Raw genomic sequence first — 57,671 nt, 5'->3', positions numbered from 1 at the left:
CACCCCGCGCACCTGACCCAAAGGATCAAATCACCACCGGGCGGGACCAAAGCGGGCACCACGGGCGGGCCGACCGTGCGGAATCAGGGGTTCCGTTTCAAGGGGGGCGGCTCCTGGCCGGTCAGACCTTGATCGCGGCCAGCCGCCTGCCGTCCAGGGTGCGCACCTCGAAGCGGTCGATGCTGGACCGGTTCATGGCCGCGCCGCCGTGTGTGTAGAGGGGCTCCCGGTTCCACTTGGCGGCGCCGTCCTTGAGGCCGTAACCGCCCGCCGGCACCGCCCAGGTCGTCACGGTCTGCTCCGCGCCGCTCTTGCCGACCGCCACGAGATCGCAGGTCAGCGGCCCCTTCACGTTGGCCAGCTTGAGGGCGACGTGCGTCCCCCAGGGCCTGCGCTCCATGGAGACGCTGGCGGCGACCTTGGTCACGGGATCGACCGTGCCCGCCTTCTCGCCGTGCTCGTACATGGAGCGGGCGTAGCCCGTCAGGTGTTCCGCGGACTCCTCCGAGGCGCCGGAGGTCAGCGCGTACGTGGCCACCGGACCGCCGACGACCAGTGCGGCGGCGGCCGCCACCAGGTACAGGCGTCTGCGGTACCGGGCGCGGCGCACCGCGCCGACCTCCTCCAGGAGGCCGTCCAGGACACCGGGCCCCGGGGCCGCGGTGAGCGCCTCCGGGTCGGGCACGGACTCCTTGGCCTCGGCGAGCAGGGGTTGCAGGCCCATCAGGTCTTCGAGTTCGGCGGCGCACCGGTCGCAGTCGGCCAGGTGTTCCTCGAAGCGTGCCGCGTCGGCGGGGTCCAGGACGCCCAGCGCGTAGGCGCCGGCGTCGGTGTGCTGTCCGGGCTGCGTGGGCCGCATCACGCCGTCACTCCTCGTTCTTCAAGCGAGAGCTTCAGGGAGCGCAGCGCGTAGAACACCCGGGACCTGACGGTTCCCGCCGGTATCCGCAGCACTTCGGCCGCCTCGCTGACCGTACGTCCCTTGAAATAGGTCTCTATGAGGGCCTCTCGGTGGGCTTTGCTGAGGTCGCCGAGCGCTTCGGAGATCGTCATCAGGCGCAGCGCCCGGTCGATCTCGTCGGCGGCCGGCATCGATTCCAAGGGGGCGGCGTCGACCTCCTGGGGCCGGGCCTGGCGGCTGCGGTGGCCGTCGATGACGATCCGCCGGGCGACGGTGACCAGCCAGGGGCGGATGGAGCCGGTCGCGCGCTGGAGCTGGTCCGCGTTGCGCCAGGCGCGCAGCAGGGTTTCCTGGACCACGTCCTCCGCCCGGTGGCGGTCGCCGGCCACCAGGCGCAGTACGAAGGCGAGCAGCGGGCCCGCGTGCTCCTCGTAGAGGGCCCGCATCAGCTCCTCGTCCGGCGTCGTACGGTCTGCCACGACGGCATCCTTGCGCACGCGAACTCCCGGGTCGATAGCGCGGGTCGGACATTCGCTGCGCATCCGCCTCACCGCCCGCGTACGTCGCCGGTGCCACTGCCGTCACCGTCCGCACCGTCACTCACCTCGTCCTGCCGCCCGTGGCGTGGCTCGCGCATGTCCGGCCCCCTCGTCTCGAATTCCGGGCTGTTTCACGGCCCTTCAGCCAGCAGTACGGGGTCCGGAGCGCCCCGGCTCAGCGGTCGGCGGATGAATTCACGGGGGACGAGGGGGAGTTATCGCGGGGACGTACGGGCGTTTCCGGCGGGGCGTGCGCGGGGGTACGGATTTCCGCGCCGCGCGCCCGGCCGCTCCCCCGGCGCGCCGCGCGGCAATCCGCATGGTTTCTCTTTCAATTTCCGCGCGGCGGAATTCCCGTGCGGACCGGTGCGGCGCCGCGCTCAGCGGGTGGCGATGACCGGCGGCTCGGCGCCGGCGACGGGCATCCCGTCCATCGCGTCCCCGCCGCCCGCGCCCTCCCGGCGGGTGGCGCGCCTGCGGTGGCGGGCCACCCGTTCCCGGTTGCCGCACACCTCGCTGGAGCACCAACGCCGCCGCCGCCCGCGGGAGGTATCCAGGTAGACCAGCGAGCAGCTCTCGCCTTCGCACTGCCGCAGCTGCCCGCGCGCCGCCGCGTCCGTCAGCAGCCCGATGGCGTCCCGCGCGACCGCCGACAGCAGCCCGGCGCAGTCGGGCGGTCCGGCGAGCGCCCTGACCAGGGCGCCGTCCTCGGTGCGTACGGCGCGGAGGGGCGGCACCGGGGTGGTGGCCGCCGCGTTGAGCAGGCGCAGGTCGGAGTCGGCGGCCCGGCCGCGCAGTTCGTCGTGGACCACGCGGCGCAGCAGTTCGCGCAGCATCCGGAAGCGTACGACCCAGCCGCGGTCGACGGCGCCGAGCTGGGCGCCGCCGGGTACGACGCCCGATCCCACCAGCCAGGCCGTCAAGTGTTCGGGCCCGGCCAGCCGTTCGGCGGCCTGGCCGGTCGTGGCCATCAGGTCCAGGCAGATCCGCCCGCAGTCGAACCGCAGGTCCAAAGGCGCCGCCATGTGCCCGTCACTCCTTAGGAGACAACGCTTGCCCTATCAGAGTGCCCGGCCCGGCCTCCGGCCGGAACCCTCGGTACCGGCGCGTACGCCGGATCCCTCGATGTATACATGGCATGTATACAGCTGATGTATAGTCCGGGTCATGTCGGCCAAGACCCTTGTCAAGAACCGCGCCAGCCTTACGCACAAGGTCCGTTACGCGGTCAGCCACCCGGCGCGGATCGCGCCGTACCTCAAGCGCACCGCCCGGGACGGCTGGCTGCGCCTCAAGCACCCGGACCACGTCGCGTACTACCGCGCCGTGATGGCCTCCGACGCCGGCCGCAACCCGGAGGCGGCGGTCGGCAGCCGTACCCACGAACGGTGGCTGGCGCTGGGCGAGATGCAGTTCACCTATTTGAAGGAGCACGGCCTGCGCCCCGGCATGCGGATGCTGGACATCGGCTGCGGCAACCTGCGGGCCGGCTGGCGCTTCATCAGCCACCTCGACACCGGCGACTACTACGGCATCGACATCTCGCCGGACATCCTGATATCCGCGAAGAAGACCCTGGCGACGTACGAGTTGCAGGACAAGCTGCCGCACCTGACGATCACCCAGGACCTGACCTTCGACTTCCTGCCCGACCGGCACTTCGACGTGGTGCACGCGCACAGCGTCTTCTCCCACTCGCCGCTGTCCGTCATCGACGAGTGCTTCCGGCACGTGGGGCGCATCCTGGCGCCGGGCGGCTTCTTCGACTTCACCTTCGACCGGACCGAGGGCGCCGAACACCAGGTGCTGCGCGAGGACTTCTACTACCGCACCGAGACACTGCTGGCACTGGCACGCAAGCACGGCCTCCGGGCCCAATTCATGGAGGACTGGGAGACCCGGCCGCACGGCCAGTCGAAGATCCGGGTGAGCAACCCCGAGTAGCGGCGGAGCCGGGCCGGCGGACCGCCGCCGGGGTCACCCGTCGCCGTACTTGGCGCCCACCCGCGGGTCCAGCGCCAGCCGGTAGCCCCGTTTGACCACCGTCTGGATCAGTTTGGGCGCCCCCAGCGCCCCCCGCAGCCGGGTCATCGCCGTCTCGACCGCGTGCTCGTCGCGCCCCGCGCCCGGCAGCGCCCGCAGCAGGTCGGCGCGGGAGACCACCCACCCGGGCCGGCGGGCCAGCGCCCGCAGCAGCGCCATGCCCGCCGGGGGCACCGGCCGCAGCTCGCCGTCGACCAGGACGGCCTGCCCGCGTATCTCCACCTGCCGCCCGGCGATGGTCAAAGGGCGTACGCGCCCCGGCAGTTCCCGGCACAGCAGCTGGACGAGCGGGCCGAGGCGGAAACGTTCGGGCTGGTAGGTGGTCACCTCGTGGGCTTCGAGCGGCAGCGCGGTGACCGGCCCGACGCAGGCCGGCAGCACGTCGTGCCGCAGCGCGGTCAGCAGGTCCGCCCGCATGCCGCGCTCCTCGGCGCGGTGCAGGAGCGAGGCGGCGGCCGGCGCGCTGGTGAACGTCACCGCGTCCAGGCCGCGGCCGACCGCCGCGTCCAGCAGCCGGTCGACGGGCCCGATGTCGGCGGGCGGCATCCAGCGGTAGACCGGTACGCCCACCACCTCGGCGCCGTTCGCGCGCAGCGACTCGACGAAGCCGGGCAGCGGTTCGCCGTGCAGCTGGAGGGCGATCCGCCGCCCGCGCACGCCCTCCTCCAAGAGCCGCTCCAGCACCTCGGCCAGCGATTCTGAAGCGGGCGACCACGTCTCCGTGAGGCCCGCCGCACGGATGGCGCCCTTGACCTTCGGGCCGCGCGCCAGCAGTTCGGCCGCTTCGAGCCGCGCGAGCAGCGTCTCGCCCAGGCCCCACCCCTCCGCGGCCTCGATCCAGCCGCGGAAGCCGATGGCGGTGGTCGCGATCACCACGTCCGGCGCCCGGTCGAGCAGGTCCTTGGTGGCGGCGAGCAGTTCCGCGTCGTCGGAGAGCGGCACGATCCGCAGCGCGGGAGCGTACACGACCTGGGCGCCGCGCCGTTCGAGCAGGGCGCCCAGCTCCTCGGCGCGGCGGGCGGCGGTGACGCCGACCGTGAAGCCGTCCAGCGGCCGTACGTCCGGGACGGCGGCCGCCGCGGGCCGCCCGTCCGCGTCCTGCCGCGGCACGCGCCGCCGGTCCTCGTGCTCACCCTCGTGCATCGTCCGTCCCTGGCTCGTCCCGACTCCGGCCCCACCGCGCACCGGTGCAGGTCCGAGCCTGCCAACCGCTGGTGACAGGCTCGCTCCCGCAGTATTTCCCAGCTGTTACGGACTGCCGCGGGCGCCTGCCCGCCCGCGTGTCACACCTTGGCGAGCGCGGGCGCGGCCGGCTCCCGTTCCCGCGCGGACCCGGTGGCCGCCGTACGCCTCAGGTATACGGCCCAGGTCACCGCGGAGCACAGCGCGTAGCAGCCGAGGAAGGAGACGAACGCCGGTGTTCCGGTGCCCGCCGACTGGAAGGACTGGCGGAAGGCGAGGTTGATGCCCAGCCCGCCGAGCGCGCCGACGGCACCGATCAGGCCCATCGCCGCGCCGGACAGCCGCCGCCCGTGGGCCGCCGCGGCCTCCCCGGTCAGCCCCTTCGCCAGGGCCTTGGCCTGGAAGATGCCCGGGATCATCTTGTACGTGGAGCCGTTGCCGAGCCCGCTGAGCACGAACAGGGCGGTGAAACCGGCGAGGAAGACTCCCAGCGAGTGCCGCCCCGACGCGAAGATCACCACGCCCGTGGCGGCGGCCATCGCCACGAAGGCGGCCAGCGTGATCCGCGCCCCGCCGTACCGGTCCGCCAGCAGGCCGCCCACCGGCCGCAGCAGCGAGCCGAGCAGCGGCCCGACGAACGTCAGCGACGCCGCCTGGAGGGGCGTGCGCGCGAACTGCGTCTGGAGGACCAGCCCGAAGGCGAAGCTGTAGCCGATGAACGACCCGAACGTGCCGATGTAGAGCAGCGACACGATCCAGGTGTGCGGGTCGCGGGCCGCGTCCTTGGCCGCCCCGGTGTCGTTGCGCACCGGCCTGAGGTTGTCCATGAACAGCGCCGCCAGCAGCGCGGCGACCACGATCAGCGGCAGGTACACCGCGAGCACGAGCCGCGGGTGGGCCGCGCCCGCGGTGGCGATGACGAGCAGTCCGAGCAGCTGGACGACGGGGACGCCGACGTTGCCGCCGCCCGCGTTCAGGCCGAGCGCCCAGCCCTTCCTGTGCAGCGGGTAGAAGGAGTTGATGTTCGTCATGGACGAGGCGAAGTTGCCACCGCCGATCCCCGCGAGCGCCGCGACCAGCAGGAAGACGGTGTACGAGGTGCCAGGGCGCAGCGCGAACGCCGCCGCGCCGGCGGGCACCAGCAGCAGCGCCGCGCTGAACACCGTCCAGTTGCGGCCGCCGAACCGCGCCACGGCGAAGGTGTACGGCACCCGCAGCACCGCCCCCACCAGCGTCGGCACCGCCACCAGGAAGAACTTGCCGGCCGCGTCGATCCCGTACTCCGGCCCCATGAACAGCACCATGACCGACCACAGGCTCCACACCGAGAACCCGATGTGCTCGCACAGGACGGAGAAGGCCAGGTTGCGCCGGGCGATCCGCTCCCCCCGCTCCTTCCAGAACGTCTCGTCCTCCGGGTCCCACCGCTCGATCCAGCGGCCCGCTCCCCGCGCCGGGGCGCGGACCGTGTCCCCGCCGGTGGCCGTCCCTGTGGCTGTCATCGCGCCTCCCTGGTCCCGGATGTCGTCGCCCTCGCGACGTTAGGAAGGGCGCGTTTCCCCTCTGTGGCACTGCGTGACCACCGCGAAACCTTGCTCTCACCTCGACCGGGAGCGCGCGGTGAGCGGAGTACGCGCCCGCGGCGCACAACGTGCCGGAGGTTACGCCAATGCACCCCACGCGCCCCTTTCATCACCCATTAGGGGTAATGGCAGGACTCCCGGAGCCTGGCAGCATCTTTATTGAACGCACTGAGTAACCGCGCCAGCACGGTTCGTGTCCGCGAGCTGCGCCGCGCACAGCCAAGGGAAGGGGACGCACTCCGATGCCAGAGATCCAGGAACAGTACGAGACGGTCGAGTACGAGACGCCGGAGCTGGCTGAGGCCGGCGACTTCGCCGAGTTGACGCTCGGATTCCACGGCCACCACTGGGACACCTTCGGCGGGCGCGGTCACGGTTGGTGGTGATCCGGCGGCAACACAGTTCCCGCCGACCCCGGCCGCGACTCCGGCGGCAGGCCGCTCCCCCGGCCTGACGGGACGTCGCGGGCCCGCCCCCAGTCCGGCGGTCCCTGCCCGGGCGCGCACCGCCCGCCCCGGCAGGGGCCGCCCCCACCACCGCACCTGATCCGAACCGGTCCACACCGACCCGCACCGCACCCGACCCGCATCGCAGCCGCACCGCACCCGACCCACACCGCACCGCACTGCACCCGACCCGCATCGCACCCGACCCGATCATGCGCCACACGCCCGCACCGCACGCCAGGGGTGGTAAGTCATCGTGGATTTCGTCGTTCTGCCCGACCATCCCGCGACCGACCCGCTGAGCCTGTGCCTGCGGCGCGACCCCACCGTGCGGACGGTACGGCACCCCTCGGGCCGCCCCTGGATCATGGGGCACTGGGCCGACGACGAGGCCGTCGCGGCCGAAGCGGGCCCCGACCGGCTGCTGTTGCTCGGCACGGCCGCGGCCGACCCCGGCACCCTGGCCAGACTGCTGCGCCGGCTGCGCGGCCTGGAGGACCTGGACAGCCGGGTCCGCGAGCTGTCCGGCAGCTTCTTCCTGCTGGCCGCGATGGGCTCCCGGGTCCGCTGCCAGGGCAGCCTGTCGACGCTCCGGCAGGTCCACCACGCGCGCATCGGCGGAGTCACCGTCGCGGGCAATCGCCCGCAGGACCTCGCGGCGCTGGCCCGCGAGGCGGCCGCCGTCGGCCTGCCCACCGGCGCCCCCGGCCTCGGCTCAGTGGACGAGGAGAGCCTGGCCCTGCGGCTGCTCTCGCCGTTCGCGCCGTACCCGCTCGCCCAGCGCCCCGCATGGCGCGCGGTGCACGCCGTACCGCCCGGCCACTGCCTGACGCTGAGCGCCGGCGGCCGGCACGCCACCACGCGCTGGTGGCGGCCCCCGCCGCCCGACCGCTGGCTGGAGGACGCCGCCGAGACCGTACGGGACGCCCTGACCGAGGCGGTCCGGGTGCGCACCCGCCGCCCCACGCTCAGCGCCGACCTGTCCGGCGGCATGGACTCCACCAGCCTGTGCTTCCTGGCCGCCCGCGACGACACCCGGCTCATCACCACGGCCTGGGTCTGCCGCGACGAGGCCAACGACGACAACGCGTGGAGCGAGCGCGGCGCGGCCCGGCTCCGGGCGGCCGAACACCTGGCGCTCCCCTACGCGGAGGCGCCCACCTGGTACACCCCGCCGCCGCCCGCGCACAGCGACCCGGCGGGCCCGCTCGTCCTCGTCAGGGAGTGCGCCAGGATCGCTTACCAGGCCGGGATCGTGGCCGCCCGCGGCTCCCGGCTCCACCTGGTCGGCGTCGGCGGCGACGAGCTGTTCGCACCCCGGCCGGCGGCGCTGAACTCGCTCGCCCGCATCGACTTCCGCACCGCGGCCCGGCGCGCCTGCGCGGCCCGCCGGCTCGGCCGCTGGACGCTGATGGACACCCTGCGCACGCTGTTCGGCGGCGCCACTTACCCCCAGTGGCTGGAGTCCTGCGCCGACCGGATCGTGCCCGGCGCCCGGTTCGGGGTGAACGGCGCCGACTGGGAGGTCGTGCCGTCCATGCCGACGTGGGCGCATCCCGACGCCGTGGCCACCGTCCGCCGCCTGGTGCGCGAGGCCGCGGGCGAGGAGCCCGAGCCCTTCGCGCCGCTGCGCTCCCAGCACGAGACCCTGCGGGCCGCCGCCCGCGGCGGGGAGATCGTGCGCGGCGCCGACGCGCTCACCTCGCACCTGGGCGTCGCCTTCGAGGCCCCCTTCCTCGACGACAACGTCATCGAGGCGGCGCTCACCGTCCGGCTCGTGGACCAGGCCGCGGTCGGCGCGTACAAGCCGCTGCTCAGCGCCGCGATGCGCGGCATCCTGCCGGACGCGCTCCGCGCCCGCGGCACCAAGGGCGAGCACAGCGCCGAGGTCTACGCGGGCCTGCGCCGCCACCGCAGGGCGCTGACCGCGCTCTGCGACGACTCGCGCCTGGCCGGTCTGGGCCTGATCAGGCCCGAGGTGCTGCGCACGGCGCTCACCTCCCTCCAGCCGCACTCCCACGTCCTGCATCCCCTCGACCCCACCCTGGCGGCCGAGTACTGGCTGCGTTCCCTGCGTCCGACGCAGGCCCCCGTCCCCGCCCGTCCCACCGTTCCCGCAGCGGAAGGAGCCTGATCCCGATGGCGTTCACCCTGGCCCCCCACGTCAGCAGCGTGCGCACCCCCGGAGGCATGGTGCTGCTCAACGCCCGTACGGGCCGCTACTGGCAGATGAACGCCACCGGCGCGTTCGTCCTGGAACACCTCCTGGCCGGCGGCACCTGCGCGTCGGCCGCCGACGAGCTGCGCAACCGGCATCCCTCGGCGGCCGACCGGGTGGCCGCCGACGCCGTGGCCCTGCTGGAGTCCCTCAAGTCGGCGAAGCTGGTGTCCTCGTGAGCTACTCCGTCGCCTTGGGCGAACGCGCGCGGCTGTCCTTCGCCGAGCGCTGCGCCGCCCGCGGCTGCACCGCCGTGGCCCGCCTCTTGACGGCGTTCTCCCCGCGGGTGCTGTGCCGCGTCCTGGACACCGTACGGCGCGGCGCCCGCCCCGCCACCGAGTCCGAGGCCCTGCGCGCCCGGCATGCCGTCGTCACGGTCAGCGTGCGCTGTGCGGGCAACGGTTGCTTGCAGCGTTCCGTGGCCACCGCGCTGCTGTGCCGGGCGCGCGGCGGATGGCCGCAGTGGTGCACGGGCGTGCGGACGGAGCCGTTTCGCGCGCACGCGTGGGTCGCGGTGGACGGCCGTCCCGTGGGCGAGCCGGACGACACCCGGCTCTACCAGCCGCTGCTGCGCGTCCCCCGGTGAGGCGCTGGGCGCGCGGCGCGCGGGCAGGTCAGCCGGTCGCGGCCCTCGGCGGCCCCATGTGGACGACGTCGTCGCAGACGTCCATGTCGACTTCTTTGCCCTTCTCGTCGCGCACCGGTGCCGCCGTGCCGTGGTCGGCGTCGCGGGGCGCCGCCACCACGGCGTGGCCGCTGTTGACCAGGCAGTCGGCCGGGTCGGGGTGGCCCTCCTCGGCGTCCCGGTAGCGCAGGTCGACCACCACGCCCGCACCCCTGGCCAGGCTCACCGGGCGGCCCCGGCCGTGCCCCACCCCGTCTGCCTGGGGCCCCTTGCCGAGGTGCACCCGGAATTCGGGGTAGCCGCGGAAGACGCACTCGCGGTCGCCGGTGTTGACCGCGGAGAGCCTGCCGTCCCTGTGCAGGCTGCCGCTTTTCTTGTCCAGCACCGTGACCTGCCACTTCAGGTCCTTGGTCGCACAGCTCGACTGCAGCGCGTCGACACGCGGTTCGTCACACGCGACCAGGCCGCCGCTCACGAAGAGCGCGGCCAGGGCCGCCGCGATCAGCGGGCGCTTTCGCACGGAACCCCCAGTAGTCCGGCATTGATCCTGTTGCCCGTAGGGATGGATTCCAGCGCTTATAGGTTGCTTACGGGGCAAAGGTTCGGCCATCAGGCGGGCTGCGCCATCACGGCCGCGTCCTCCTCGGGCAGCCACACCGGGCCGTCCGGCGGGCGCAGCCAGCCGCGTTCCGCCGCCAGTTCCCGGCAGGCCGTACGCAGCGCGTCCAAGCCCGCGTGGCGCAGGCCGCGCCGCCACACCAGGGACACCGGCGACAGCGGTACGGGGTCGGTGACCGGCCGCAGCGCCATCCCCGGCACGTCGATGAACTCGACGCTCGCCAGCACCGACCAGCCCTGTTTGCGTACCACGCGCATGAACTCGGCGGAGCCCTCGATCTCCGGGAACGGCGCGGCCATCCGGATGTCCCGCCCGGCGAAGAGGCGGGCGGCGAGGTCGGTCCACTCGGCGGTGTGCGGGTTGCCCGCGCCGGCGTAGAGGGTCTCGCCCGCGAGGGCGGCCAGGGGAACGGCCGGGCGGGCCGCCAGCGGATGGGCGGCGTCCAGCAGGACGGCCATCGGCTCGAACCGTACGGGCTGGTGGTCCAGATGCGCCCGGACGGCCGGGGGCAGTCCGGCGAAGCGGCCGAAGGAGACGTCCAGCCGCCCGGCGGCGAGTTCGGCCGCGGCGCCGGTCAGGCCGCTGTGGAAGCGGGCGACGAGTTCGCAGGCGGGGGCCCGGCGGCGGGCCTCTTCCAGGACGGCGTGCGCCGTGCCGATGGGCACGCTGACGTCGACCAGGAGGGGCCGGTCGTCGGGGGTGCGGAAGGCGGCGGTCAGCTCGTCGTGGGCGTCCAGCACCCGGCGGGCGTACGGGACGAGCCGGGCGCCGTCCTCGGTGAGGGCGACCCGGCGCGTCGTACGGTCGAACAGGCCGGTGCCCAACTCCCCCTCCAGGCGACGGATGTCGCGGCTCAGCGCTTGCTGGGCGACGTACAGCCGGGCCGCTGCGCGGGTGAAGTGCAGTTCGTCGGCGACCGTGAGGAAGGCACGGAGCAGGCGCGGGTCGAGGTCTCGGGGCACGCGCACATCGTGCCACCAGGGCCGCAAGCCATTGACAACAAGCGTGCGTGGATGGGTGAGGATCAGGTGTTGGACGGGTAACGGGTCGTGGCGCGACCGTAGTTGCGTGATCCTCTTCCTCGCCTCCCGGCCCGTGACCGCACCGCCCGTCAGGGCCGCCCGCCGCCGGCGGCTGCCCGCCCCGCTCCGGCGCGCACTCGGCCCGTACGGCCGGATCTTCGCCGTCCCCGGCACCCGCGCCTTCGCCGCCGCCAACCTCCTCGCGCGGCTGCCGATGGGCATGTTCAGCGTCAGCGCGATCCTGATGATCGCCGAATCGCGCGGCTCGTACGCGCTGGCCGGGGCGGTCACCGCGACGGGGCTCGCGGCGACGGCGGTCGCCGGGCCGTGGACGGCGCGGCTGGTCGACCGGTACGGGCAGGCCAGGATCGCCGTCCCCGCGACGGCGCTGGCCGTCCTCGGGTCGCTGGCCCTGGTGCTGTGCGTCCACCTCGGCGCGCCGTCCTGGACGCTGTTCGCCGCGTACGCCTGCACCGCGACCACGCCGAACACCGGCGGCATGGCCCGCGCGCGCTGGGCCCACCTCCTGCGCGACGACCCGCGCGCGCTGCACACCGCCAACTCCTTCGAGCAGGCGGCCGACGAGGTGTGCTTCATGCTCGGGCCGGTACTGGCGGCCTTCCTGTGCACCGGGCTCTTCCCCGAGGCGGGCACGCTGACCGGCGCGGTCCTGCTGCTGACCGGCGTACTGCTGTTCGCCGCCCAGCGCCGCACGGAGCCGCCGGTCGCACCCGCGTCCGCCCGCCACGGCGCCGGACGGCTGGTGACGCCGCTGCTGCCGCTCCTGCTGACCTTCCTCGCCACCGGCGCGGTCTTCGGCTCGCTGGAGGTCGTCACGGTCGGCTTCACGGACGCGCACGGGCAGCGCACCGCCGCGGGCGCGCTCCTCGCCCTCCAGGCGGCCGGGTCCTGCGCGGCGGGGCTGCTGTACGGGGTGCTGCGCCCGGCAGGGCCGGCGGGCCGGCGCTTCCTCAAGTGCGTCGCCGCCATGGCCGTGCTGTTGTGGCTGCCCCTGGCCGCCGCGGGCGCGGGCGGCGGGCCGCTCCTCGCGGCGGCCCTCCTGTCCGCCGGGATGGCCACGGCGCCGACCATGGTCACCGGCATGGGACTGATCCAGTCCCGGGTGCCGGCGGGGCGGCTGAACGAGGGCATGACGCTGGCCGTCACCGCCCTGCTGACCGGCATCGCGGCGGGCTCGGCGACGGGCGGCTGGGCGGTGCAGCACCTGCCGGAGGGCACCGCGGCGGGCTATGCCGTGCCGGCCTGCGCCGCCGCCCTGGCCCTGGCGTCCGCCGTCGCCGCGCTGGCCGTACGGGCCGCCCGGCGGCAGACGTGACGGCGGCACGACGAAGGCCCCGCTGCCTGGGCAGCGGGGCCTTCGCCTCACATGGGGTGACGGGGTCGGTGGCCTGGGCCTCCGGTTCTCCGTCGAGTGGAGATGGCGGGAATCGAACCCGCGTCCAACGGTGCGGAAACAGGGCTTCTCCGAGCGCAGTCCGCTGCGATTTTCTCGGCCCCGGAGATCTCGCGGACAAGTCTCCGACGGGCTCAGTCACTGTTTGATTTCCTCCTAGGACCCGTGACCGGACCTAGAAGTTTAGTTCCCTAGCTGATGCCAGGATCCGGGTCGGGAACACCCCCGGGCTGACACTTCGCAGGTCGCTACTTAGGCAGCGAGGGCGAAGGAATCGCGCTTGGTGTTGGCGATTATTTTTTGCGACATATGGTTTACGAGATCATTGCCGCTTCCTCGGCTCGCTTCCCCTGCTTCGACATCCGCTGTCGAAACCGATCATCCCCATGTTGTTTTTTCAAGGTGGTGCTTGCACCGGCGTGCGGTGCGTAGCCCATCGTACGTGACCAACGCGCGACGATGCCAGCGTATTCCCGCCCGGTCAGGCGCGCTCGCGCCGCTTGGCCGCCGAGATCGCCCGGTCCGCCTCGCGGCGGTCCTGCTGCTCGCGCAGCGTCTGCCGCTTGTCGTACTCCTTCTTGCCCTTCGCCAGCGCGATCTCGACCTTCGCCCGGCCGTTCTTGAAGTACAGCGACAGCGGCACGATCGTGTGGCTGGTCTCCTGCGACTTGGACTCCAGCTTGTCGATCTCCAGGCGGTGCAGCAGCAGCTTGCGCTTGCGGCGCGCGCTGTGGTTGGTCCACGTGCCCTGGGCGTACTCCGGGATGTGCACGTTGTGCAGCCACGCCTCGCCGCGGTCGATCTGGACGAAGCCGTCCACGAGCGACGCGCGGCCCTGCCGCAGCGACTTGACCTCGGTGCCGGTCAGCACCAGACCGCATTCGTACGTGTCCAGGATGAGGTAGTCGTGCCGCGCCTTCTTGTGCTGCGCGATGAGCTTGCGGCCCGTCCCGTCGTCCTTCTTGTTGTTCTTCTTGTTCGCCTTAGCCATAGTGCCGCCATTTTCGCACTACGCCCCGCCCCCGAGGCCACTCAATACCGTGCGGGCGCGCGCCTGCGCGTCGTCCTCGGCGACCAGGTCGGGCGTGATGCCGCGGTCGTCCACCTCGCGGCCCGACGGAGTGCGGTACCGGCCGACGGTCAGCTCCGCGACCGAGCCGTCCGGCAGCTCGCTGGGCAGCTGCACGGTGCCCTTGCCGAAGGTCGGGGTGCCGACGAGGACCGCGCGGGCACGGTCCTGGAGCGCCCCCGCCAGCAGCTCGCCCGCGCTCATCGTGCCGCCGTCCACGAGCACCACCAGCGGGATCTGCGTGTCGCCGTGGCCCTTCGCGTACAGGGCGCGCTGGCGGCCGCGGTTGTCGTACGTGGCGACCAGGCCGCCGTCCAGGAAGGCGGAGGCGGCGGTGACCGCCTCGCTCACCAGGCCGCCGGAATTGCCGCGCAGGTCCAGCAGGACGCCGCCGTGCGGGTCGGCCGCGCGCACCGCACGGCGGACCTCCTCGCCCGTACCGCCGGTGAAGGCACCGACCTTGATGCGGGTCGGCCCGCCCGGCCCTTCGGGGCGGTCGGTGACGACGTTCTGCGTCCGCAGCCGGGCCCTGCGCAGGGTCTCGGTCCACTGCCGGGTGCCGCGCCGCAGGTCCAGCGCGACGGTGCTGCCGGCGCCCGGCCGCCCGTCCGCCGCCGCCGGGGACGCGTCGTCGTCGCCGCGCAGCCGCGCCACGACCTCGGTGACCGGGCTGCCGCGCGAGGGGCGGCCGTCCACCGCGCGCAGTTCGTCGCCGGCCCGGAGGCCGGCCGCCGCCGCGGGGCTGCCGGGCTGGACCCGGGAGACCAGGACGCGGCCGCCCGCCGCCTGCCGCAGCCACAGGCCGACGCCGACGTACTCACCGCCCAGTTCCCGCTGGAAATCCTCGTACTCGCGGGCCGAGAAGGCCGTCGACCAGCGGTCCCCGCTGCGGCTGACGACCTCGTCGGCGGTGGCCGTGCGCCCGGGTATCCGCCGTTGTCCCGTCCGGTGTCCGCTCTCCTCCCAGGTGCCCGCCGCGGCACCGGTGGCCAGCACGCTGACGAAGACCAACGTCAGCGCCGCCCCGCGGCGGCTGCGGCGGGGCCGGGCGAACAAACACGGGCCCGTCATGCCGGTGAGTGTAGGCCAGAAAGAAGCGCCGTACGGTGAGTTGACCGTACGGCGCTCTTGGCATGCGTCACACCTTGAGGTACTTGCGGAGCGCGAAGAACGCGGCGAGCGCCGGCATCAACAGGCCGATCAGCAGCACCAGCGGCAGCACCGCCACGACAGAATCCCAGCCAATGAACTTGATGACCAGGATCTTCGTGGCCAGCCAGTTGTTGATCAGGACGTACTTGCCGCCGACGATCAGCACACAGGCGAACACGGCGCCGAGCAGCCCGGCGATGGCCGCCTCCAGGATGAACGGCATCTGGATGTAGAAGCTGGAGGCGCCCACCAGCCGCATGATCCCGGTCTCCCGCCGCCGGCTGAACGCCGACACCCGCACGGTGTTGACGATCAGCATCAGCGCCACCACCAGCATCAGCGCCATCACCACCAGCGCGGCGATGTTCATGCCGTTGAGGAGGTTGAACAGCGGCTCGATGGTGTCCCGCTGGTCCTGCACCTCCTGCACGCCCGGCCGCTCGGAGAACGCCGATTTGATCACTTCGTACTTCGTCGGGTCCTTGAGCTTGACCCGGAAGGACTCCGGCAGCTGGTCGGGGGTGACCAGGCCCGCCACGGGCGTGTCGCCGAACTGCTCCTTGTAATGCTTGTACGCCTGGTCGCTGGACTCGTACTGCACGTTCTGCACGATCGGCAGGCGGTCCAACTCGGCCTTTATGTCGTTCTTCTGCTGCTGGGTGGCCGCGCCCTTGGCGCAGTGGGAGCCGGTCTCGGCGTCGTTCTTGTTGCAGAAGAAGATGGAGACGTTGACCTTGTCGTACCAATAGCCCTTCATCGTGCTGACCTGGTCGCGCATCAGCAGGGAAGCGCCGAACAGGCCGAGCGAGAGGGCTACGGAGACGATGACCGCGAAGGTCATCGTGAGATTCCGGCGGAGACCGACGCCGATCTCCGACAGGACGAACTGGGCGCGCATGGCGTCCTTTCAGTGCTGGGGGCCGTACACGCTTAGTGCTGGTAGCCGTACACGCCGCGCGACTGGTCGCGCACGAGCCGGCCCTTTTCGAGTTCCATGACCCGCTTGCGCATCTGGTCGACGATCTGCTGGTCGTGGGTGGCCATGACCACCGTCGTACCGGTCCGGTTGATCCGGTCCAGCAGCTTCATGATGCCGACCGAGGTCTGCGGGTCGAGGTTGCCGGTGGGCTCGTCCGCGATGAGCAGCATCGGGCGGTTGACGAACGCCCGCGCGATGGCGACGCGCTGCTGCTCACCGCCGGACAGCTCGCCCGGCATCCGGTCGTCCTTGCCGCCGAGGCCGACGAGGTCGAGCACCTCGGGGACCGTCTTGCGGATCTGGCCGCGCGGCTTGCCGATGACTTCGAGGGCGAAGGCGACGTTCTGCCCCACCGTCTTGTTGGGGAGCAGCCGGAAGTCCTGGAAGACGGTGCCCACCTGGCGCCGCATCTGCGGCACCTTCCAGTTGGACAGCTTGGCGAGGTCCTTGCCCAGTACGTGCACGGCGCCATGGCTGGCGCGCTCCTCGCGCAGGAGCAGACGCAGGAAGGTGGACTTGCCGGAGCCCGAGGAGCCCACCAGGAAGACGAACTCGCCGCGCTCGATCTCCAGGGAGACATCCCTGAGGGCGGGGCGGTTCTGCTTCGGGTAGGTCTTGGAGACGTTGTCGAATCGGATCACTGATGCACCACGGTCGACCTGGGTAGCGGCACGGGATGCCCCTGTTGTGGCTCCCGTCGGTGAGCGTGACCCTACGCGAGTCTCGCGCGAAGGCGCAGTCGCCGTTCGGGGTTGGTGCGTTTATTCACGGCATCTACGGGGACAAAACGAGCACATTCCGGCCCGGGAACGCGGGCAGGCCCGCGGAAAAGGCCGGAAGGCGACCGGGGCGCGCCGTTCCGACGGCGAGCTGGCAAAGTGGTAGGGGGAACCATCGTGGTCCCTTGCGCGTTGCAGCGGTTGAGGAGGAGGTCGCATGACGTACGACCGGCTGGTGTGCGCCAACTGCGCGGCCCCTGTGAACGAGGGCCGCTGCCCCGTGTGCCGCGCGAGCAGGGAACGCCTGCAGGAGAACGGGCTGTTCGGCCAGGTGACGCCCGCCGCCCTGGTAGCACTGCTGGTGGCGCTGGTGGCGCTGGCGATACTGGTGCACCAGGCCGCGTGAGCCGTCGGCCGGGTGACGGAGCGGGCACGCAGCGTCGCCCCGGCGCGTGAACGAACGGAAGGGCCCGGAGCGCTGGTCGCGCTCCGGGCCCTCCGTCATGCGCTGCCCCGCGTGCGGGGCGGGGCCTGGTGTCAGGCCGCGGCCGCGCCGCCACCGTTCTTGTTGATCAGGCGCGGCATCAGGCGGAAGCCGATGCCACCGGCGATCATCGTCGCCGCGCCGACGAGCAGGAAGGTGGTGCCGGACGCACCGGTCTCCGCCAGCTCGCCGCCCTTGGCCTGCTGCTTCGGCTGACCGGGCGTGTCGACGATCTGCTCGTTGCCCTCGCCCTGCTCGATCGGCTGGCTGCCGGCGTTGTCCGTGCCGGTGCCGGTGCCGTCGCCGCTGCCGCCGGTGCTGCTGCCACCGGTGCTGCCGCCGCCCGTGCTGTCGTCGGAGCCGCCGGAGTTGCCGCCGGTCTGGCCGCCGCTGTGGCCGCCCGACTGGCCGCCGGTCTGGCTGCCACCGGTCTGGTTACCGCCGGTCTGGTTACCGCCGGTCTGGTTACCGCCGGTCTGGTTACCGCCGGTCTGGCTGCCGCCCGTCTGGTTGCCACCGGTCTGGTTACCGCCGGTCTCCGTACCACCGGTCTGGCTGCCGCCGGTCTGATTACCGCCGGTCTGGCTGCCACCGGTCTGGCTGCCACCGGTCTCGGTGCCGCCGGTCTGGTTACCGCCGGTCTGGTTACCGCCGGTCTGGCTGCCGCCGGTCTGGTTACCGCCGGTCTGGTTACCGCCGGTCTGGCTGCCGCCGGTCTCCGCGCCACCGGTCGGGCCGGAGATGGTGCCGCCGACGGTCGGGCCGGACGTGTCGCCGCCGGACTCGCCGCCGCCCGTCAGGAGGTCGTCGAGGACGGCGCCCAGGCCGCCGGAGCTACCGCCCGGCTGGTCCGTGCCGACCGCCGAGGCGGCGCCGGCCGCGGTGAGCGACGCACCGGCCGCGATCACCGCGCTCGCCGCAATGCGCGCTACGCGCAGCCGCGTCTTCTTCGTCATGTGCTGCTACCCCCAGTAGCTGTACTCGTCAATGGAGCATCGCTGTTCGGGGCCACGGCCGACGCGGGTACGCGAGTCGCGGCACCGCCTGGCGGCCGTTGCACTCAGATCCCCGTTCACACGCACGCCCCAGACATACGCATGCCGCGTACCACCCTTCCCAGTTCTCACATCATCGTCAAGGTCAAATAAAGGTGCGATGACCGAATTGATGGCAATTGCGGGGTGCGTGGACGTATGACTGTGACCAAACCGCCACATCATCGAATGGCAGCAAAAAGCAACTGCCGCTCAAAAAGCGACAGTTGCTTTCACTGCTTTTTCTTTCCGGCCGTTTCGCCCGTGCCGTACGGCGGCCGCGCCGGTGTTAGTTCCCCTGCTCCTGCTGCTTGCGCCAGCGAATACCGGCTTCCAGGAAGCCGTCGATGTCGCCGTCGAGCACGGCCTGCGGATTGCCGACCTCGAATTCGGTACGCAGGTCCTTGACCATCTGGTACGGGTGCAGAACGTACGAACGCATCTGGTTGCCCCAGGAATTGCCGCCGTCGCCCTTGAGCGCGTCCATCTTGGCCTGCTCCTCCTGGCGGCGGCGTTCGAGCAGCTTCGCCTGGAGGACGTTCATCGCGGTCGCCTTGTTCTGGATCTGCGAACGCTCGTTCTGACAGGAGACGACGATGCCGGTCGGGATGTGCGTCAGGCGCACCGCCGAGTCGGTCGTGTTGACGCCCTGGCCGCCGGGGCCCGAGGAGCGGTACACGTCGACGCGCAGCTCGGACTCGTCGATCTCGATGTGGTCGGTCTGCTCGACCACCGGCAGTACCTCGACGCCCGCGAAGGACGTCTGGCGGCGGCCCTGGTTGTCGAAGGGCGAGATCCGCACGAGGCGGTGGGTGCCCTGTTCGACGGAGAGCGTGCCGTACGCGTACGGCACCTGGACCGCGAAGGTGGTCGACTTGATGCCGGCCTCTTCCGCGTAGGAGGTCTCGTACAGCTCGGTCTTGTAGCCGTGCCGCTCGGCCCAGCGCAGGTACATGCGCTGGAGCTTCTCGGCGAAGTCGGCCGCGTCCACGCCGCCGGCCTCGGCACGGATGTTGACGACGGCCTCGCGGGAGTCGTACTCGCCCGACAGGAGCGTGCGGACCTCCAGCTCGTCCACCGCCTTGCGGACGGCGGCCAGCTCGCCCTCGGCCTCGGCGCGGGCATCGTCGTCGCCCTCCGCCTCGGCCAGCTCGAAGAGCACCTCGACGTCGTCGACCCGGCCGCGCAGCTCCTCGGCCCGGCGCAGCTGGCCCTGGAGGTAGGACAGCCGGCTGGTGATCTTCTGTGCGCTCTCCGGGTCGTCCCAGAGGGACGGCGCCGCGGCCTGCTCCTCAAGCGCGGCGATATCGGCCCTCATCTTGTCGAGGTCCAGGACGGCCTCGATCGACCCCATGGTCGAGGAGAGGGACTTCAGCTCTTCGGAAACATCGACGACTGCCACGCACCCAGCCTAACGGCTGCCGCCGCCTGTGTGTCCCGACCCTCTCGCCGCGGACCGGGCGGCGGCGCGAGGGTGCAGGTGGGGCGGGGTGCGCGGCGGCGAGGGTCCGGGCCGGGCGGCGCCGGAACGGCCCGCCCGGCCCCGCCCTCCGCTCAGCGCGCCGGCCGCGGGTGCGTCGTCTCGGTCTGCCGGACGCCGGGCTTCGCGTCGCCGGAGTCCTGGTGCTGGGAGGCGAACCAGCCGCCGGCCCCCGCCGCGACCACGACGGCCGCGGCGGCGATGCCCAGCTTGACGCGGCGGCGGCGCACCGCCTCGCGGTGCCGGGCCGAGCCGGCGCGGCGCTCGCCCGCCGCGCGCGGGGCGCGGGCGGTGCCGTGGGCGCCGCCGGCCAGCTCGTCCGGGCCGGGGACGCGCATGCTCGTGTGGGTCTCGCGGTTCGAGTCGGTGGCGGCCGGGCCGTGGACCAGGGGCACGGCGCCGCGCCGGGAGCCGCCCGGGGCGACCGGCGGGTAGAGGGCTTCCTCGTACGGGCCCCGGCCGGTCCCGGCGCCGCCGGAGGCGTACGGCCCGGTGGCGCTCTCCTCGGGCTCCTCGGGCTGTTCGGTGCCGGGCTCGTCGATGTCCAGCGGCGGGAGTCCCGCCAGGCCCGGCAGGATCTCGCGCAGCCGGGCGGCCAGTTCGGGGGCGCGCAGCCGGGAGGCGGGCGCCTTGGCCAGGCATTGCAGGAGCAGCTGCCACAGTTCGTCCGGGATGCCGGGCAGCGGGGCCACGGCCTCGGTGACGTGGCGGCGCAGCACCGCGCCGGGGTGGCCGCCGCCGAACGGCGTGAAGCCGGCGAGCAGCTCGTACAGGACCGTGGCGAGCGCGTAGACGTCGACGGACGCGCGCGGCGGCAGGCCCTCGATGATCTCGGGGGCGAGGTAGTCGGGGGTGCCGATCACCTTGGTGGCGCGGGTGTGCCGCGGCGTGTCGACGAGGCGGGCGATGCCGAAGTCGGTGAGCAGCGCGGGGTGCGCGCCGCCGGGGCCGAGCGGGCCCTGCATGTCCAGCAGGACGTTCTCGGGCTTGACGTCGCGGTGCACGATGCCCGCCTTGTGGGCGGCGGCGAGGCCGTCGGCGACGTCGGCGGCGATGGCGACGGCGGCCTCGGGGGCGAGCCGGCGCTCCCGCTCCAGGCGGGTGCGCAGGTCCGTGCCCCGTACGAGGTCCATGACGAGCGCGAGGTCGTTGCCGTCGACCACGAGGTCGCGCACGCCGACGACGTGCGGGTGGTCCAGGCCGAGCAGCGCCGCGCGCTCCTGGACGAAGCGGCCGACCAGCTCCTGGTCGGCGGCGAGGTCCTCGCGCAGCAGCTTGATGGCGACGGCCCCCTCGGGTCCGTCGCCGAGCCATACCGTGCCGGCGCTGCCGCGACCAAGGATCTGGTGGGTGGTGTACCGGCTGCCGATCTTCCGTGCCAAGACTGCTCCGACGTGTCGGGCCCGCTGAGCGTCCTCAGGGGGCTGAAGGTGGCGTCAAAGCTACGCGGGTGCCGGGGGGTTCCGTGCCCAGGATGGGCCCGTGCATCACTTCTGTGGGGGAAATCGCCTTCTGGAAGTCGACAAATCTCCTTGGTCGCACCGGTGGGCGCGGCGCAGCGGGCGTACGGCGCGGCCGGGCCGTCCCCCGGCCCGGCGCCCCCGCCGTCACTTGAACCAGTTGCCGGCGTCGTTGAAGAAGTCCCGGACGCTGCCGATGACGTCGCCGATCTGTTCGAAGTAGCCCTTGGTGGTGCCGATCCACTCCTGGAGCGGGGAGAACTCCCAGACGGCCCAGCCGCCGACGAACAGGATCAGCACGATGAACAGGCAGCCCTTGAGGCAGCCCAGGCCCGGGATGCGCATCGGGTTGGCGCTGCGCTGCCGGGGTTCGCGGCGCGGCCTGGGCTCGCGCTCCGGCGGCCGCTCGGGCTCGTAGCGCTGGGGCGGCGGCTGCTGCCGGCGCGGTGCCTGCTGCGGCTGGTGCTGCGGGGGCTGGTACGGCGCGGGCGCCTGCTGCTGGTAGGGCGCGGGTGCCTGCTGCTGGTACTGCGGCGGCGCCTGCTGGGGGCGCTGCTGCGGCTGCGGCGGGCGCTGCTGGGGCTGCGGCGGCTGCACGGGCCGCCGCTGCGGGCGGCGGCGCAGCGGGTCCTCGCCGGGGTCCAGGTACTGCGTCTGCTCGTTGCGGTCCCGGGCGGCCCGCATCTGGGACTCCCACGGGTGCGGCCCGTCGGGCTGACCGCCGGGCGGGCCCGGCGGCACGGGGGGCATGGCGCGGGTCGGTGCGGCGTCCGCGCCGTCGCGGCCGTTGGCGGACGGCAGCACGCTGGTCGCCGCGGCCGGGTCGTACGTACCGGCGTTGGTCGGCAGCACCTGGGTGGGGTCGGCGTCGCCCGTGCCGCCGGTGCCGGTGCCGGGCACGGAGGCGGGGGACGGGTCGGGCGCGAGCAGCGCGGCGACGCCGAGCGCGGCCTCGGCCTGCGCCGGGGTCGCGTGCGCGCCGATGCCGGCGGCGACGGTGCGCAGGGCGCGGGCCAGGTTCTCGGCGCTGGGCCGCTCGCCCGGCTCCTTGCGCAGGCAGCGCTCTATGACCGTCCACAGCGGCTCGGGGACGGAGCCGGGGCGCTGCGGCTCCTCGCTGAGGTGGCGGTGGAGGACCTCCAGCGCGCTGGCGCCGCCGAACGGCGGGCGGCCGGTGACCAGTTCGTAGAGCAGGATGCCGGCGCCGTAGATGTCCACGGCGGAGGTCTGCGGGCGGCCCTCGGCGGACTCCGGCGCCACGTAGGCGGGGGTGCCGACGAACTCGTGGGTGCGGGTCAGGCCGGGCGAGTCCGCGAGGCGCGCGATGCCGAAGTCGGTGAGCATCGGGTGCAGCTCGGCCGTGTCGCCGTCGCCGGTTCCGGCGAGCAGCACGTTGGCGGGCTTCAGGTCGCGGTGCACGACGCCGTCGGCGTGGCTGGCGGCGAGCGCGTCGGCGATCTGGGCGGTGAGCAGGGCCGCGGCGACCGGGCTGAACGGGCCGTTGTCGCGCAGGTGGCGGTGCAGGTCGGGGCCGTCGACGAGGTCCATGACCAGGGCGAGCAGATCGCCCTCGACGACCAGGTCGCGGGTGCGGACGATGTTCGGGTGAGTCAGCCGCAGCAGGACGGAGCGCTCCCGCAGGAAGCGCATCACCACGTCCGCGTCGTGCGCCAGCTCCTCCTTGAGGACCTTGATCGCGACGGTCTCGCCCGGCTCGCCGGCCACGGCGGCCTCGGCGCCCGCCGTCTCCCTCTGACGGGCACGCCAGACGGTGCCCGTGGCGCCGCGTCCCAGCGGCTCCTCAAGCAGGTACTTGCTGCCTACCGGCCGCACGTGCGCTCCCTGGTCGTGATCGATCCTTGCCCGGGCCGGTGGGTCGCGGCGGCCCGTCGCCCCACTGTAGTGCCGCGGTGCCCGCCGTACGGCGGCCCGGACCGGGCGGGGCTTGGGGGAAAGACGCGCTTTCGGGACGGAAGGTTGCGGGCGGCGCCGGATCGGTGTCCACGTCAGGCCGAACAACGAGCGATGATGATCGAAAATCAGCCGTTCATCGTGCTCAATCAGGCGGTTTCCCGTCCAGGGCCGACCGATCAAGATCACTGATCGGCGGTCGGCGGGCGTGTTGTCAGCGGCAGGTGCGAGGATGCACCCAGCACGGAAGCGATCGGGGGTGCGGGGGCTCCGCCGCCTGCGTGCGGCGCGCGACGCGAGACGTGCGCGCCGGGACTTGTACGTGCCGAAGTGCCCGGGCGCGGTGGGGGAGGTCACGGGGCCCCCGCCGAACGGTCCGGGCGGAAGGGACCGTTGACGGCGATGCAGATCCGGCTGACCGTCCTCGGGCCGCGCAGCGGCCACCCCACGCGGGCCTGTGACGTGCTCGTCACCGCCCCCGCCGGGACGGCGCTCGCCACGGTCGCGAGCGGCCTCGCGGCGGCCGTCGCCGGGTCCGGCGCCGACATCGGCGGGAGCGGCAGCGTGGGCAGCGGCAGGAGCGGCTCGGCCGCCGGCGGCTCCGGCGGCCCCGTCGTGCTGTACGCGGGCGGCGAGCGGCTGGACCCGCAGCGCGCGGCCGTCGGCGAACCACCGCTGATCGACGGCGCGGTGCTCTCCCTCGGCGCCCCCGGACCCGCCCCCGCGCACGGCCTGCCGCACGGCACGCCCCGGCTGCGCGTGGTCTCCGGGCCCGACGCCGGCGGCGTCCACCTCCTGCACGGCGGCCACACCGGCGGCATCCGCGTCGGCCGCTCCGGCGACGCCGACGTGCCCCTCGACGACCCGGACGTCTCCCGGCTGCACTGCGCGGTGACCGTCGAGCCGGACGGCTCGGTGCTCGTCGCCGACCTCCGCTCGACCAACGGCACCGTCGTCGAGGGCGCCGAGGTCGGCGAGCGCCCGGTGCCGCTGCCGCCCGGCGCCCTGCTGCGCATCGGCGAGTCCGCGCTGCGCCTCCAGGCCGCGCCGCCCGTGCCCGACCCGGCCCTGGCCTGCGCGCCCGACGGCGAGGGGCACCTGCGCGTGTCCCAGGAGGGCACCGAGACCCCGGCGGCCGCCGCCGTTCCCGGCGCCCGGTCCGCCGCCCACGACCAGGACGCCCCCTCGGGCCCGTACGGCGGCCCCCACCGGCAGGAGCCGCCCGCTTCGTTCGACAGTCCGGGGCGCCGTGGCACGCCGCTGCGCGGCACCCCGTTCCCCGGCAGCCCGCAGGAGCGGTACGAACAGCCCGCACAGCACGACCGGCACGACAGCCCCCAGGGCGCCGCCGGCCCGGAGCAGACCCACGGCGGCTGGCACGGCCTCGCCCCTTCCGGCGACCCGGACGAGGCGGCGGACCGCAAGGCCGCGCGCCGGGGCGGCCTCGGCGCCTGGGCCCGCAGGCTGACCGGCGCCCGGCCCGCCGCCGCGCCCCCCGGCCCCACGGCGGCGCCCGCGCCGACCGTCTGGCAGGAGCAGCAGCGCCAGGCGCAGCGGGAGGCGCCCGGTGAGCAGCCGTACGAGCCCGCCGGCCCGGCGGGCGAGCCGCTGAGCCCGGAGGCGGCGGACGAGCGCTGGCCCGACCCGGCGACGGTCCTGCTGACCGCGCTCGGCCCCGGCCCCCGGCTCTGGGAGCGCGGCCCCGACCACCCGGACGCGCTCACCGTCCGGCTCGGCACGGTCGCGCAGGACGGCGCCCGTGCCGCCGTGCCGGTGGCCGTGGCGCTGCGCAAGGCGGGCGCCCTGGGGCTCGCCGGGCCGCGCGGCCGGCTCGGCGGCCTGGCCCGCTCCGCCGTCGCCCAGCTCGCCGCCCTGCACTCCCCCGCCACCCTCGAAATCGTGCTGATCAGCGCGGACCGCGCGCGCTCCCTCGACGACCGGCTGGCCGACTGGTCCTGGCTCGGCTGGCTCCCCCAGGTGCGCCCGGCGCACGCGCAGGACTGCCGGCTGCTGCTGGCGTACGACAAGGAGCAGGCGGCGGCCCGCACCGCCGAGCTGGCGCGGCGGCTCGACGACGGCCCGCTGGGCCCCCACTGGGCCGGCGCCGACCGGACCGCCGTCGCCTCCGCCGCCGCGCGCTACAGCGGCCCGTACACCCTCCTGATCGTGGACGGCGACCCCGGCTCCTCCGGGCTGCGCGAGACGACGGCCCGGCTGGCGGCGAGCGGCCCGGCGGCCGGCATCCACGTGCTCTGCCTGGCCGAGACGCCCGCCGCCACCCCCGCCTTCCCGCTCGCCGCGACGTACGACGCGGCCCGCACGGCCTCGCCCGCCTTCGGCGAGTGCGGCGCGGTCGCCGTGCTGAGCGGCGACGTCGCCACGGCGCTGCGCGTCGTCCAGCCAGGCACCGGCCCGAACGGCACGGTCGCCGCGGTCGACGCGGTCTCCGGCGCCTGGGCCGAGCGGTTCGCGCGCGCCCTCGCGCCGTTGCGGGAGGCCGACACGGGCAGCGGCCTCGGCGGCCGTCCGGCGCACCCCGCGGCCGTACCGCTGCCGGACTCCTCCCGGCTGCTGGACGAGCTGGGCCTCGCGCGCGCCACCCCGGCCTCGCTGATGGCCCGCTGGGCCGCCGCCTCGGACACCGACCGGGCGGGCGCCGCCGCCGTGCTGGGCGCGGGCCCGCACGGGCCGCTCTGCGCCGATCCGGCCGCCGACGACTGCCATCTGCTGGTGACGGGCCACCAGGGCAGCGGCAAGACGGAGCTGCTGCGTTCGCTGGCCGCCTCGCTCGCCGCCGCCGACCGCCCCGACCTGCTCTCCCTGGTCCTGGTGGACGGCGCGGGCCCGGAGCGCGGCGAGGGCCTGCGGCTGTGCACGGACCTGCCGCACGTGACCACCCACCTGACGGCCTCCGATCCGGTCCGGATGCGGCAGTTCGCGCAGGCGCTCAGTTCCGAGCTGAAGCGCCGCGACGGGATACTCGGCGGTGCGGGCTTCGCCGAGTGGCGGGCCAGGCACCTCCCGGCGCCGCGCGTGGTGGCCCCCCGGCGCTCCGCCGAGGGTTCGTCCGGCTCCCCCGCCGACGGGCCGGACACCGGCCTGGAGGGCACGCTGCGGCTGCGGGCGCGCAGCGCGTCCGGGCCCGCCGCCGAGGCGCCGCGGGTCGCGCCGATGCCCCGGCTGTTCGTGCTGGTCGACGACTTCGACGCGCTGGTCGCCCCGGCGCTCGGCAGTACGGGCCGGCCGGCGGCCGGTTCGGTGGTGCGGGCGCTGGAGGCGGTGGCGCGCGACGGCGCGCGGCTCGGCGTGCACCTGATAGCGGCCACCGGCCACCCGGACCGTACGGCGGAGACCGCGACGGACCGGCTGGCCGGGCTCCGCGTGGAGCTGGGCCCGGCGGCGGACGGGGCCGAGCCGGTGCCGCCGGGGCGCGGGCGGCTGCACCGCGCGGCGGACTCCTCCGCGACGCCGTTCCAGGCGGGCCGGGTGACCGGGCGGATACCCCGGACGTCCACGCTCCGCCCCACGGTCGTACCGCTGGAGTGGGAGCGGATGGGCGATCCGCCGGCCCGCCGTCCGCTGCGCGAGCTGGGCAACGGCCCCACCGACCTGGCCCTGCTGGCCAGCGCGCTCCAGCGGGCCGCCCAGTCCTGCGGCGCGGCCGCCGCCCCGCCGCTGCTCTGAAAGCCGTTGGCGCTGAGAGCCGCTGCCCCGAGAGCCGCTGCCCTGAGAGCCGCTGCACGGGCGCCGCGCGAAGCCCGCCCGCGCGAGGTGTACGCGAGGGGTAACGGGCCGGTCACGAAAGGCCAGTTGAGGCGGGAGGCGGTATTGCGGGGCCGGTGATCCGGGCGTAGGACTGTCCGCGGCGGGACCGTTCGTACCGCGCGGGACCGCCCGACGGCGCTCAGTGCACCGCACGGGAGGGGCTTACGGGGATGGGCACTTCACGCAGACGGCGCGCCGCAGCGCGCACCGCGACCACCGGCGGCACCACGACCGCCCGCGCCGCCCTGGCTCTGGCCGCGGCGGGCGCGCTGGCACTGACCGCCTGCGGAGGCGGCGGCGACGGCGGCAAGAACGAGGGCGGGGGCGAGAGCAGCGGCGGTGTCTCCGTCCAGCTGCCGAAGCTGACCGGCCAGAAGCTCCAGGTGGCGGCCGTGTGGACCGGCCCGGAGCGGGCCAGCTTCATCAAGGTGCTGGAGGAGTTCGAGAAGCGCACCGGCGCCACGGTCTCCTACGTTCCCAGCGGCGACGACATGGCCGGTTTCATCGGCTCCAAGGTGGCCGGCGGCGGCCAGCCGGACGTGGCGTTCCCGCCGCAGGTCGGCGTGTTGCGCGAGTTCGCGCGCAAGGGCTGGCTCAAGCCGCTGGGCACCGCCGCCAAGGAGCAGCTCGCCAAGAACTTCTCCAAGGGCTGGCGGGAGCTGGGCTCGTACAACGGCACCGAGTACGGCGTGTATTACAAGGCCAGCAACAAGTCGCTGATCTGGTACAACACCAAGGTTTTCGAGAACGCGGGGGTGGCCGAGCCGAAGGACTGGGCGGAGTTCCTCAAGACGGCGCAGACCATCGCCGACTCGGGTGTGCCGCCGGTCTCGGTGGGCGGCGCGGACGGCTGGACGCTGACCGACTGGTTCGAGAACGTCTACCTCTCGCAGGCGGGGCCCGACAAGTACGACCTGCTGGCCCAGCACAAGATCAAGTGGACGGACCCGTCCGTCACGAAGGCGCTCACGGCGCTCGGCCGGCTCTTCGGCACGCCCGGCCTGCTGGCCGGCGGCAACAGCGGCGCGCTGCAGACCCAGTTCCCCACCTCGGTCACCCAGACTTTCAGCGGCGACCAGCCGAAGGCCGCCATGGTCTCCTCGGCCGACTACGCCGCCACCAACATCGCGCAGACCAAGGCCAAGGTCGGCACGGACGCCAAGGTCTTCCCGTTCCCCGCGGTGGGCTCCAGGTCCCCCGTGGTGACCGGCGGCGACGCCGCGGTGGCCCTCAAGAGCACCGAGGGCGCGCAGGCCCTGCTCACCTTCCTCGCGTCCACGGACGCCGCGAAGATCTGGGCGCAGGCCGGCGGGTACATCTCCCCCAACAAGGAGCTGGACCGGGCCGCGTACGCCAACGACACGATGCGCAAGATCGCCGATGCGCTGATCAAGGCGGGCGACGCCTTCCGCTTCGACATGTCCGACCAGGCGCCGGCCGCGTTCGGCGGCAAGCCGGGCCAGGGCGAGTGGAAGGACCTCCAGGACTTCTTGAAGAACCCGAAGGACATCGCGGGCACCCAGAAGAAGCTGGAGCAGGACGCCGCCAAGGCCTACGGCGGCTGACCCGGCGCGCACGCACGGCCGCGGGCCGCGGGTCCGCGGCCGGGCACCGCGCACCGGGCGGCACCAGGGTGCCCACCGCCGCTGACCGCACCGACCGGGACCGGGGGACATCACCATGAACGCTGCGACCGCGGGCGGGCCGGCCGGGCCGGTCCGCCGGGGCACCGGCACGCTGCGCCGGGTCAGGAGTGTGGCGGGCACCCGCCCCTGGGTCGCCGCCGTCTTCCTGCTGCCCGCCTTCGTCCTGCTCGGCGCGCTGGTCGTCTACCCGATCGGCTTCTCGGTCTACCGGAGCCTGTTCGACGCGTCGGGCGACGGCTTCGTGGGCCTGGGCAACTACGGCGAGCTGTTCACCGACGAGCGGATCCGCATCGCCCTCAAGAACAACGTCATCTGGGTCGTGGTGGCCCCGACCGTGACCACCGCGCTCGGCCTGATCTTCGCGGTGCTCACCGAGCGGATCCGCTGGGGCACCGCCTTCAAGCTCGTCGTCTTCATGCCGATGGCGATCTCCATGCTCGCCGCCGGCATCATCTTCCGCCTGGTGTACGACCAGGACCCGCAGCGCGGCGTGGCCAACGCCGTGTGGGTGGGCATCCACGACACCTTCGCGGAGCCCGCGCCGTACCCCGGCGCCAAGCCGCGGCCCAACGCCGGGCTGACGACGTCCGGCGGCTCGTACACCACCGCGAAGCCGGTGCGCGCGGGGTCTCCGGCGCAGCTCCCGCTGGTCGCCGTGCAGCCGGGCGACCTGGGCGACGCGCGCCCGGCGACCGCGGCGCGCCCGGAGCCGGACAAGGTCACCGGCACCGTCTGGCTGGACTTCACCCGCGGTGGCGGCGGCACCCCGAACATCGTGGACCGGTCCGAGAAGGGGCTGCCCGGTGTGACGGTCGAGGCGGTCAGGAACGGCGCGACCGTGGCCAGTACGACCACCGGGCCCGACGGCCGGTTCTCGCTGCCCGCCGACCGGGCCGACGGCGCGCTGCTGCGGCTGCCCGCGTCGAACTTCGCCGCCGCGTACAACGGCGTGAACTGGCTCGGCCCGGCCCTGGTCACCCCGGCGATCATCGGCGCGTACGTGTGGATGTGGGCCGGGTTCGCGATGGTGCTGATCGCGGCGGGGCTGGCGGGCATGCCCAGGGAGCTGCTGGAGGCGGCGCGGGTGGACGGCGCGAACGAGTGGCAGGTCTTCCGCCGGGTGACGGTGCCGCTGCTGGCGCCCGTCCTGATCGTCGTGCTGGTCACGCTCATGATCAACGTGCTGAAGATCTTCGACCTCGTCTACATCATCGCGCCGGGGTCCAGCCTCAAGGACGCCAATGTGCTCGCGCTCCAGCTCTTCCAGTCGTCCTTCGGCACGGACGTGGACCAGGGCATCGGCAGCGCCATCGCGGTGTTCCTGCTGCTGCTCGTGCTGCCGGTGATGTACGTCAACCTGCGGCGCCTACGGAAGGAGCGGAGCCGATGACCACCGCCGACGGCGTCGTACGGGCCAAGCAGTCGCTGCCCGCCCGGATCGCGGCCCGTACGGGCGGCGGCGTCCTGCGGGTCGGGCTGATCCTGGTCGGGCTGTTCTGGCTGATGCCGACGGCCGGCCTGCTGGTGTCCTCGCTGCGCTCGCCGCAGGACATCGCGGAGTCCGGCTGGTGGAAAGTCTTCGCCGAGCCCGCCCAGCTCACCTGGTCCAGCTACAGCCGGCTGCTGGAGAACGACAAGGTGATGGACTCGCTGCTGACCACCGCGCTGATCACCGTCCCCGCGACGGTGCTGGTGGTCGTCATCGGCGCGCTGGCCGGCTACGCGTTCGCCTGGATGGACTTCCCCGGCCGCGACGCGTGGTTCATGGTCGTGGTCGGTCTGCTGGTGGTCCCCGTGCAGGTCGCGCTCATCCCCGTCGCCGAGCTGTTCGGCGCGATCGGCCTGTTCGAGACGACGCCCGGTGTGATCCTCTTCCACACCGCCTTCGGCCTGCCCTTCGCGGTGTTCCTGCTGCGCAACTTCTTCGCCGAGATCCCCCGCGAGCTGTTGGAGGCGGCCCGGCTGGACGGCGCGAACGAACTGCGGCTGTTCACCCGGGTGGTGCTGCCGCTGGGCGGTCCCGCCATCGCCTCGCTGGGCATCTTCCAGTTCCTGTGGGTGTGGAACGACCTGCTGGTCGCGCTGATCTTCGCGGACAGCGGCAACCCGCCGATCACCGTGGCGCTCCAGCAGGAGGTACGCCAGTTCGGCAACAACATCGACGTACTGGCGCCCGGCGCGTTCCTGTCGATGGTGGTCCCCCTGGTCGTCTTCTTCGCCTTCCAGCGGCAGTTCGTCTCCGGCGTGATGGCGGGCGCGGTGAAGTGACCGCTCCCGGCGGTCCGGGCGTACGGCAACGGGTGCGGCGGCAACAGGTGCGGCGCCGTAAGGGAACGCTGTGCCGTACGCCACTTGCCGTTCACGTTGCTGCCCCACGATGACCGGCACGCCGACGACGCCCCCCCCGACCGTCTGGAGACGGACCGCACATGACTGCACCCTCCGCAGACCTCAGTGCCGAGCAGCTCCCGCGCCCCGCCCGGCTGGCCGACGTGAAGGGCTGGTTCTTCACCGCCGACCAGCTGCTCTTCGACTGGTTCCTGGCCCGCCAGAAGGACCGGTCCGAGCCGGGCGACCTGCTCGAACTCGGCGTCTACATGGGCAAGAGCGCCATCTTCATGGGCGCGCGGCTGCGCCCCGGCGACCGGTTCACGGTCTGCGACCTGTTCGACTCGCCCGCCGAGGACGCCTCCAACGTCAAGGAGATGGCGAAGTCCTACGCCACACTGACGCGCCGCGCCTTCGAGGCGAACTACCTGTCCTTCCACGACGAGCTGCCCGAGATCGTGCAGGGGCTCAGTTCCAGCGTGGCGGACCACGTGGAGCCGGGCAGCTGCCGCTTCGCGCACATCGACGCCTCGCACCTGTACGAGCACGTGCACGGCGACATCGTGACGGTGCGCGACCTGCTCACCCCCCAGGGCATCGTCGTCCTCGACGACTTCCGTGCCGAGCACTGCCCCGGCGTGGCCGCCGCCACCTGGCAGGCGGTCACCGGCCAGGCGCTGCGTCCGATCTGCATCACGCCGACCAAGTTCTACGGCACGTGGGGCGACCCCGCGCCCGTACAGGCCGCGCTGCTGGCCTGGCTGACCGGCCGCGAGGGGGTGTGGCACGAGGTGCAGGAGGTCAACGGCGCGCCGCTGATCCGGCTCAGCGCGAAGAGCGCCAAGGAGCCCGCACACCCGGTCTCCCGCCACCGGAAGCCGGCGCAGCAGAGCAGTACGGGGACGGCCGCCGCCCCTCGGGCAGCCGCCCCTGCCGCCGCTGCCCGGCCCGTCGCCCGCGCGCGCCGCAGCCCGGCCCGCCGCATCGCCGTCAACGTCCTGCCGCCGTTCATCACCAAGGCCGTCGTCGCCGCCCGGCGCCGCTCGGCATCCCGCTGACCGTCCCCGGAGGGGCCGTCAGACGACGACGGCACCGGGCCCCGTGAGGGTGAGTTCGGCGCCGTCCTGCTGGGCCGCGGCCCGTTCGGCGGCGCGGGGCGCAGGGGCCGGGCGGCGTTCGGCGGGCGGCAGCGCGGGCAGGAGTTCGTCCTTGCCGAGCAGGACCCGGCGCACCACCCGCTCGGCGGCCAGCCCGTCGTCGTACTGGCAGAAGCGGCTGCGGAACGCGGCCCGCAGCGACGCCGCCGCCGGGCCGTCCCAGCGCCCGGAGTGGAAGGCCCCGGCGATGGCCGCCTCGTCCTGCGCGGTCACGCCGGGGGTGTCGCCAGGCAGCCCGGACGGCAGATCGACGTAGACGCCGCGGGTGAGCCGGAAGGCGTCCCAGCCGGCGGTGTGCACGACGACCGGCCGGTCCAGGACCGCGTAGTCGAACAGCACCGGGGAGAAATCGGTCAGCAGCGCGTCGGCGGCCAGGCACAGGTCCTCGAAGCACGGGTGCCCCGAGACGTCCAGCACCGCGTCGTCCTCCCGCAGGGCGGCCGGCCACGGGTCCGGTGCGCCGCGGTACGGGTGGGCGCGGACCAGGAGCTGGAAGCGCGGGCCGAGCGCCCCGGCGAGGCGGACGAGGTCCAGCGGCGGGGCGGTGGCGGCCGGGCCGGCGGGGGCGGGCGCGTACAGGACGGCGGTGGCGCCGGGCCGGACGCCGAGCGCGGCCCGCACCGCGCGCACGTCGTCCGCCGTGGCGGTGAAGTACCGGTCGTTGCGCGGGAACCCGGTGGCCAGCGTCTCGTACGAGCTGGGGTAGGCGCGCTCCCAGATCTCGCTGGAGTGCTGGTTGGCGGAGAGGCAGAAGTCCCACCGGTCGGCGTGCTCCAGCAGCCGGCTCGGGCGCGGGCCGGGCGCGGCGGCCGGGTGGCGGTGGGCGTCCAGGCCCACCGTCCGCAGCGGGGTGCCGCGGTGGGTCTGGAGGCAGATCTGCCCCGGCCGCCCGGTCGCGCCGGTGAAGTACCCGTCGGTGACCAGGTACCGGGCGCGGGCCAGCGCCTCCCAGTAGCGGCGCGAGCCGACGGTGACGCGGTCGGCCCCCTCCGGCACGGCGTACCCCGCCCCCTCCGTGTCCGCGTCCTCGCGGACGGCCCAGACGCCGCGCAGCTGGGGCGCGATCTCGCGGGCCTTGCGCTCGACGGCGGCCGGGTTGCAGCCGGCCGCCGGGCCGCCGCAGGCGCCGTAGAGCACGAGGTCGTCGTCCAGCGGGGCGTGCAGCCGCAGGCCGTAATAGCGCCGCCGGGCCGAGCGGGCGGCAGCCTCGCCGCGGTCGCGCAGTTCCTTGGCCAGGTCGCGGCGGAGTTCCTGCGCGCCGTGCAGCGACCGGTACGCGCGGTACGAGCGCAGCGCGGCGGGCAGCGGCGCGCCGGCCGGGCGGTGCCGCCGGATGCAGCCGCTCGCGGCGCGGAAGAAGGCGGCGCGGTCGGCGGGCAGGATGCGGTCGGTGTCGTCGAGGACGGCCAGCAGCCGTTCGGTCATGCGGGCGTGCAGCACGGTCAGCAGCGGCAGCGGGTCGGCGGCCCCGGCCCACCCGCCCGCCAGCCGCGCGAACAGCTCCTCGTAGCGCTCGACGACGACGAAGTGGTGGCGCCCCGGCGTGGTCGTGGCGCTGCCGCGCCGCCGCTCGCGCCAGATGACGCAGACCCGGTCCAGCACCGCGATCCGCCCGGCGGCCAGCAGGCTCTCGTACGCGTACGGGACGTCCTCGTACGGGCCGTCGGCGAAGGACAGCCCGCGGCCCGTCCAGTGCTCGCGGCGCACCGCCCGGTTCCACGCGGCGGGCGCCACACCCAGTACGCCGGGGCGCTGCGCGGCCCGGAACACCCCGTCGCGCGCCGCCTCCAGGAGCGGGCCGTCGCCGCTGGGGCTGCGCCGCTCCCACACGTCCGTCCGTTCGTGGTCGAAGAGCAGCACGTCCGGGTCGCCGCACTCCCGCAGCCGCGCGTCGGCGGCGGCCAGCGCGCCCGGGGCCAGGGTGTCGTCCCCGTCGAGGAAGAGCAGGTAGTCGCCGCAGGCCAGGGCGGCTCCGGCGGTGCGGGAGGGGCCGGCGCCGGACGGGCGGCGCAGGTGCAGGGGGACCACTCTCGGGTCGCGGCGGGCGTACTCGTCGATGATGGCGCCGCCGGCGTCGGGCGAGCAGTCGTCGACGGCGATCAGCTCCACGTCCCGGTGGGGCTCGTCCAGTACGGAGTCCAGGCAGTCGCGCAGGAAGCCCTGCACGCCGCGGGCGGGGACGATGACGCTGAACCGGGGCATGGCCATCCCAAGGTCGGGGCTCGCGCAACGAGCACACGGCGGATGAACGCCGAGCGTAATCACTCGGCTACGTACTGTCGATTGCGCCCGTCACCCGTTCAGCGCACGGCCGGGGGGCCGCTTCGGGCCGCGGGCCGCGGCGCGGGAGGATGGCCGGGAGCCGTCCGGCGCCAAGTGATCACAACGACTCGAAATGTGGATTCAGTGACTGCGAATGAAGCCCTTGAGCCGCGTCCGGGGCCTGCCACCACACGCTCCGCGCAGGTCAGCGTCGTCGTCATCGCCTACAACGACGCCACGCTGGTCGGCGAGGCGGTGCGCTCGGCGCTGGCGCAGGGGGACGCGATCGCCGAGGTGATCGCGGTCGACGACGCCTCCACCGACCGTACGGGCCAGGTCCTGGACGACCTCGCACGCGAGCACGAGCGGCTGCGGGTCGTCCACCGCGCGGACAACAGCGGCGGCTGCGGCACACCGCGCAACGACGGCCTGCGGGCGGCCACCGGCCGGTTCGTGATGTTCCTGGACAGCGACGACGTGCTGCCCGAGGGCGCCGTGGACGCGCTGCTGGACGCCGCGCTGCGCCACGAGGCACCGGTGGCGGCCGGCGCGTGCGTGCGCCGCGAGCTGCCGGGACCGCGCGAGGTGCCGTGGCAGCCCGCCCTCTACCGCGAGCCCGCCGTGTACGCCTCGCCCGGCGACCACCCGGAGCTGGTCCACGACACCCTGTGCGTCAACAAGCTCTACGAGCGTTCCTTCCTCCTCGGCAACGGCATCCTCTTCCCCGACGGCCGCTTCACCTACGAGGACTTCGTCTTCACCGCCCGGGTGCTGGCCGCCGCCCCGCGCATCGCGACCGTCACCGACCGGGTCTACGTCTGGCACGTACGGCGCTCGGCCGCCAAGCAGTCGATCTCACTGGACCGCCGCGACGTCACCAACTGGCAGGCCCGCATCGAGGCGCACCGCACCAGCGTGCGCATCCTGGCCGACGCCGGGCACAAGGGGCTCGCGCACGCGGCGCGCAGCAAGTTCCTCGACCACGACCTGCGGATGTACGTCCGCGAACTGCACACCCGCGGCGCCGACTACCGGCAGGAGTGGTGGCGGCTGACCCGCGACTACCTGGCCGGCTTCGAGGAGAGCGAGCTGCTGGCCGCCCGCGCCCCGGCCCGCTGGCTCGCCCGCGTGCTGCTCGCCTCCGAGACGCCCGTCGACCTGGACCGGCTGACCCAGCTCGCGGCCCGACCCGGCCGGCTGCTGCCGCCGTACGCGCGCGACGGCGAGCGGCCCGTGTGGTCCGAGGAGCTGCCCGGCGTCGAGCTGGACGGCCTGGACGCCGGCTCCGGCAGCCGCCTGCCGGTCACCGTCGACGCCGAGCCGGTCCTCGGCAGCCGCTGCCTGCTGCGCCTGCGCGTGCACGAGCTGTACGGGCGGGTGGCCGCGGCGGAGCCGGTCGGCATCGACGTGGAGCTGCGCCGCCGGGCGGACGGCCGCGGCGGGCCCGTGCACACCGCGGCCCTCACCGCCGACCCCTCGGGCACCGCCTGGACGGCGGAGACGACGCTCGACCTCGGCGCCCTGCTCGCCCGCGGCGACCGCGGCTCCGGCACCCCCGACCCGTGGGACCTGACCGCCCGGGTGCGCTGCGCGGACGGCTCCGTCCTGTGTGCCGGGCTGCGGGCCACCGGCCCCGGGCTGCGCCGCCACGCGCTGCCCAGCGGCCGGCACGGCCTGCTGCTGGTGCAGCCGTACGCGACCACCGGGGGCGCGCTGGCGCTGCGCGTGGCGTCCGGGGTGCGCGCGGCGTGGCACATCGCGGCCCGCAAGGTGCGCCGCAAGGCCGCGGGCGGCCGTTAGTCACATCACAGCGGCCCGGCCTCCCACGGCCGGGTCCGACCGACCACCTTAGGATGGCGAGATGTCTTACTTGATCACGGGCGGTGCCGGCTACATCGGCGCCCACGTCGTACGGGCCATGACGCAGGCGGGCGAGCGGGTCGTGGTGCTCGACGACCTCTCCACGGGCGTGGCCGCCCGGGTTCCGGAGGGCGTCCCGCTGGTGGAGGGCTCCACGCTGGACCGCGGGCTGCTGGACCGGACCATCTCCGAGCACGGCGTCACCGGTGTCGTGCACCTCGCCGCGAAGAAGCAGGTCGGCGAGTCCGTCGAGATGCCGCTGCACTACTACCGCGAGAACGTGCACGGCCTCCAGACGCTGCTGGAGGCCATGGCGGCGGGCGGCGTCGGCCGGTTCGTGTTCTCCTCCTCCGCCGCCGTGTACGGCATGCCGGACGTGGACCTGGTCACCGAGGACACCCCCTGCGCGCCGATCAACCCGTACGGCGAGACCAAGCTCGTCGGCGAGTGGATGGCGCGCGCCGCGGGCAAGGCGCACGGCATCAACACCGCGTGCCTGCGCTACTTCAACGTGGCCGGCACCGCCACTCCCGAGCTGGCCGACACCGGCGTCTTCAACATCGTCCCGATGGTGTTCGAGAAGCTCACCGACGGCGAGTCCCCGCGGATCTTCGGCGACGACTACCCGACCCCGGACGGCACCTGCATCCGCGACTACATCCACGTCGCGGACCTGGCCGACGCCCACCTGGCCGCCGCCCGCAAGCTGGCCGAGCCAGGCCCGGTGCGCGACCTGACCCTGAACATCGGCCGCGGCGAGGGCGTCTCCGTACGGGAGATGATCGACCTGATCACCGAGATCACCGGGCACACCGACGCCACCGCCGAGGTCACCCCGCGCCGTCCCGGCGACCCGGCCCGGGTGGTCGCGGCCGCCGACCGGATCGCCGATGAGCTGGGCTGGAAGGCCCGCCACGACGTCCGCGACATGATCACCTCGGCCTGGCAGGGCTGGCAGCACCACAGCGCCAAGTCCTGACCCGGGCGCCTGATCCGAGCGCCTGATCCGAAGTACCCCTTCGCGCCCCCGGTTCCGCCGGGGGCGCGAGGCGTTTCAGGGCCGGTCGTCCGCGCCGGCCGGCGGCGGGCCCGGCTCGCGCGTGGCGTCCGCCCGTACGACGTCGGTCAGCCCGTCCACGTCGCCCCTTTGCAGGCACTGCGCGCGCAGGCGCAGCCGGGGCGGGAGGGCGGCCAGCACCCGGTCGGTGAGGTAGGCGTCGACGAGCGGGCGGGCGGCCGCCGCCATCGCCCGGCGGCCCGCGGCGTCGCGGGCCAGGTAGGGCGCGGCGAACTGGGCGAGGATCTCGCCGTGGAAGTGGCGGACCATGAGCGTGTCGCGGTCGGGGCCCGGCGGCACCAGTTCCGCCACCTCGGCGAGCACCGTGCCGATGTAGCCGAGGTGCTCGACCCAGTCGCGGTCCTGGCGGCTGGCGTTGCTGTCGTCGTCGCGGCCCTGGAGGTAGTAGCAGTCGTAGTCGCCGAGTACGGAGACGGTGTCCGCGCCGAGCAGGGCGTGGATGCCGAAGGGCAGGTCCTCGGCGAGCAGCCGGCCCTCGACGAAGCGCAGGCCGCGCTCCTGGACGTAGGCGCGGCGGAAGAGCTTGTAGGCGGCCAGCGTCCAGTAGACGGGCGAGTCGAAGGCCGTGACGCGGGGGCTGTTGGTGTGCAGGTCGACGGGGGCGCCGCGCCCGCCGACGCCGACTATCCGCCCGTAGACGAGGTCCGAGCCGTGGGTGTCGGCCATCGCGGTGAGCCGTTCCAGCGCCTCGGTGCCGAGGTGGTCGTCGGAGTCGAGGAAGAAGAGGTAGCGGCCGCCGGCGCGGTCCATGCCGGCGTTGCGCGGCTTGCCGGGGCCGCCGGAGGCCGGCTGGTGGAGCACCGTCAGGTTCGGGTGGGCGCGGGCCTGTTCGTCCAGCCAGGGGCCGCTGCCGTCGGTCGACCCGTCGTCCACGGCGATCACCTCGACCGCGTCGGGGCCGAGGCTCTGGGCGAAGACGGAGCCCAGGCAGCGTTGCAGGTAGCGCCGGGTGTCGTGCACCGGCACGACGACCGAGACGGCCGGCTGTCGGGCTTCCCCTGCGTCGGGTGCGGGCTGACGGTGTGGTGCCACGGCGTGCTTCTTCCGTCGTCCGTCGCGGACCGGCCCCGGGGGGCCGGTCCGCCGGTTCTCAGCGCTCCATCAGGGCGAAGAGGTCCTCCCAGCGCTTGGTGATCCGGTCGGTCGAGTAGCGCTGCACGTTCTCCCGCGCCGCCGTGCCGAGCCGGTCCCGCAGCTCCTTGTCGGAGATCATCGCGTCGATGTGCCGGGCCAGTTCGGTGGTGTTGCCGACGACCGCCAGCAGGCCGTCCTCACCGTCCCGGATGATCTCGTGGACGCCGGGCGCGCAGTCGAACGCCGCGCACGGCACGCCGCTGGCCATCGCCTCCATGAGCGAGAGCGGGAAGCCCTCGGCGCGGGAGGACTGGGCGAAGACGGAGGCGCCGCGCAGCGCGCCGGCCACGTCGTCGGTCCGCCCCATGAACGCGACCGAGTCGTCCAGCCCCAGCGTGGCGGCCTGCTTCTTGAGGACGTCCTCGTCCTCGCCGGAGCCGTAGATCCGCAGCGTCCAGTCCGGGTGCTTCGGCGCGACCGCGGCCCAGGTGTCGATGAGCAGGTCGACGCCCTTCTCGTCGGAGAGCCGGCCGATGCTGGCGACGACCTTGGCGGTGCGGTCCGAGGGCACCTCGGGCGTCACCGGCAGCGGGTTGGGCATGAAGTCCGCGTTGTCCATGCCCTGCCGGATCCACAGGTCGGCGTCCTCGCGGGTGAGGGCGAGCAGCCGGTCCACGTCCGCGTAGTACTTCTTGACCCGGTTGAAGCGGGAGGACTTGCGGCAGGCCTCGAACGACTCGTGGGTCATGCCGATCACCGGCAGGCCCGCGGTGTCGGCGAGCGCCACCCACTCCATCGCCCACACCTGCGTGACGATGACCACGCCGCCCGGCCGCGCGGCCCGGAACAGGGCGCTGAGCTTGTCCGCCTGCTCCTGCATGCCGGCCTGGCGGGCGGCGCGGCGGCGCTGCTCGGCGAGGTTCAGGCGCCCCTTGATGCCGCGCGCCGCCGGTGCGGCCTTGGGCGGGTGCACGTCGTACAGGGTCGTCGTCTCGTACGGGAGGTCGTCGCCGAGGTCGGCGCGCAGGTCCTCGGGGGCCGGTACGACGCCGATGACGTGCACGCGGTGGCCGCGGTCCGCGAAGAGCCGGGCCATCTGGTGCGACCAGGTGGTCACCCCGCCCGTCTCGTCGACGTTGTTGGAGACGAAGAAGATGTCACGCCCGGTCATGGGCTTCCCCCTTCACGGAAGAACCGCTGTGCTCGGAGTCGCCGCCGGTGGCGGGGGCGGGCAGCGCGCCGCCCGTGCCCGGGCCGCCGGCGGTGGCGGCGGCGCCGCCGAAGAACTTCTCGACGATCGCGCGGGCCGCGTCGCCCCGGTCGTACTCGCCGAACTCGGCGGTGAAGCGCTGCCGCGCCTCGCGGTGCCCGTCGTCCGCCGTCTTGAAGGCGTCGATCGCCTCGAAGAGCTCGTCGGCCGTGCCGAGCACCGGCCCTGGCGCCTTCTCCTTGAGGTCGAAGTAGGTGCCGCGCGCCTCGTTGGCGTACTCGTCGTAGTCGTACGCGAAGAACAGCATCGGCCGGTCGAGCAGGGCGTAGTCGAACATCACGGAGGAGTAGTCCGTGATCATGCCGTCGGCCAGCTGGAGCAGCGGGGTGATGTCGTGGTACGCGGTGACGTCGATGATCTTGCCGCGGACGGACGGCGGCAGCACCACGTTGTTGAGGTAGTGCGAGCGCATCAGCAGCACGAAGCGGTCGCCGAAGCGCTCGGCGAACTCGTCCACGTCGAAGGGCGGTTCGAAGCCGCGGACCGAGCCGTTGGGGTTGGCGCGGAAGGTCGGCGCGTACAGCAGCACCGTCTTGTCCGCGGGGATGCCCAGCTCCTCGGCGAGCGGGCCGCGCTCGCGCACGCCGCTGGCCTCCTCGGCGCGGCGGGCCGCCACCAGCGCGTCGTTGCGCGGGTAGCCGGTGCGCAGCAGCACCTCGTCACGCAGCCTGAAAGCGCGCGCCAGGGTCCGTACGTCGTGCTCGGAGCGGACCAGGAAGTGGTCGAAGCGCTCCAGGACCTTCTGGAACTCCTCCTTCGCGGCCCGCGACTGGAGCTTGAGGCGCGGCTCGTCGAAGCCCATGCGCTTGAGCGCGGAGCCGTGCCAGGTCTGGATGTAGGTGGTCTCCGGGCGCTTGTTCAGGCGCAGCGGGAAGCCCTGGTTGTCGATCCAGAACTCGGCCTGGGCGAGCGCGCGCAGGTACTGCCAGCTCCACCGCTTGACGAGGGTGGCGTCCTTGGGGAAGCCGTCGGGCTTCTTGCCGTCGTAGGCCCACACCGCCTCGAACTCGACGCCCTGGCGGCGCATCTCCTCGTAGATGGCGCGCGGGCTGTCGCTGTACTGCTTGCCGAGGTGGCTCTCGAAGACGACCAGTCCCTTGTGGACCGGCAGCTTGCTGAACACCTCGTGGTAGACGCGCAGCTTGGTCTCGCCGGAGTTCAGGTCGCGCTTGGCCTTGCGGGCCTTGCGCACACCGCTCTTGGCGAGGTCGGCGGCGGGGCTGCGCAGCGCTTGGCGCAGGGCCTCGTTGGTGCGCCGGGCCGCCTTGCCCTGGGCGTCCAGGACGAAGGTGAGGTGGCCGCGCTTGGAGGCGGCGGGCTCGACGCGGTCGGAGACCAGCCGGGTCAGCCGGGGGCGGACCCGCAGCGCGTGGGCGCTGTCCAGGTCGACGCCGCCGACGGTCAGGCGGGTGCGGGTGGTGGCGCCGTCCACGTCCAGGATCAGCCGGACGTCCCAGACCGCGTCGATGACGCCGAGCGGGCGCAGCCGGCGGGCCAGGTCCAGTTCGGCGTCCCAGTGCAGGCCGTCCGCCGCGATGCGCAGCGAGGTCAGCGGGAAGGAGAACGCCTGGAGGCTCTTGCGGCGGGCCTTGAGCTCCAGCCGGCCGCGCAGCGGCGTGCCGGGGGTGACCTTGCCGAGCGGGTTGACGACCGTGCCGGCCAGCTTGACCGTGCCGCGCCCGTCGTCCTCGTAGGAGGTGAGCTGGTTGCGCAGGAACAGCTGGCCGACCGAGCGGGTGTGGTACCCGGCGTCGGTGACGTCCAGGACCCGGCGGCCCTCGGGGTCGTCGAGGTGTTCGGCGCACCAGTAGACGCGGCCGTCGCGCTCGGCGAGCGGCGAGGAGAGCTTGTCGCGGTTGATGAGGCTGTCCACCGCGGGCATCAGGTTGTGCCAGTCCTCCTGGGCCAGGAGGTAGGCACAGATGGCCTGGATGGGCTGGACGCGCTCGTACGCCTCGGGGGCGATGCCGGCGAGGTAGCCGTTGGCCATCGCGGCGAACTCGCGGCGGTAGTCCTCGTCCAGCAGCGGAAGATCACGCAGATGCAGCACGAGGTCGTGCTTGAGGAACTTGACGTCCTTGTGGAATTTCAGCTCGGTCAGGCCCTCGCGCTCCAGCAGCTCGTCCACCCGGCGGTGGATCTCCATGCGGTGCGCGAAGTTGGCGATCTCGTGGCGCCGGTTGCTGATCGACTTCGTCGCGGCCTTCTCGAAGACGTTCCAGAAGTAGACGTGGTTGGGGATCAGCGTGATGCGCTTGGCCGCCACGTACGCCTGGGCCGAGAAGAGCAGGTCCTCGTAGTGGATGCCGACGGGGAAGACCAGCCCCGCCTCCAGGAGGAACTCGCGCCGGTAGCACTTGTTGGTCGACAGGGTGTCGAAGACCAGCAGGTCGGGCAGCTCGGAGATGGAGTCGATGGTGCGGGTCCTGGCGTACAGCCAGGGATACCACTCGGTCTGCTTCTTGTTGCGGGAGTCGACGTTGACCCGGACGCACATGCCGGACACCAGGTCGGCGCCGGTGCGCTCGGCGGCCTCCAGCATGTTGCGGCAGGCGTTGGGCTCCAGCACGTCGTCGCTGTCCAGGAACATGACGTAGGAGCCGGCGGCGTGCTGGACGCCGTGGTTGCGGGGGGCTCCGCAGCCCCCGCTGTTCTCGGGCAGCTGGAGGGCCCTGACCCGGTCCGGGTGGGCCGCGGCGAGCTGCTGGGCCACCGCGAAGGATCTGTCCGTGCTGCAGTCGTCGACGATCAGAACTTCGACACCATGGAGCGTCTGGTCCAGTACGGACCGGACGGCCGTCGGTAGCCGGTCGGCGTCGTTGTAGACGATCACGACTACGGAGACGTCAGGCACGGGCACCCCAATCCTCTTTTCATAGCGCTGCGGGACCCCAAAACTACCTTGGTCCGCGACCGGCCCGGCACGCCGCCGACCGGCGCACGAGCGCACGTTCGCCGCCGGGCCTTCCTCTTGTCAAACCGCATTATTGCGGACATTTGACCTACGGTAGGACTCTCACCCCCGGGACGATCACCCGTAACGGGAACCAGGACACGACATTACGGACATGCAGTACACGTAGCCGTAAAGCGGTATCTACTCGTTCAAGACGCAGGTGAGCAGGGAAGCGCGGCGCCGGTGAAAGAGATCGTCAAGATGCTGACCGCGCCCGGGAAACGACCGGCCGCGCCGTGGTGTGCGCCACTCTTCGCGGCATTGCTGGCCATGGGCTCCTATTGCCTCGGTATGACGATGCTCGGGAGTTATCCGTTCGGTACCCGCTCCCGCGCCGTCAACGACCTCGGAAATCAGTTCGTACCGTTCCACGCCCGGCTGTGGGACCTGCTCCACGGCGGCACCACCGGCGACCTGGCCTTCAACTGGAGCAGCGGCTACGGGGTGCCCTTTCTCGCCGACTTCCTCACCTATCTGATGAATCCGTTCTCCTGGCTTGTCGGGCTCTTCCCGCGCGAGCTGGCCGAGCTGCCCGTGTTCCTCGTCACGCTGTGCTGCATCGGCCTCGGCACGGCGCTGATGACCGTCTTCCTGGGCCGGGTGCGGCCCGGCTCCGCCTGGCTGCGCGCCCTGCTATCGGTGGGCTACGGCACCTGCGCGTGGGTCGTGAGCGACGGCACCGCCGACCCCATGTGGATGTGGGGCCTGGTCTCGCTGCCGCTGACCGGCATCGCCGCCGACTGGTGCCTGCGCCGGCGCCGCTGGGTGGCCGGCGCCCTGCTCGTCGGCGTCTCCTGGGCCGGGAACTTCTACACCGCCGCCATGGCCACCCTCGCCATGGCGCTGGTGCTGGCCGTACGCCTGCTGCTCGCCTCCGAGGCGCCCGTACGGGACCGGCTGCGCTCCCTGGCCCGTGCCGCGGCCATGGCGCCGGCCGGCATCCTGCTGGCCGCCCCCGCGCTCACCGTCACCGTCAAGGCCAGCAAGGCGTCACGGCCCGCCCCCGAGGCCCTCTACCGGGGCCGCCCGCCGACGCTGGACTTCCTCGCCGAGCTGCTGCCCGGCGGGCGCGGCTCGGTGCCCTCGCCGCACCTGTTCATCGGGGTGCTGGGGCTGCTGCTGGCGGCCGCCTTCCCGTTCGTCCGCGCGATCCCGCCGCGTACCCGTATCGCCTGGTACGGGCTGGCCGCCTGCGTCGCGGTCTCCTTCGTGTGGAAACCGACCCTGCTGGTCTGGCACGGCCTGGCGGTGCCCAACGGCAGCCCCTACCGCGCCTCCTTCGTCCTCAGCGCCCTCCTGGTGATCATCGCCTGGCTGGCGCTGGCGCACCGCCCGCGCCCGCGCGAGCTGGCGGCGGGGGCCGTGCTGGTCCTCCTGCTCGCCGTGGTGTGCCACGGCCGCAGCGCGGTCGCCGGCGCCACCTGGATCCTCGTCCTGGGGGGCGGCACGGTGGCGCTGGCGGCCCTGGTGGCGCTCCGCCGCCGACCCGCGCGCCGGAACGTACGCATCGGCGCCGCCACCGCGCTGACCTGCGTGGTCTTCTTCGGCTCGGCCTACGCGGCGTACTCGGTGACCGCCGCGAGGGACCGGCTCGAATGGTGGGGCCCGAAGACCACGTTCGACGACCGGACGCTCGCCGTACGCGAGGGCCTCCGGCAGCGCGCGGACTGGCCCCGGTCGCGCACCGACCCGGGGCCGCACGAGTTCGCCAACAACGATCCGCTGCTGCTGGGCGGCGAGGGCGGCTCGTACTACAGCAGCTACGTACCGGAGCGGACCGCGCGCACGCTGCGCGAGATGGGCGGCGGCTGGTACATCCACGGCCGCCACCTGCGCAGCGCCGAAGACCCCGGGAGCCGCGCGATCATGGGCGTGAGCAGCTTCGTGACCGGGCCGCAGGCCGGACCGGTCGACGTGGGACGGTCCGCCGCCGCCCCCCTGCTGACCGTACGGCCGGACCTGACGGCGGACGGCCTCGACCAGCCGCGCCGCGGGGCCGCCGCCCGGGGCATCGACGTGCGCGACGACCCCCGGGTCGGCGGCGGCTCGGTCTTCGCGCGCCAGGAGCGGCTGCTCGGCGCGCGCGTGTACGAGGTGCCGGAGCTGCGCCCGGCGGGGAACGGCGGCGGCCCCAGGAAGGCGTCCGTACGCCCGGTGCCGCGCCTGATGGACGGCGCGTGGCGGCTGCCGGCCACCCGCAAGGGCGCCGCCGCCGTCTTCACCGCCCGGTGCGCACCGCGCTCCGTCGTCTACTGGTACGCGCCCTGGTACGACGGCAAGGTCCGGGCCATCGGCCATACCTCCCCCGGGTTCGGCATCCGGGAAACGACCGCGAACCCGGTCAGGAACCTGGGCACGGTCCCGGCCGACGGCCGGCTGACGGTGGCCTTCGACCAGCCGAAGGCGCAGCGCGTCCCGGAGCACGTCCTCGGCTGCCTGGCACCGGGAAAGCTGGCCGCCGCCGTCGCCGGACTGCGCGCACAGGCCCCGGTACGGCTCTCGGCGGGCGGCCACGGGATCTCCGCCGAGCTGCCGGCGCGCAGCAGAGGCACGGCCGTGCTCGCGGTGCCCTCCCTCACCGGCTGGAGCTGCCGGGTGGACGGGGGCGCCGCGCGCGCCCCGCACTCGTTCGGCGGCCTGATCGCCGTCCCCCTCGGCTCCGGGGCCTCGCGGCTGTCCTGTTCGTACGGCACGCCGGGCCTGGTGCCCGGCCTGGCGGCGAGCGGCGCCGCGCTGGTGACGCTGGCCGCCGTCACCGTCACCTGCGCGGTGCGGCGCCGCCGACCGCACATCCTCCCAAATCGTGACATTTCATCTGATTAGTAGAATTACGACTTGGGGCGTGGTGGCCCACGCCGCGCTCCGCCCCGCCCCGGCGGAAGGGCCCCTACATGAAGCTCTCAGTCGTCGTTCCCTGTTACAACGAAGAGGACGTCATCGGCCGCTTCGACACCACGATCCGCGCGGTGCTCGGCAGCCTCGCCGTCGAGTACGAGCTGTGCTACGTGGACGACGGCAGCGCGGACGGAACACTGCACCGGATACGCACCCTCGCCCAGCAGCACGGCACGACCACCCGCTACCTCTCCTTCAGCCGCAACTTCGGCAAGGAGGCGGCGATGCTCGCGGGCCTCAAGGAAGCCACCGGCGACGCCGTCATCCTCATGGACGCCGACCTCCAGCACCCGCCGCAGCTCATCGAGAAGATGCTCGACCTCTACCAGCTCGGCCACGACCAGGTCGTCGCCAGGCGCAGCCGGGACGGCGACCGGCCGCTGCGCAGCGTGTGCAGCCGGCTGTACTACCGCGCGGTCAACAAGTGGGTGGACGTGGAAATCGCCGACGGGGTCGGCGACTTCCGGCTGCTGTCGCGCACCGCCGTGGACGCGCTGGTCTCGCTGCCCGAGTACAACCGCTTCTCCAAGGGCCTGTTCTCCTGGATCGGCTTCGACACGGTCACCTTCGACTACCGCAACGCCCGGCGCGAGGGCGGCGAGAGCAAGTGGTGCTTCGGCTCGCTGGTCAACTACGGCATCGACGGCATGATCTCCTTCAACTGCCGCCCGCTGCGGGCGGCGATCTACGCGGGCCTGAGCCTGGCCGCGCTGGCCGCCGCGTACGCCCTGTGGATCGTCGGCGCCGCGGTCGCCGGCGGCATCACCGCGCCCGGCTATGTGACGCTGGTGGCGATCATCGTGGGCCTGGGCGGCCTCCAGATGGTGATGCTCGGCCTGATCGGCGAGTACATCGGCCGCATCTACTACGAGACCAAGCGGCGCCCGCACTTCCTGGTCAAGGAGACCAACGGGACGGTGCCGGCGAACACCCCGACGGCCCGGGTCGCCGGCCGGGCGCGCCGATGACGCCTCGGCGGTACCGCCGGCTGCCACCGGGCCGGTTCCCGTTCGCCCGGCTGCTGCGCTTCGCCGCCGTGGGCGGCGTCAACACGCTGACCTTCTACGGGTGTTACCTGGCCCTGCACCCCTGGATGCCGTACTTCGCCGCTTACACGTTCGCGTTCCTGTTCAGCATGACGGGCTCGTTCTTCCTGAACACCTACTTCACCTACCGCACCCGGCCCAGCCGGAAGAAGTTCCTGCTCTTCCCGCTGACCCAGGTCACCAACTACCTGGTGCAGAGCGCGGGGCTGATCGCGCTGGTCGACTGGTGCGGGCTGGGCACCCGGATCGCGCCCCTGGTCGCGGCGGTGCTCGCGATCCCGTTCACCTATCTGGTGTCCACGCGCATCCTCCTCCCGGGCCGGGGCGACGGCGAGGCTCAGCCCGTACGTTCCGGCGAGCCCGGCTGACCCCTCCGGCCCGGTTGTCCCGTCCGGCCCGGCTGACCCCGCCGTGCCTGCACCGTCCACTCCTGGAACGCGCCGTCCGCGCCGGCGTCCCGCTGCCGCGCCGCGTGCAGCCGCCCGTCGTTGCCGAGGACGGCCAGCACCGCGCGCCCGTCGGTGTCCTGCCCGATCGCCGCCGCGCCCGAGTGCGGCACCTGCCCGGTCAGCCAGCGCCCGGGAGCGTCCTGGTCCGCCTCGCCGAGCGCGTACCGCAGCAGGCCCGCGCCGTCCAGCGCCGCGAGCACCAGCGTGCGCGCCGGCTTGCCGACCGCCGCCGCGGCCACCCGCCCGTACCCGCCGACCGGCTCGCACCGCGCCGCCAGCCGCCAGCCGCCAGCCGCCGGCCGCCATTCGGCGACCAGCACCCGGGCCGTGGCGCTCTGCCGGTAGGCCAGGCGCACCGCCCCGCCGCCCAGCGGCGCCAGGCTGACGGGCCCCGCGGGCCCTGGCAGGCCGGTGCCCCCGGCGAGCAGCGGTATCTCCCCCGGCTCCTTCGACACCCAGTGGTGCACCGCCCGGTCGCTCGGTGCCGCCACGTGGATCAGCCCGTCGGAGTCCGCGCACGCGTCCAGCCCGTCCACGACGCCCGTCACCCGGGCGGGTGTACCGGCGTCCACCGGCGGTTCCAGGCGCCGCCACAGCGACCAGTCCCTGCCGTGCGCGCCACTGCGGTAGCCGATGCCGCCCAGCCAGTCGCGGACGAAGACGTGCACCGTGCCCTCCCGGTCGACGGCCGCGGCGGGATAGCCCGTCTCCAGGGACCTGACCGGGTCGGCGTCCGGGGAACCGAGCGGCTCCCAGGCGCCGAAGACCGGTACGCCGTTGCGGGCGGTGCCGGTCTGCAGCGCGGTCAGCAGCTCGCGGCGGTGCGCGCGGTTGCGGGCGGGCAGGACCGTACGGGTGGCGAAGAGCTGGAGGGCGCCGCCGGGGTGGCTCACGGCGTGGATCTGGCCCTGGAGCAGGGCGCCGCCGAGCACGTGCGGGCCGCTGAAGGTGCCGTTGCCGGTCGCGGTCTCGGCCCAGCACACGGCGGTGCCGTCCAGGACGGCGAAGGCGGCGAGCCGGCCGTCCTTCAAGGGCCGCAGCCAGCTGTTCGACCCGGGGGCGCGCAGCCGGGTGCTGCGGGTCCAGTCGCGGGACCAGCCGTCGAACGCCGAGCCGCCGACCTTGCGGTCGCCGCAGCCCGCCCGGTCGCCGCAGTCGCGGCCGTCGGCCCAGCCGTAGACGGACAGCAGCTCGCCCTTGCGCCGGGCGGTCTCCCGGTCGACGTTGTTGGGCAGTACGGCCGCCTCGTAGCCGACGTAGTTCTCCACGACGGTGGGGCGGCCGTGCCCGCGCTCCCAGTAGTCCGCCAGCGCCGCCTGCGCGAAGTACGCCGAGGCGATGTGGTCCTGGTGGTCGTAGTAGGCCGGGCCGCGCAGCTTCGGGTCGCCGGTGTGCGGCGGCTCGTGGGGAGCGTGCACCGCGTTCGGGTCGAGAGTGCGAACGACGGTCGGGCGGACCCGCTCCAACAGCGCGGTCAGCGACTCGGTGACCTGCTCACGGGTGTACTCGAAGACGCGCTGTACGGGGGTGCCCTCCGGGCGCAGGGTCGGCAGCACGTCCGTGGCGCCCAGCCACAGGCCGCGCAGGCTCCTCGCGCGCGGCTCGGAGACGGTCCGCGCCTCCATCAGCTCCATGAAGACGAGCTGGTGGTGCGGGGCGGCGCGCAGCGTCTGGATCTCGACCTGGAAGCCGGGCAGCAGGGAGACCGCCTCCACGTCCCAGGGGCTGAGCGGATCGCCGGTGGCCATCACCGCGTGCGCGGCCCGCAGCCCGTTGGTACGGGCCCGCGCGAAGGCCGGGCGGTCGCGCGGCAGCAGGCGGGCCCCGCGGCCGTGCTCGGCGGTGTTGCGGCCGTCGGACTCGCCGCCGGTCAGGCACACCGTCACCGAGCGGGCGCCGCCGCGCACCGACTGCTCCAGGGCCGGGTTCATGAAGTAGAGGGAGTCGTCGGCGTGCGCGATGACGTGCAGGAACGCCTGATCCGCGCCGGACGCGGCGGCCTCCCGCTCCAGGGCGGTGCCGGTCGCCTGCGACAGCGGTGCCGGCGGGCCCAGCCAGGCCAGCACCCCCGCGCCGGCCGTGACCGCGGCCGCACCGCCGCCGGCGGCCTGGAGCAGCCGGCGGCGGGACATCCGGGGCGGGTGCGTCGGCACCACCTCAGTATTCGGTTGCGCGCCGCACGCCGCTCGCTCGACTAGTCCATATCCCGCGCGGCGGGAGAGAGGGAGAGCGGCGGGAGAGCGGCAGGGCGGCGGGAGAGCGGCAGGGCGGGCTCGCCAGGGCAGGCTCGCCACGCCTCGCTCGCTACGCCTCCAGGGCCGACGCCACCGCGAGCGCCAGCTCGTCCAGGTACCCCTTGGGCAGCTCGTCCCGTACGACCAGCAGCCGCCAGTACAACGGGCCGGTCATCAGGTCCAGCGCCAGGCGCGCGTCCACGCCGGGGCGCAGCTCGCCGCGCTCGACCGCGCGGGCCACCATCGCCGCCGCGACGCCCTCCTGGCTGTCGTGCAGGGCGGTACGCAGCGCGTCGGCGATCTCCGGGCTGCGCGCCGCCTCGGCCAGCAGGTCGGGGATGATCTGCGACGCCATCGGATGCCGCAACGCGCGCGCCGCGACCTCCAGCAGCGTCCGCACGTCACCGCGCAGCGACCCGGTGTCCGGCGCCGGCAGGCCCTCGGCGGCCACCGCGGAGACCACGTCCAGCACCAGGTGCAGCTTGGAGCGCCACCGGCGGTAGACGGCGGTCTTGCCGACGCCGGCCCGCCGGGCGATGCCCTCGATGGACATCCGCGCGAACCCCACCGCCGCCAGCTCCTCGAAGACCGCGGAACGGATCGCCGCGGTCTTGTCCTCGCGCAGCACGGCGGCCCCGGCCGGCGTCCGCCGCCCGCCCGCCACCGCCGCCGGTGCCCCGGCTTCTTCCCTGCCGTCCTTTGCCATGCCTTGATCCTAGCGTCACGACGCAACGGTTGCGTTTCGACGTCGAACGGTTCTACGCTCGGCCGCGTCGCGACGAAACGGTAGCGTCTCGACGATACGAACCCGTTCTATCGCCCCGCCGTCGCGCCCGGCCACCTCACCCCGCCCCGCTCCACCCCGCCCCGAACCTCACCTCCGGAGGGCACCGCTTCCATGTCCCAGACCCTCGCCCCACCGGGCACCGGCCCCGCGGCGCCCTCCGCGGTGCCGCCCACCGCCCCTGACCCGGACCTGCGCGCCCTGGCCGAGCGGCACGGCCTGACCGTCAGCGGCGCCCGCCCCCCGCTCGGCGCGTACACCCGCCGCCTGTGGGCGCGCCGCCACTTCATCGCGTCGTTCGCCACCGCCCGGCTGACCGCCACGTACACCACGGCGCGCCTGGGCCAGCTCTGGCAGGTCGTGACCCCGCTGCTGAACGCGGGCGTCTACTACTTGATCTTCGGCGTGCTGCTGCACACCAGCCACGGCATCCCGAACTTCATCCCGTTCCTATGCACCGGCATCTTCGTCTTCACCTTCACCCAGTCCACGGTGCTGGCCGGCACCCGCGCCGTCTCCGGCAACCTCGGCCTGGTCCGCGCCCTGCACTTCCCGCGCGCCGCGCTGCCCGTCGCGCACACCCTCGTCCAGCTCCAGCAACTCGTCTTCTCCATGGGCGTGCTGTCGGTCATCGTGCTGGCCTGCGGCGTGCCGCTGACGTGGCACTGGCTGCTGATGCTCCCCGTCCTGCTGCTCCAGTCGGTCTTCAACACCGGCCTCGCCCTGGTCATGGCCCGCATCGGCGCGAAGAGCACCGACACCGCGCAGCTGATGCCGTTCGTGCTGCGCACCTGGATGTACGCGTCCGGTGTCTTCTACGACCTCTCCACGTTCACGCGCGACGCGCCCCACCTGGTCTCGGTGGTCCTGAACTGCAACCCCGCCCTGATCTACGTCGACCTGATGCGGTACGCCCTGATCGACACGGTGCGCGCCCACGACCTGCCGCCGCACGTGTGGCCGCTGGCCCTGGGCTGGGCGCTGCTGGCCGGCGTCGCCGGGTACGTCTTCTTCTGGAAGGCGGAGGAGGAGTACGGCCGTGGCTGAGACCGACCGCGTCCCCACCGTCATCGCCGACAACGTCCACATCGTCTACACGGTGCACGGCGCCGACCGTAAGGTGCATGCCGTCAAGGGCGTCACCTTCGTCGCCCACAAGGGTGAGGCGATCGGCTTGATCGGCTCCAACGGCTCGGGCAAGTCCACGCTGCTGCGCGCTGTCGCCGGACTCCTGCCGCCCGCCGCCGGCCGCGTCTACACGCACGGCCAGCCGTCACTCCTGGGCGTGAACGCGGCCCTGATGAACGACCTGACCGGCGAGCGCAACGTCGTCCTCGGCGGCCTCGCCATGGGCATGTCCCGCACCGAGGTGCGCGACCGCTACCCGGGCATCGTCGACTTCTCGGGCATCAACGAGAAGGGCGACTTCGTCTCGCTGCCGATGCGCACGTACTCCTCCGGCATGGCGGCCCGGCTGCGCTTCTCCATCGCCGCCGCCAAGAGCCACGACGTCCTGATGATCGACGAAGCGCTGGCCACCGGCGACCGCGCCTTCCAGAAGCGCTCCGAGGCCCGCATCCGCGAACTCCGCGAAGAAGCCGGCACCGTCTTCCTCGTCAGCCACAACAACAAGGCCATCCGCGACACCTGCGACCGCGTCCTGTGGCTGGAAAAGGGCGAACTGATCATGGACGGCCCCACGGAGGAGGTCGTGACGGCGTACGAGCGCTCTGCCAAGTAGGGCGCCCGAAACCACGGCGGCGCGGCCCGGCAGTGCCGGACCGCGCCGCCATCACGACGTGGTGAGCCGTCAGCTATGCGTACGCAACAGCGTCCGCATAGTACGCATCGCCACCGACAGGTTCGCCAGGTCGAAGCCCTCCGACCCGTGGATCTCCTCCAGCGTGGTGCGCGCGCGCCCGAGGATCGCCGCGTTCTTCTCCTCCCATGCCTTGAACCGCTCCTCCGGCGTCGCGGAGTCGCTGCCCACCGACAGCACGTCGCTGGTCAGCGCCGCGTGCGCGGCGAACAGGTCCTCGCGGATGGAGGCGCGGGCCATCGACTGCCAGCGGTCATTGCGCGGCAGCTCCAGGATGCGGTCCAGGAGCTGGTTGATCCGCAGCCGGTCGCCCAGGTCGTAGTAGACCTCGGCGACGTCCAGCGGCTCCTTGCCGGTGCGGTCCGCGATGGCGACGATGTCCAGCGCGGGGAAGACGGACGAGAACCCGGCCACCCGCGTGGCCAGCTCCGCCGGCACCCCGGCCTCGGTCAGCTCGTCCAGGATGCGCTGGTGCCACTCCAGGTCGCCGCCGCGCAGCAGCTTGGGCAGTTCGGCCCAGACGCCGGCGACCCGGTCCGCGAAGAAGTCGATGGTCTCCGACAGCTCCAGCGGCTGCGGGCGGTTGTTGAGGAGCCAGCGGGTGCCGCGCTCCACCAGCCGCCGGGAGTGCAGCCTGATGCGGGTCTGCACGTCGGCGGCGACGACGTTGTCGAGGGCCTCGACGTCGTCCCAGACCCGGTTCAGCCCGAAGATCGCGCGGGCCGCGGTGTGCGCCCGTACGACCTCTTCGAGCGCGGCGCCGGTCTCCTCCCGCATGCGGTGCAGGAAGCTGGTGCCGCCGGTGTTGACCGTGTCGTTGACCATGACGGTCGTGACGATCTCGCGGCGCAGCGCGTGCGCGTCGATCTGCTCGCCGAACTTCTCGCGCAGGGCGCTGGGGAAGTACGCGTGCAGCAGGTGCTGGAGGTACGGGTCGTCCGGCAGCCCGGTCTGGATCAGCGCGTCGGCGACCGTGATCTTCGTGTAGGCGAGGAGCACGGCGGTCTCGGGCTGGGTCAGGCCGCGCCCGGCGTTCAGCCGCTCGCGGATCTGCCGGTCGGTGGGCAGGAACTCCAGGGCCCGGTCCAGGTCCCCGTCGCGCACCAGGCGGCGCATGAAGCGCTGCTGGGCGTGGAGCATGCTGGAGGACTGGGCCTGGGCCAGCGCGAGCGCGGTGTTCTGCGCGTAGTTGTTGCGCAGGACGAGCGCGCCGACCTCGTCCGTCATCTCGGCCAGCAGCTTGTTGCGCTGCTTGACCGTCAGGTCGCCGTCGGCGACGACCGCGTTGAGCAGGATCTTGATGTTCACCTCGTGGTCGGAGGTGTCCACGCCGGCGCTGTTGTCGATCGCGTCGGTATTGATCTTGCCGCCGTTGCGGTCGAACTCGATCCGGCCGAGCTGGGTCAGGCCCAGGTTGCCGCCCTCGCCGACGACCTTGACCCGCAGGTCCTCGCCGTTGACGCGGATCGCGTCGTTGGACTTGTCGCCCACGTCCGCGTGCGACTCGGCCGACGACTTCACGTACGTACCGATGCCGCCGTTCCACAGCAGGTCCACCGGCGCCTTGAGGATGGCCTGCATCAGGTCGGCGGGGGTCATCTTCTTGACGCCGGGCTCGATGCCGAGCGCCTCCCGCACCTGCGCGTTGATCGGGATGGACTTGGCCGTACGGGGGTGGATGCCGCCGCCCTGCGACAGCAGCTTGGCGTCGTAGTCCGCCCACGAGGAGCGCGGCAGCTCGAACAGGCGGCGGCGCTCCGCGTACGAGGTGGCCGCGTCCGGGTCCGGGTCGAGGAAGATGTGCCGGTGGTCGAAGGCGGCGACCAGCCGGATGTGCTCGCTGAGCAGCATGCCGTTGCCGAACACGTCACCGGACATGTCGCCGACACCCACGACGGTGAAGTCCTCGGTCTGGGTGTTGACGCCCAGCTCGCGGAAGTGCCGCTTGACCGACTCCCAGGCGCCGCGGGCGGTGATGCCCATGCCCTTGTGGTCGTAGCCGGCGCTGCCGCCGGAAGCGAACGCGTCGCCGAGCCAGAAGCCGTACGACTCGGCCACCTCGTTGGCGATGTCGGAGAACGTCGCGGTGCCCTTGTCGGCGGCGACGACGAGGTACGTGTCGTCCTCGTCGTGCCGGACGACGTCCGAGGGGTGCACGACCTCGCCGCCGACGAGGTTGTCGGTGATGTCCAGCAGGCCCGAGATGAACGTCTTGTAGCAGGCGATGCCCTCGGCCAGCCACGCGTCGCGGTCCGCCGACGGGTCCGGCAGCCGCTTGCCGACGAAGCCGCCCTTGGCGCCGACCGGCACGATGACGGTGTTCTTCACCATCTGCGCCTTGACCAGGCCGAGCACCTCCGTACGGAAGTCCTCGCGCCGGTCGGACCAGCGCAGGCCACCGCGGGCGACCTTGCCGAAGCGCAGGTGGACGCCCTCGACGCGCGGCGAGTACACCCAGATCTCGTACGCCGGGCGGGGCGCCGGCAGGTCCGGGATCGCCTGCGGGTCGAGCTTCATCGACAGGTAGGAGTGCGGCTGCCCGGCGTCGTTCTTCTGGTAGTGGTTCGTGCGCAGCGTCGCCTTGATGACGGTGAGGAAGGACCGCAGGATGCGGTCCTCGTCCAGGCTCGCGACCTGGTCGAGCGCGCCGTCCAGCTCCTCCAGCAGCCCGTCGGTCAGCTCGGTGCCGGCCCGCTGCCGCTCCGGGGACATCCGCGCCTCGAAGAGGCTGACCAGCAGCCGCGTGGTGTGGACGTTGTTGGAGAGGGTGTCCTCCATGTACGTCTGGCTGAACGTCGAACCGGCCTGCCGCAGGTACTTGGCGTACGCCCGCAGCACCATCGCCTGGCGCCAGTTCAGGCCGGCCCGCAGCACCAGCTTGTTGAAGTTGTCGCTCTCCGCCTGGCCGGTCCACACCGCCGTGAAGGCGTCCTGGAACCGCTCGCGGGCGTCGTCGCCGTTCATCCGCTCGGGGATGCGCAGCCCGAAGTCGTAGATCCAGGCGGTGGCACCGTCGGTGCAGCGCAGCTCGTGCGGGCGCTCGTCGACGACCTCGACGCCGAGCCGGTTGAGCACCGGCAGGACCTTCGACAGGGAGACCGGCTCACCGGTCCGGTAGATCTTGAAGCGGCGCTCGTCGGGGCCGGCGCCGACCGGCTCGTACAGGCTGACCTCGAAGTCCTTGCCGGCGGCCGCGTCCAGCTGCTCCAGGTGCTGGAGATCGGCGACCGCGCTGCGCGGCGGGTTGTCGGCCTTGTAGCCCTCGGGGAAGGCGTGGTTGTAGCGGCGCAGCAGCTCGGCGGCGCGCTCCTCGCCGACCTCGGCGGTCAGCGCCTCGGCGAAGCCGTCGGCCCAGGAGCGGGCGGCCTCGACCAGGCGCGCCTCGATGCGCTCGGCGTCGGCGTCGGTGAGGTCCGGCAGCGTCGCGCCGGGCTCGACCCGGACGACGAAGTGCAGCCGGGAGAGGATCGACTCGGTGTTCCAGGCGGTGAAGTCGACGCTGGTGCCGCCCAGTTCCTCCTTGAGGATGTCGATCAGCCGCAGCCGTACGCCGGTGGTGTAGCGGTCGCGCGGCAGGTAGACCAGCGCCGAGTAGTAGCGCCCGTACTCGTCCTGGCGCAGGTACAGCCGCAGCCGGCGGCGCTCCTGGAGGTACAGCACGCTGGTGACGATGGACTGCAGCTGGTCCACGCGCGTCTGGAACAGCTCGTCACGCGGGTAGGTCTCCAGGATCTGGAGCAGGTCGCGGCCGTCGTGGCTGTTGGGGGTGAAGCCCGCGGCGTCCAGGACCTCGGCGACCTTGCGGCGGATGACCGGCACCCGGCGTACGGACTCGGTGTACGCGGCCGAGGAGAACAGGCCGAGGAACCGGCGCTCACCGACGACGTTGCCCTGGGCGTCGAACTTCTTCACGCCCACGTAGTCGAGGTACGAGGGGCGGTGCACGGTGGAGCGGCTGTTGGCCTTGGTGAGGATCAGCAGCCGGTGCTCGCGGGCCTTGGCGCGGGCGTCCTTGGGGAGCCGGTTGAACGACGGCGAGACGGGGTGGCCGTCGTCGCCGTCGCTGTGCGCCGGGTCGGAGCGCAGGATGCCGAGCCCGGTGCCCGGCACGGCGGTCAGCACGTCCTCCTCGGCGCCGGACTCGCCGGGCACCGAGGTCAGCTCGTACTCGCGGTAGCCGAGGAAGGTGAAGTGGTCGGCGGCCAGCCAGCGCAGCAGCTCGCGGGCCTCGTCGACCTCCTGGTCGCGCAGGTCGTCGGCGGTCGGCTCGGCGGGCAGCTCGTCGGCGATGCGCAGCGCGGCGTCGCGCATCTTCTCCCAGTCCTCGACGGCCTCCCGCACGTCCGACAGGACGCGCAGCAGATCGTTGGTGATCTGCTTGAGGTCGGCGCGGTCGGTCTCCCGGTCGATCTCGACGTGGATCCAGGACTCGACGAGCGCGTCGTGCGGCAGGTCCCGGCCCTTGCCGCGGCCGTTCTTGTCCTTGCCGGTGCGGCCGTGCGCGTCGCAGTTGTTGTCGAGGACCTCGATGAGCTTGCCGGTGACGTCACGGCGCACGATGACCTGCGGGTGGATCACGACGTGGATGCCGCGGCCCTGGCGCGAGAGCTCGTTGGTGACGGAGTCCACGAGGAAGGGCATGTCGTCGGTGACGACCTCGACGACGGAGTGGCTGCAGGTCCAGCCGTTCTCCTCGACCGTCGGGGTGTGCACCCGCACGTTCGCGGTGCCCTGCGGGCGCGTCTCCGCCAGGCGGTAGTGGGACAGCGCGGCCCCGAACACGTCGACCGGGTCGCGTCCGCTCAGGTCTTCCGGCGCGGTGTGCAGGTAGTAGCGCTGGAGGTATCCCAGGAGGGTGTCCGGGTCGAGACCCTGTACCGGTGCCTGTCCCCCGGCCGGGCTGCTTTCAGCGACCCGGGCTGCCCGCGCGAGCAGCTCGGTCTTGGCTTCGTCCAGCTTGGTCTGCATGTCCTCTGGCTCCTGTCGCGCGCCGTTGCGTGACGTTGTGGATGAACTCCGTGGAAGCTGCACAACACCGACACGACGCGTGGAGGGTCCCCCGCAGCAACGCGGGGAAGTGTCCGGTCGGAGTCGACGCCGTGCCGCGATGAGCGATGACCGGGCCGCGATGAGCCGATTTCGGCAACACCGGCAAGCGGTCCCGGTCGCACCGACCAGCGATCGCCCGGCGGCCGTACCGCTCCGGGCGCACAGCGAGGGCCTCGACGCCCCCGCGGGTTATCGCGCTGATCACGATGTAAGGCTATCGCTCCCGGCACGGGTGCCGTCATGGTCCAGCTGTGTACAAAACCACTCGCCGAAATTTGACGATCCGGACAGCGACGCAACGGCTCGACGCCGCCCCTGGAATCCCACGGTATCCCGCGGGGGCTTGGCAAGCGCGGCGATCCGGAGGACGTTGTGCGGGACACCGAGGAGCGGACCGGCCCGCGCGAGTGTGACCAACAGCACGTCCGTGCGTGCCCCGCAACCCGACCGGAGGTGGACGGCATGGCCGCCAAGATCCTGATCGTGACCGGCGACGCGGCGGAGTCCCTGGAGGTCCTCTACCCCTACCAGCGGCTGCGCGAGGAGGGCTACGACGTGCACGTCGCCGCCCCCGCCCGCAAGACGCTGCGCCTGGTCGTACACGACTTCGAACCGGGCTTCGACACCTACGCCGAGAAGCCCGGCTACACCTGGCCCGCCGACCTGGCGTTCTCCGAGGTCGACCCGGGGCAGTACGCCGCCCTGGTGGTCCCCGGCGGCCGGGCGCCGGAGTATCTGCGCAACGACCCCGAGCTGCGCAAACTGGTCAAGTCATTCTTCGACTCCGACAAGCCCGTCGCCCAGATCTGCCACGGCCCCCTGCTGACCGCCGCCATCGGCAGCCTCAACGGCCGCCAGGTCACCGCCTACCCCGCCCTCGAAATGGACATGCAGGCCGCGGGCGCCGCCTACCGCGACGCCGAAGTGGTCGTCGACGGCACCCTCGTCTCCTCCCGCTCCTGGGCCGACCACTCCGCATGGATGCGCGAATTCGTCGCGGTGCTGCGATCGAAGGCGCCGGTCACCTAGTGTCCTGAGTCGGGATTTCGCTGCGGATGTTGCTGTCGGTTCGGCATTCTGGACGGATGGCGAGGACGGGGCGGCCGAAGGCCGAGTTGG

Annotated in this window: 42 protein-coding genes and 1 other RNA gene; 20 read left to right on the top strand and 23 right to left on the bottom strand. The window is 73.2% G+C overall.

Annotated elements, in window-relative coordinates:
• Positions 1 to 121: 121 nt before the first annotated feature.
• The 3 genes from ACH4OW_RS36065 to ACH4OW_RS36055 form a co-directional block, all read right to left on the bottom strand.
• Entirely contained in the window at positions 122 to 859 is a 738-nt protein-coding gene (locus tag ACH4OW_RS36065) for a zf-HC2 domain-containing protein (protein WP_360136266.1), read from the bottom strand.
• Positions 859 to 1,443 (bottom strand): sigma-70 family RNA polymerase sigma factor, encoded by a 585-nt coding sequence (locus tag ACH4OW_RS36060; protein ID WP_398032551.1) that lies wholly within the window; start codon positions 1,441 to 1,443, stop codon positions 859 to 861. Before ACH4OW_RS36060 ends, ACH4OW_RS36065 begins: the two co-directional genes overlap by 1 nt.
• Positions 1,444 to 1,820: 377 nt before the next feature.
• On the bottom strand, positions 1,821 to 2,465 hold the full coding sequence (locus ACH4OW_RS36055) for a CGNR zinc finger domain-containing protein (RefSeq protein WP_398032548.1): 645 nt from the start codon (positions 2,463 to 2,465) through the stop codon (positions 1,821 to 1,823).
• A 142-nt stretch (positions 2,466 to 2,607) separates the two neighbouring features.
• Between ACH4OW_RS36055 and ACH4OW_RS36050 the strand changes: the two genes are divergently transcribed.
• A complete protein-coding gene (locus tag ACH4OW_RS36050; protein WP_360136272.1) occupies positions 2,608 to 3,384 on the top strand; it encodes a methyltransferase in 777 nt (258 codons plus the stop codon).
• Positions 3,385 to 3,417: 33 nt separating this feature from the next.
• On the opposite strand, the gene ACH4OW_RS36045 is transcribed toward ACH4OW_RS36050, so the two are convergent.
• Positions 3,418 to 4,626, bottom strand: a complete 1,209-nt coding sequence (locus tag ACH4OW_RS36045; RefSeq protein WP_398032544.1) for a uroporphyrinogen-III synthase — start codon at positions 4,624 to 4,626, stop codon at positions 3,418 to 3,420.
• A 140-nt stretch (positions 4,627 to 4,766) separates the two neighbouring features.
• Positions 4,767 to 6,167, bottom strand: a complete 1,401-nt coding sequence (locus tag ACH4OW_RS36040) for a nitrate/nitrite transporter (protein ID WP_398032542.1) — start codon at positions 6,165 to 6,167, stop codon at positions 4,767 to 4,769.
• A 323-nt stretch (positions 6,168 to 6,490) separates the two neighbouring features.
• On the opposite strand from ACH4OW_RS36040, the gene ACH4OW_RS36035 reads away from it, so the two are divergent.
• The 4 genes from ACH4OW_RS36035 to ACH4OW_RS36020 all read left to right on the top strand — a co-directional run bounded on the left by ACH4OW_RS36035 (position 6,491) and on the right by ACH4OW_RS36020 (position 9,498).
• Entirely contained in the window at positions 6,491 to 6,634 is a 144-nt protein-coding gene (locus ACH4OW_RS36035; RefSeq protein ID WP_398032540.1) for a lasso RiPP family leader peptide-containing protein, read from the top strand.
• 316 nt (positions 6,635 to 6,950) lie between these two features.
• Positions 6,951 to 8,828, top strand: coding sequence for an asparagine synthase-related protein (locus ACH4OW_RS36030; protein ID WP_398032537.1), 1,878 nt, complete (start codon positions 6,951 to 6,953; stop codon positions 8,826 to 8,828).
• A 5-nt stretch (positions 8,829 to 8,833) separates the two neighbouring features.
• On the top strand, positions 8,834 to 9,091 hold the full coding sequence (locus ACH4OW_RS36025) for a lasso peptide biosynthesis PqqD family chaperone (RefSeq protein ID WP_360136282.1): 258 nt from the start codon (positions 8,834 to 8,836) through the stop codon (positions 9,089 to 9,091).
• Positions 9,088 to 9,498 carry a lasso peptide biosynthesis B2 protein gene (locus tag ACH4OW_RS36020; protein WP_398032534.1) on the top strand — a complete coding sequence of 137 codons (411 nt, stop codon included), beginning with the start codon at positions 9,088 to 9,090 and terminating at the stop codon, positions 9,496 to 9,498. The genes ACH4OW_RS36025 and ACH4OW_RS36020 overlap by 4 nt, the downstream gene beginning before the upstream one ends.
• Positions 9,499 to 9,526: 28 nt before the next feature.
• Here ACH4OW_RS36020 and ACH4OW_RS36015 read toward each other — a convergent pair whose 3' ends face one another.
• Positions 9,527 to 10,057, bottom strand: coding sequence for a DUF4232 domain-containing protein (locus ACH4OW_RS36015; RefSeq protein WP_360136286.1), 531 nt, complete (start codon positions 10,055 to 10,057; stop codon positions 9,527 to 9,529).
• Positions 10,058 to 10,146: 89 nt separating this feature from the next.
• Positions 10,147 to 11,118, bottom strand: coding sequence for a LysR family transcriptional regulator (locus ACH4OW_RS36010; protein ID WP_360136288.1), 972 nt, complete (start codon positions 11,116 to 11,118; stop codon positions 10,147 to 10,149).
• 106 nt (positions 11,119 to 11,224) lie between these two features.
• Between ACH4OW_RS36010 and ACH4OW_RS36005 the strand changes: the two genes are divergently transcribed.
• Positions 11,225 to 12,514 (top strand): MFS transporter, encoded by a 1,290-nt coding sequence (locus ACH4OW_RS36005; RefSeq protein WP_398032531.1) that lies wholly within the window; start codon positions 11,225 to 11,227, stop codon positions 12,512 to 12,514.
• A gap of 94 nt (positions 12,515 to 12,608) precedes the next feature.
• On the opposite strand, the gene ssrA is transcribed toward ACH4OW_RS36005, so the two are convergent.
• The 5 genes from ssrA to ftsE all read right to left on the bottom strand — a co-directional run bounded on the left by ssrA (position 12,609) and on the right by ftsE (position 16,433).
• Positions 12,609 to 12,978: a transfer-messenger RNA gene (ssrA, locus tag ACH4OW_RS36000) on the bottom strand.
• A 95-nt stretch (positions 12,979 to 13,073) separates the two neighbouring features.
• Positions 13,074 to 13,583: an SsrA-binding protein SmpB gene (gene smpB, locus ACH4OW_RS35995; RefSeq protein ID WP_125046675.1), complete on the bottom strand. Its 510-nt coding sequence runs from the start codon at positions 13,581 to 13,583 to the stop codon at positions 13,074 to 13,076.
• Positions 13,584 to 13,601: 18 nt separating this feature from the next.
• Entirely contained in the window at positions 13,602 to 14,732 is a 1,131-nt protein-coding gene (locus ACH4OW_RS35990; protein ID WP_360136290.1) for a S41 family peptidase, read from the bottom strand.
• Between the two features lie 67 nt (positions 14,733 to 14,799).
• Positions 14,800 to 15,711, bottom strand: coding sequence for a permease-like cell division protein FtsX (gene ftsX, locus ACH4OW_RS35985; protein ID WP_360136292.1), 912 nt, complete (start codon positions 15,709 to 15,711; stop codon positions 14,800 to 14,802).
• Positions 15,712 to 15,743: 32 nt separating this feature from the next.
• Positions 15,744 to 16,433 carry a cell division ATP-binding protein FtsE gene (ftsE, locus tag ACH4OW_RS35980; RefSeq protein ID WP_360136294.1) on the bottom strand — a complete coding sequence of 230 codons (690 nt, stop codon included), beginning with the start codon at positions 16,431 to 16,433 and terminating at the stop codon, positions 15,744 to 15,746.
• A 295-nt stretch (positions 16,434 to 16,728) separates the two neighbouring features.
• Between ftsE and ACH4OW_RS35975 the strand changes: the two genes are divergently transcribed.
• A complete protein-coding gene (locus tag ACH4OW_RS35975; RefSeq protein ID WP_360136296.1) occupies positions 16,729 to 16,917 on the top strand; it encodes a hypothetical protein in 189 nt (62 codons plus the stop codon).
• Positions 16,918 to 17,048: 131 nt separating this feature from the next.
• Here the strand turns inward: ACH4OW_RS35975 and ACH4OW_RS35970 are convergent, their stop codons facing one another.
• From ACH4OW_RS35970 to ACH4OW_RS35955, 4 genes are all read right to left on the bottom strand, one after another.
• Positions 17,049 to 17,951: a hypothetical protein gene (locus ACH4OW_RS35970; protein ID WP_398032529.1), complete on the bottom strand. Its 903-nt coding sequence runs from the start codon at positions 17,949 to 17,951 to the stop codon at positions 17,049 to 17,051.
• Between the two features lie 367 nt (positions 17,952 to 18,318).
• Positions 18,319 to 19,431, bottom strand: a complete 1,113-nt coding sequence (prfB, locus tag ACH4OW_RS35965) for a peptide chain release factor 2 (RefSeq protein ID WP_398032527.1) — start codon at positions 19,429 to 19,431, stop codon at positions 18,319 to 18,321.
• 152 nt (positions 19,432 to 19,583) lie between these two features.
• Complete coding sequence (locus tag ACH4OW_RS35960; protein ID WP_360136302.1) at positions 19,584 to 20,891, bottom strand: serine/threonine-protein kinase; 1,308 nt, start codon at positions 20,889 to 20,891, stop codon at positions 19,584 to 19,586.
• Between the two features lie 225 nt (positions 20,892 to 21,116).
• Positions 21,117 to 22,802 (bottom strand): serine/threonine-protein kinase, encoded by a 1,686-nt coding sequence (locus ACH4OW_RS35955; RefSeq protein WP_398032524.1) that lies wholly within the window; start codon positions 22,800 to 22,802, stop codon positions 21,117 to 21,119.
• A 480-nt stretch (positions 22,803 to 23,282) separates the two neighbouring features.
• Between ACH4OW_RS35955 and ACH4OW_RS35950 the strand changes: the two genes are divergently transcribed.
• The 5 genes from ACH4OW_RS35950 to ACH4OW_RS35930 all read left to right on the top strand — a co-directional run bounded on the left by ACH4OW_RS35950 (position 23,283) and on the right by ACH4OW_RS35930 (position 31,677).
• Positions 23,283 to 26,564 carry an FtsK/SpoIIIE domain-containing protein gene (locus ACH4OW_RS35950; RefSeq protein ID WP_398032522.1) on the top strand — a complete coding sequence of 1,094 codons (3,282 nt, stop codon included), beginning with the start codon at positions 23,283 to 23,285 and terminating at the stop codon, positions 26,562 to 26,564.
• 326 nt (positions 26,565 to 26,890) lie between these two features.
• Complete coding sequence (locus ACH4OW_RS35945; protein WP_398032624.1) at positions 26,891 to 28,210, top strand: ABC transporter substrate-binding protein; 1,320 nt, start codon at positions 26,891 to 26,893, stop codon at positions 28,208 to 28,210.
• Positions 28,211 to 28,325: 115 nt separating this feature from the next.
• Positions 28,326 to 29,681: an ABC transporter permease subunit gene (locus ACH4OW_RS35940; protein WP_398032519.1), complete on the top strand. Its 1,356-nt coding sequence runs from the start codon at positions 28,326 to 28,328 to the stop codon at positions 29,679 to 29,681.
• On the top strand, positions 29,678 to 30,559 hold the full coding sequence (locus ACH4OW_RS35935) for a carbohydrate ABC transporter permease (RefSeq protein WP_360136308.1): 882 nt from the start codon (positions 29,678 to 29,680) through the stop codon (positions 30,557 to 30,559). The genes ACH4OW_RS35940 and ACH4OW_RS35935 overlap by 4 nt, the downstream gene beginning before the upstream one ends.
• Before the next feature lie 161 nt (positions 30,560 to 30,720).
• A complete protein-coding gene (locus ACH4OW_RS35930; protein WP_360136310.1) occupies positions 30,721 to 31,677 on the top strand; it encodes a class I SAM-dependent methyltransferase in 957 nt (318 codons plus the stop codon).
• A gap of 18 nt (positions 31,678 to 31,695) precedes the next feature.
• Here the strand turns inward: ACH4OW_RS35930 and ACH4OW_RS35925 are convergent, their stop codons facing one another.
• A complete protein-coding gene (locus ACH4OW_RS35925; protein ID WP_398032516.1) occupies positions 31,696 to 33,978 on the bottom strand; it encodes a CDP-glycerol glycerophosphotransferase family protein in 2,283 nt (760 codons plus the stop codon).
• 204 nt (positions 33,979 to 34,182) lie between these two features.
• Here ACH4OW_RS35925 and ACH4OW_RS35920 point away from each other — a divergent pair, with 204 nt between their 5' ends.
• A complete protein-coding gene (locus tag ACH4OW_RS35920) occupies positions 34,183 to 35,838 on the top strand; it encodes a glycosyltransferase family 2 protein (protein WP_398032513.1) in 1,656 nt (551 codons plus the stop codon).
• Positions 35,839 to 35,899: 61 nt separating this feature from the next.
• A complete protein-coding gene (galE, locus tag ACH4OW_RS35915; RefSeq protein ID WP_398032510.1) occupies positions 35,900 to 36,877 on the top strand; it encodes a UDP-glucose 4-epimerase GalE in 978 nt (325 codons plus the stop codon).
• Positions 36,878 to 36,952: 75 nt separating this feature from the next.
• Here galE and ACH4OW_RS35910 read toward each other — a convergent pair whose 3' ends face one another.
• Genes ACH4OW_RS35910 through ACH4OW_RS35900 form a run of 3 tightly spaced genes read right to left on the bottom strand, consistent with a single transcriptional unit; the run spans position 36,953 to position 42,174 of the window.
• Positions 36,953 to 38,008 carry a glycosyltransferase family 2 protein gene (locus ACH4OW_RS35910; RefSeq protein WP_398032508.1) on the bottom strand — a complete coding sequence of 352 codons (1,056 nt, stop codon included), beginning with the start codon at positions 38,006 to 38,008 and terminating at the stop codon, positions 36,953 to 36,955.
• Positions 38,009 to 38,066: 58 nt separating this feature from the next.
• Entirely contained in the window at positions 38,067 to 39,221 is a 1,155-nt protein-coding gene (locus ACH4OW_RS35905; protein ID WP_398032505.1) for a glycosyltransferase family 4 protein, read from the bottom strand.
• Positions 39,208 to 42,174 (bottom strand): CDP-glycerol glycerophosphotransferase family protein, encoded by a 2,967-nt coding sequence (locus tag ACH4OW_RS35900; RefSeq protein ID WP_398032503.1) that lies wholly within the window; start codon positions 42,172 to 42,174, stop codon positions 39,208 to 39,210. Before ACH4OW_RS35900 ends, ACH4OW_RS35905 begins: the two co-directional genes overlap by 14 nt.
• Before the next feature lie 285 nt (positions 42,175 to 42,459).
• Between ACH4OW_RS35900 and ACH4OW_RS35895 the strand changes: the two genes are divergently transcribed.
• From ACH4OW_RS35895 to ACH4OW_RS35885, 3 genes are all read left to right on the top strand, one after another.
• Positions 42,460 to 45,099 carry a YfhO family protein gene (locus ACH4OW_RS35895; RefSeq protein WP_398032502.1) on the top strand — a complete coding sequence of 880 codons (2,640 nt, stop codon included), beginning with the start codon at positions 42,460 to 42,462 and terminating at the stop codon, positions 45,097 to 45,099.
• Between the two features lie 68 nt (positions 45,100 to 45,167).
• Positions 45,168 to 46,139, top strand: a complete 972-nt coding sequence (locus ACH4OW_RS35890; RefSeq protein ID WP_398032499.1) for a glycosyltransferase family 2 protein — start codon at positions 45,168 to 45,170, stop codon at positions 46,137 to 46,139.
• Positions 46,136 to 46,585: a GtrA family protein gene (locus tag ACH4OW_RS35885; RefSeq protein ID WP_360136328.1), complete on the top strand. Its 450-nt coding sequence runs from the start codon at positions 46,136 to 46,138 to the stop codon at positions 46,583 to 46,585. Before ACH4OW_RS35890 ends, ACH4OW_RS35885 begins: the two co-directional genes overlap by 4 nt.
• Here the strand turns inward: ACH4OW_RS35885 and ACH4OW_RS35880 are convergent.
• On the bottom strand, positions 46,555 to 48,819 hold the full coding sequence (locus ACH4OW_RS35880; protein ID WP_398032496.1) for a PIG-L family deacetylase: 2,265 nt from the start codon (positions 48,817 to 48,819) through the stop codon (positions 46,555 to 46,557). The genes ACH4OW_RS35885 and ACH4OW_RS35880 overlap by 31 nt on opposite strands.
• A 151-nt stretch (positions 48,820 to 48,970) precedes the next feature.
• Entirely contained in the window at positions 48,971 to 49,606 is a 636-nt protein-coding gene (locus tag ACH4OW_RS35875) for a TetR/AcrR family transcriptional regulator (RefSeq protein WP_360136332.1), read from the bottom strand.
• A gap of 192 nt (positions 49,607 to 49,798) precedes the next feature.
• On the opposite strand from ACH4OW_RS35875, the gene ACH4OW_RS35870 reads away from it, so the two are divergent.
• Both ACH4OW_RS35870 and ACH4OW_RS35865 read left to right on the top strand, forming a co-directional pair.
• Positions 49,799 to 50,731: an ABC transporter permease gene (locus ACH4OW_RS35870; protein ID WP_360136334.1), complete on the top strand. Its 933-nt coding sequence runs from the start codon at positions 49,799 to 49,801 to the stop codon at positions 50,729 to 50,731.
• On the top strand, positions 50,724 to 51,425 hold the full coding sequence (locus tag ACH4OW_RS35865; RefSeq protein WP_398032493.1) for an ABC transporter ATP-binding protein: 702 nt from the start codon (positions 50,724 to 50,726) through the stop codon (positions 51,423 to 51,425). The genes ACH4OW_RS35870 and ACH4OW_RS35865 overlap by 8 nt, the downstream gene beginning before the upstream one ends.
• Before the next feature lie 69 nt (positions 51,426 to 51,494).
• Here the strand turns inward: ACH4OW_RS35865 and ACH4OW_RS35860 are convergent, their stop codons facing one another.
• The gene (locus tag ACH4OW_RS35860; protein WP_398032490.1) at positions 51,495 to 56,471 is read right to left on the bottom strand and encodes an NAD-glutamate dehydrogenase; all 4,977 of its coding nucleotides are present in this window, start codon (positions 56,469 to 56,471) and stop codon (positions 51,495 to 51,497) included.
• Between the two features lie 543 nt (positions 56,472 to 57,014).
• On the opposite strand from ACH4OW_RS35860, the gene ACH4OW_RS35855 reads away from it, so the two are divergent.
• Complete coding sequence (locus ACH4OW_RS35855) at positions 57,015 to 57,581, top strand: DJ-1/PfpI family protein (RefSeq protein WP_398032488.1); 567 nt, start codon at positions 57,015 to 57,017, stop codon at positions 57,579 to 57,581.
• Positions 57,582 to 57,671: the final 90 nt, after the last annotated feature.

It is taken from the genome of Streptomyces sp. NPDC017056, assembly GCF_044332485.1.
Taxonomy (GTDB): Bacteria; Actinomycetota; Actinomycetes; order Streptomycetales; family Streptomycetaceae; genus Streptomyces.
Note: the sequence above shows the minus strand (reverse complement) of the source record. Positions and strands in the feature narration are given on the sequence as shown.

Excerpts from the sequence above, each read along its gene's own strand:
- ACH4OW_RS36065 (WP_360136266.1), bottom strand. The coding sequence starts at position 859 with ATGCGGCCCACGCAGCCCGGACAGCACACCGACGCCGGCGCCTACGCG.
- ACH4OW_RS35935 (WP_360136308.1), top strand. The coding sequence starts at position 29,678 with ATGACCACCGCCGACGGCGTCGTACGGGCCAAGCAGTCGCTGCCCGCC.
- ACH4OW_RS35970 (WP_398032529.1), bottom strand. The coding sequence starts at position 17,951 with ATGACGAAGAAGACGCGGCTGCGCGTAGCGCGCATTGCGGCGAGCGCG.
- ACH4OW_RS35860 (WP_398032490.1), bottom strand. The coding sequence starts at position 56,471 with ATGCAGACCAAGCTGGACGAAGCCAAGACCGAGCTGCTCGCGCGGGCA.
- ACH4OW_RS36035 (WP_398032540.1), top strand. The coding sequence starts at position 6,491 with ATGCCAGAGATCCAGGAACAGTACGAGACGGTCGAGTACGAGACGCCG.
- ACH4OW_RS36055 (WP_398032548.1), bottom strand. The coding sequence starts at position 2,465 with ATGGCGGCGCCTTTGGACCTGCGGTTCGACTGCGGGCGGATCTGCCTG.
- ACH4OW_RS36025 (WP_360136282.1), top strand. The coding sequence starts at position 8,834 with ATGGCGTTCACCCTGGCCCCCCACGTCAGCAGCGTGCGCACCCCCGGA.
- smpB (WP_125046675.1), bottom strand. The coding sequence starts at position 13,583 with ATGGCTAAGGCGAACAAGAAGAACAACAAGAAGGACGACGGGACGGGC.
- ACH4OW_RS36060 (WP_398032551.1), bottom strand. The coding sequence starts at position 1,443 with ATGCGCAGCGAATGTCCGACCCGCGCTATCGACCCGGGAGTTCGCGTG.
- ACH4OW_RS36050 (WP_360136272.1), top strand. The coding sequence starts at position 2,608 with ATGTCGGCCAAGACCCTTGTCAAGAACCGCGCCAGCCTTACGCACAAG.
- ftsX (WP_360136292.1), bottom strand. The coding sequence starts at position 15,711 with ATGCGCGCCCAGTTCGTCCTGTCGGAGATCGGCGTCGGTCTCCGCCGG.
- ACH4OW_RS36045 (WP_398032544.1), bottom strand. The coding sequence starts at position 4,626 with ATGCACGAGGGTGAGCACGAGGACCGGCGGCGCGTGCCGCGGCAGGAC.
- ACH4OW_RS35885 (WP_360136328.1), top strand. The coding sequence starts at position 46,136 with ATGACGCCTCGGCGGTACCGCCGGCTGCCACCGGGCCGGTTCCCGTTC.
- ACH4OW_RS36040 (WP_398032542.1), bottom strand. The coding sequence starts at position 6,167 with ATGACAGCCACAGGGACGGCCACCGGCGGGGACACGGTCCGCGCCCCG.
- ACH4OW_RS35855 (WP_398032488.1), top strand. The coding sequence starts at position 57,015 with ATGGCCGCCAAGATCCTGATCGTGACCGGCGACGCGGCGGAGTCCCTG.
- ACH4OW_RS35890 (WP_398032499.1), top strand. The coding sequence starts at position 45,168 with ATGAAGCTCTCAGTCGTCGTTCCCTGTTACAACGAAGAGGACGTCATC.
- ACH4OW_RS35950 (WP_398032522.1), top strand. The coding sequence starts at position 23,283 with ATGCAGATCCGGCTGACCGTCCTCGGGCCGCGCAGCGGCCACCCCACG.
- ACH4OW_RS35925 (WP_398032516.1), bottom strand. The coding sequence starts at position 33,978 with ATGCCCCGGTTCAGCGTCATCGTCCCCGCCCGCGGCGTGCAGGGCTTC.
- ACH4OW_RS35930 (WP_360136310.1), top strand. The coding sequence starts at position 30,721 with ATGACTGCACCCTCCGCAGACCTCAGTGCCGAGCAGCTCCCGCGCCCC.
- ACH4OW_RS35875 (WP_360136332.1), bottom strand. The coding sequence starts at position 49,606 with ATGGCAAAGGACGGCAGGGAAGAAGCCGGGGCACCGGCGGCGGTGGCG.
- galE (WP_398032510.1), top strand. The coding sequence starts at position 35,900 with ATGTCTTACTTGATCACGGGCGGTGCCGGCTACATCGGCGCCCACGTC.
- ACH4OW_RS35940 (WP_398032519.1), top strand. The coding sequence starts at position 28,326 with ATGAACGCTGCGACCGCGGGCGGGCCGGCCGGGCCGGTCCGCCGGGGC.
- ACH4OW_RS35870 (WP_360136334.1), top strand. The coding sequence starts at position 49,799 with ATGTCCCAGACCCTCGCCCCACCGGGCACCGGCCCCGCGGCGCCCTCC.
- ACH4OW_RS35990 (WP_360136290.1), bottom strand. The coding sequence starts at position 14,732 with ATGACGGGCCCGTGTTTGTTCGCCCGGCCCCGCCGCAGCCGCCGCGGG.
- ACH4OW_RS35975 (WP_360136296.1), top strand. The coding sequence starts at position 16,729 with ATGACGTACGACCGGCTGGTGTGCGCCAACTGCGCGGCCCCTGTGAAC.
- ACH4OW_RS35905 (WP_398032505.1), bottom strand. The coding sequence starts at position 39,221 with ATGACCGGGCGTGACATCTTCTTCGTCTCCAACAACGTCGACGAGACG.